This is a genomic window from Lederbergia graminis, from assembly GCF_042655485.1.
Classification (GTDB): Bacteria; Bacillota; Bacilli; order Bacillales; family Bacillaceae_C; genus Lederbergia; species Lederbergia graminis.
Genome location: NZ_JBHSMC010000027.1, coordinates 1 through 57,671, shown reverse-complemented (window position 1 = coordinate 57,671; position 57,671 = coordinate 1). Strand labels below are relative to the sequence as shown.

Here is a 57,671-nt window from a genome sequence, read left to right as displayed (position 1 = left end):
CAGTGATTTTAGTAGGAGCTGCAGAAGCGTATGAAGCAAGATGTAGACATCATCATGAAGTGCCTGAAGGGGTAAACGCAGAATTGCTCGAAAAGGTTAATACGAATAAGTAAAATATACATAACAGCCCTCCGTCGAAATGGAGGGCTGTTTTAATCCATGAGTTTTGCCAATGGCCCAAATATTAATCTAAGTATGGTAGTAGGTCCAGGTAAGTTTTCTACGTTCATAAAGGAAAGAAATGCGGATATTATTAAAATACTAAAGAATATTATCCTATCAACTAAGGGAGCTTTTTTTAAATGCTTCCGTTCAAGTAGGATGATAAACCAAATGAATACTTGAACAGCTAATATCGTAAACCAATTTGATTGAATTATTCCTTCACCTCTTCTCTCGGAAGTCCTGCTGGTGGGCCAATATAGCCTGGTCTTTTTATCTTTGTATTTACCTTTATATTAACTTCCAATTCCTTGAATTTCTCATCCCAATTATTTTTTTCTTTTTTCCATTCATCCGGAAATTTCTGATGAAATCGTCTAGCAAAATGAACGACATCGGCATTATATGTTAATTGTAACTCTTTAATTGTCTTACTTATTTTTTCTTCTAAAGATTTATCAAATTTCTTCTGGATCTTTTGGAGAACAACCTCATTCAGTAAATCTAAATTTGTTTCATTTTGAATGATATCTCCTTCCATATCAATCTTTATATCCATGATCCAGCGATTATCTTTTATTTGCGGGATAAATGTATGTTTTTCCGATGTTGTAGATAATATTATTTCCTTATCATCTCCATCGGGTTTTATCGAGATGGTGCTTTGTTTTACCCCTTTTTTTAACCATAACAAAGAATTAGTATCATGTAAGTTTAATGTACCAACCATCTTATCCTTTTTAAAGATAGCTGTCCCATTAATAACTGGAATTGTTTCATGTGGTTTTCTAGCTTCATCTTTAGGAATAAGTTTTTTAATATATGGAAGAGAAATACTTTCACTATCTCCCATCAAGCCCATATCAACGTCTCTTAGGGAAGTAATCATACTAGGCTCATGTTCCGTTAACTTTCTAAGAGCTTCCGCTGAATAGCGTTCTAATGGTGGGATTAATGATACTAATTCTCTCGCTTCCCCTTCACTAACAAATAAAAAGGCAGAACCCCTGAGACCAGGGTGACGAGCAATATAGTCTGCTTCATCCCGTATCCCTTCTTTTGCTAACTCTTCTCCAAAAATATAAATTTTACAATGGCTCCAAAAAAGTGTTCTTGGCACATTAAATTGCAATTTAGAAATCGCTTCAGCAAGGCTATTACCAACACCTTCCCGAACAAAGGTGGAACCAGAGCTGAGGTCTTCACCCGTTTCGCCACTAGTAATCGAGCGGGGAATAAATATTTGAATAGAGATTCTTGTTTTTCCGTCTTCTAAACGATCTATCGCAGCCGCTGTAACAATAGAAAGATCTTGCATTTCTACCTTATCCCAGCAGCCTGTTAGCAGGATTGTGCACAACCCAATATAAATAAGAATTTTATTGTTCAAACCTTCTTCCTCCTTTTTCCTCTTACTACAGCAAGCGCTAATAGGAAGAGGGGGAGGATGGTTTGGGTGATGACAAAATAAAAGGGTTGGACCGTCGCCATATAGTCGATTAGATTCACGATATTTGGTATCCCTAGGTAACTAAAAAACACAATCAACAAACTCAATGGGAACACAATGAAACGATAATCTGAGAGCTTGAATAGTTGTGCAAGCCCCAAACTTGCTACATAAAGGAAAACAGAAATTTTTATAAAATTACCAAGAACCCATGATGCAGTAATAATTACCTCGAAGTTCTCGAAAAATCCTAATACTTTTATTCCACGGACAATGGAGTAAACTGGATAAAATTGATTTACCATCGATTCCCCAAGCATAGTTAAAACAAAAAAACTAAAGGTTAGTAGTAGTAACATGACGTAAAGAGATGCTTTCATTCCAGAGCGTAATCCCTTTTCAGGATGATTTAAAAAAGGAAAAAGAAATGCTAATAAAAAAAATTCACTAAACCATGAATTATAGATAAAACTGCCCTTTAGAACTGGAATGAAGCCGTTCTCTAGTATTGGGAGCATATAGGTAATATCGATATCTTTTAATAAAAAAACAAGCGTAACAGATGTTATAAGGAATAAAGTTGTTGCTATAACGGAACTTCTAGCAATCACTTCAATTCCACCCCGTACTGCGAGGGCGCTAACAAACATGATGGTGATAGAAAAAATGATGGTAGGGGTTTGAAGCATGACATTTCCACTTATGAAATCGGAATATTGTCTTATGACTAACCCAGTATTGTGAATGTAAAAAAAGACAATAATGAAACTAAATATCCACCCAAGTACTTTCCCGAGTATTTTTTCAGCGTATTGAACGGGAGTCATTTTTGGAAACAACTGATGAAGTTTCCATGTAGTATATACGGTTATAAAACCAGTGAGTGACCCGAGTATTGGCGTCATCCATATATCATGTAACGCAAATTTACCTGCAAGTGATGGGATGGTTAATACTCCGGTAGCAATTATAGATGGAATAATCATTAATTCCATTTGTGAAGGCGATATTTGCCCCTTTTCTAACAAGCTACTACACCACCATTTCTTCCTTATTCTTCTTCATCTTGAGGCCCAGGCCTTAAATTGCTTCCTTGTCTTACTGGATTGAACTCCCCTGTTAAATGAGGGCGTTTGCTAAGTTTCCATAATGGAGAGCGAATCAGTGTGTCTTGCAGCGCATTTGTTTGCAATGTACTAATCGGACTTAAATATGGGATTCCGAATGATCTTAAAGTGGATAAATGGATAATAAGTATGATGAAAGCAAGCATGACACCAATTAATCCTAAAAAGCCTGCAAGCAGAATGATAGGGAATCGTAACAAACGTATGGCAAGACCGATGGAATAGCGTGGAACCATGAACGAAGCAATCCCTGTAATACTTACAACGATTATCATCGGTGCGGATACGATTCCAGCTTGAACGGCAGCTTGGCCAATTACAAGTGCCCCGACAATACTAACGGCTGATCCAACTTGTTTCGGCAGTCGTATTCCTGCCTCACGTAAAGCTTCAAAGGCAACTTCCATTAATATTGCTTCTACAAGGGCAGGAAAAGGAACACTTTCACGAGATGAAGCAATACTTAATAATAAATCAGTTGGAACCATTTCTTGATGATAGGTTGTAATCGCAACATAAATAGAAGGAAGAAATAAAGAGATAGCTAAAAAGAGAAAACGCATAGATCGAAAGAAAGTCCCAATCCAAAATCGCTCATAAAAGTCTTCCTGGGATTGAAATAAACTAAAAAAACTAATTGGTGCAATTAAGGCGAATGGTGTTCCATCAATGAATATAACTGCTCTACCTTCCAACAAATTGGCGCTAACGACATCAGGGCGTTCCGTATATAATACTTGCGGAAACGGAGAATAAGGGTTGTCTTCTATAAATTGTTCAATATAGCCGCTTTCTAATATTCCATCCACTTCAATTCGATGAAGGCGATTTTCTATTTCCTTTAGTAAAGTTGTATCTACTAAACCTTCAATATAAGAAATAACAATCTTCGTTTTTGAATATGTACCAAGTTGCATGGATTTCATTTTTAAAGCAGGATCTTTAATGATGCGACGGATTAATGAAAGATTAACAGGTAATGATTCTGTAAATCCTTCTCTTGAGCCGCGAATAGAAGTCTCTGCCTGTGGTTCTTCAATCGCTCTTTTTTCATACTTCACTAAACCTAATGCGAATGCTTCATTTGACCCATCAAAAAGTAATATCGGATTCCCAGTTCCAATAGCATCAATGCAGTCAGACAACATCGTCATGCTTTTTATATTGGAAACAGGTAATTTGTTTTGAACAGAATGGGGAAAGTCCTTCTCATTAAAGATAGTAGTATTTAATAATGTGTCGAGTACTTGCTTATCCAATTTATCTGTATCGCTCAAACCGTCCATATAGATAATGAGCGCTTCTTTTTTCCCAACCGTAAAAGAGCGAAAAATAACATCCGTATTTTCATCATACATACTAGTGAAGTAATCTTTGTTCACATCAAGCTGTTTCGATAATGGCATGTCCTGTGAAGAAGAGTTCTGCTGTTCTATATTTGAGTTCCTTTTCTTTTTAATCGGACTCCTTCTAAAACGAATCACTGCAAAATTTCCCCTCCTTCATCCTATACAGTTAGATTTCCTTATAATAAATGAAATATACAAGCTTCATATCGACCTCCATATTAAATGAGTAATTGTTCTGAAAAAAGATAAAACCTTTTCACGACAATATGGTCTAATATATAGGAAGAAGGAGCTAGGAGGGTAAGAATGGTAGATGAAAAGACTGTTTTGAAGGCGATAAAGGGAAATGATGAGGCCTTTCTAACATTAATGCATCAATATAAGGTGGATTTATATAAAACCTCACTTGCTTTTTTGAAAAATGAGGAAGAAGCATTGGAAGCAGTCCAAGAAGTGACTTTTCGTGCCTATAAAAGCATTCGTAAACTACGGAATCCTCTCTTTTTTAAAACATGGCTAGTAAGAATCATGATTAATTATTGTAATGATCAGCTGAAACAGAAAAAGCGAGTAGTGTTGGACGAGGAAATGATTGCTTCCACTGCTATCATCGAATCTTATGAAGTGTTGGAGTTAAAAGAGATAATGCTGGATTTACCTTCACAATCACGCGAAATTTTAACCTTAAAATATTTTCATGACTTAAAAATTAAGGAAATTGCAGAATCAATGGGATGTCCGGAAGGTACGGTAAAAACATGGCTTCATAAAGCATTGAAGCAGCTCCGTGAAAAATTTGTGGAGAAAGGAGAAGTTGTCGATGTACGAGCAAGAAGAAAAAAAGTTAACTGACTTTAAAAATCGATTAGACGAAGTTTCCATTCCTAGCGATGCTTTAGATGATGCGGTAATGGCCGGATTTTACAAGGCGAAAAAGAAGAAACGTCCCCCTTATAAAATATGGCTACTCCAATGTGCTGCTGCGGCTATTTTAATCATCGGATTTTTGGCAAGTGTACGTCATTCTCCTACCTTCGCAAACTATATATCTAGTATTCCTGGCATGGAAAAGATTGTGGAAATGATTCGAGATGATAAAGGCTTGCTAGCTGCCGTTGAAAATGAGTACTACCAAAAGATTGGCGTTTCGCAGGAAAAGAATGGCTTGAAAGTTACGATTGATGGAGTTATAGCGGATGAAAAGGGCATGATGATATTTTACACAGTTGAATCTGATAATAAAGAAGTGAAAGTAACGATGCTTGACGCAAGAGTGAAAGGTGAAAATGGGGAAGACCTACCTGCTGTCATATCCCACGGAATTCCTGAAGAGTCAGAAAGTAATTCCTATGAAGGAATGGTAGAAAACTTCTTTCAAAATGAAGTAGAAGGAAAAAAGTTTATATGGGATGTAACCTTGAAGGAAAAGAATGGTTTTTTGGAGGAGCATTTTCAAATACCATTTACCATTCCTGGTGATTTAAAAATATCGAAAAAGATAGACGTTAATCAGGTTGTTGAAGTAGAAGGACAAAGGATATTATTCAAGACAGTGACCATCTATCCGACTAGAGTGGAGATCCATACAAAATTCGATTCAGGAAATACGAAGAAAATTCTAGGATTGCGTGATTTGCGCTTAGTCGATGAACATGGAGAGACTTGGAATAGATCGACCGACATTATCAGCACTAAAATTTCAGATGATGAAATAACCTACTATTTACAAAGTAATTATTTTCATGAACCAAAGAAACTTTATATAGCGATGAATGAGATAGAAGCAATTGATAAAGATGAAGCAAGCGTTGTTGTAGATATAAAGAACAAAAAGATTTTAAAACAGCCTAAAGGGAATGTGATTACGGAAGTGGATGTGAATGGGGAATATATCGTCTTCAGGATAAAAGCTAACGATTTTAGTTCTTCGGTGTCATTTAGTGAGATTAAAGATGCTGATGGTAATGTAATACAATCTCAAGGCATCTACAACAGACTAGATACTGGAAAAGGTTATATACAAATTGGTGAACAAATAAGCGGACTTTCTGAAATGAAAGGACCACTAATATTTGAAATAGGAAGCTTCCCGTCGTATATAGAAACAAACCAAAAAACTAGAATTAAATAAGGAGAATCCGGGTGTAATGCCCGGATTTTTTTGTTTTTTAGTGGATATTTCTTTTATTAGTTGAGGGCATTGTACCGCGTGCCCAGGTGAGGTGGAAAATGGGGGATGTGGTTACGTTGGAAGGTTCATCGTGCCTGGTTAGGTGATAAAGACTGTAGGTGGTCACGTGAGATCGTCTATCGTGCCCGGTAAAGGTAAAAAAGGGATGAGGTGGTCACGCAAGAGCGTTCATCGTGCCCGGTGGAGGAAGAAAAGTTGTGAGGCGGTCACGCAGGAGCGTTCATCGTGCCCAGTGGAGGAGGAAAAGTTGTGAGGCGGTCACGCAAGAGCGTTCATCGTGCCCAGTGAAGATGAAAAAGGGAAGAGGTGGTCACGTTGGAGCGTCCATCGTGCCCAGTAAAGATAAAAAAGACTGGAGGCAGTCGCGCAAGGCAGTTCATCTTCCCCAGTTGAGTAAAAAAATGATACGCAAGGCCATCCATCGTTCCCATCCAAGGTGAAAATGCCCCTAGTAGGTCAATCAGCAATTTTCAACAAGCCCAATAAACAGGCAAAAGAGCCTATAAAAGTTCGAACACCATCAACCTCTCTCCTTAAAACAAAAACGAACAACCACCATAAATACCTTTCGATTTTTTATGAAATATTTGCTTTGGACGAAGGGAAGGTTATATTATAATAGGATAGTTAGGGAATCGAGATTGAGGTGAATTGAGTGTTTGATAAATTACAGTTCGTTGAGGAACGCTACGAGAAATTGAATGAGTTGTTGAGCGATCCGGAAATTGTGAATGATGCAACGAAATTAAGAGAGTATTCGAAGGAACAGTCTTCCATCGCAGAGACGGTAGAAGTATATCGCGAATATAAAGAAGCGCAAAGTGAATATAAAGATGCAAAAGCAATGTTGGATGATAAACTAGATGCAGAAATGCGCGAGATGGTGAAAGAGGAAATCGGAGAGTTAGAGGACCGTTTAGAGGAGTTAGAATCAAGATTGAAAATTCTACTCGTCCCAAAAGATCCGAATGATGATAAGAACGTTATTATGGAGATTCGTGGTGCTGCAGGTGGGGATGAGGCAGCATTGTTTGCTGGGGATCTCTATCGTATGTACAGCCGTTTTGCGGAGAACCAAGGTTGGAAAACGGATGTTATTGAAGCACATTCGACTGGAGTCGGCGGCTACAAGGAAATTATTTTTATGATTAACGGGAATGGCGCATTTTCGAAATTGAAATATGAAAATGGAGCTCATCGTGTTCAACGTGTACCGGAAACGGAGTCAGGTGGTCGTATTCATACTTCAACTGCTACAGTAGCTGTACTTCCAGAAGCAGAAGAAGTTGAAATTGATATTCATGATAAAGATATTCGCGTAGATACATTTGCTTCTAGTGGTCCAGGTGGACAAAGTGTTAATACAACGATGTCCGCGGTGCGTTTAACGCATATTCCTACAGGTGTCGTTGTATCATGTCAGGATGAAAAATCCCAAATTAAAAACAAAGAAAAAGCGATGAAAGTTTTGCGTGCTCGTATTTATGATAAGTTCCAACAAGAAGCACAAGCAGAATATGATGCGAACCGTAAATCTGCTGTCGGTACTGGTGACCGTTCTGAGCGTATTAGAACGTATAACTTCCCACAAAACCGGGTAACAGATCATCGTATTGGCCTTACTATTCAAAAGTTGGATCAAATTTTAGAAGGTAAGCTTGATGAAGTAATCGATGCTTTAGTGATTGAAGACCAATCGAAAAAACTTGAAAGCATGGAAGAGTAACATGAGTAATGTCAAAGTGTATGAGGCCCTCCATTGGGCTTCTTCTTTTTTAAAAGAACATCACCGAGATGAAAATGCTGGCGAGTTATTAATGCAATGGGTTTTGCAAATGGGACGTGCTCAATTATTTGCGGAACAACGAATGGAACTGCGAGCAGATGATTGGCAGCGTTTTGAAGCGGCAGTTAAGGATCATGGGGAAGGTCGTCCAATCCAACATATTATCGGATATGAGGAATTTTATGGCCGGAAATTTATTGTAAACAAAGATGTATTAATTCCAAGGCCAGAAACAGAAGAATTAATTGTAGCTGTTTTAAAAAACATTCGTGCTCATTTTGGAGATCAACCGTTAAAACTAGCAGACATTGGTACGGGTAGTGGTGCTATTGCGATTACAATGAAGCTAGAAAATCCGGTATTAGACGTGTCCGCATCAGATATATCGGATGCAGCATTGGAAGTAGCTCGGAAAAATGCCCAACAGTTGAATGCAGATATCCACTTTTATAAAGGTGATTTATTAGAACCGTTCATTCAAACTGGGGATAAGTGGGACATTATCGTTTCCAATCCACCTTATATCCCGAATGAAGAAACGTTATCAGACGTGGTTCAAGAGCATGAGCCACATAACGCTTTATTTGGTGGAGTGGATGGACTAGACTTTTACAGAAGATTTGCACAGGATATCCACAGAGTTATCCACAAAAAAGCAATTATCGCTTTTGAAATTGGAGCTGGGCAAGGAGAAGCAGTTGCTAACTTAATGCAACAAGCATTCCCTTCAGCCGATACAGAAGTTATATATGATATAAATGGTAAAGACCGGATTGTGATGACGAGAGTTTAAATGTTTACAAGCGCAGTGATTGATGCGAAAGGCGCGAGAATTCTTCGGAAATGGTGGGCTCCAAATTCGGACGCTGCCTGCTTTTCTAATCGCGGAAATCAAAAAATCATATCTATTAAATTTCCTCCTGATTTTTTGTATAGAATACTATTTTCATGTCCATAATGCTTTCTAGAGGGAGAGGATGGACATGATGAAAGATTATATGAAAATTAGATTCTATCGAAAAAATATAGCATGGATGTATATTATTGTTTTAGTAGTTGGTACGGTTATATCGTTAGCAATTCCGAAACAGGAACTTGCTTCTGCAAATGATCCGGTAGTCATTCCAGAAGAAGCAATTCGCCTTCGAATCCTTGCCAATAGTGATAGTGATGAAGATCAGGCAGTTAAAAGAGCTGTTCGTGATGCAGTGAATGCTGAAATTACGAAATGGGTAGAGGAACTTACATCACTAGAAGATGCAAGAGATATTATTACTTCGAATCTTGATGAAGTAGAAAAAATCGCCCAACAAGAACTCGATAAAAGAGGCATTACATACTCTGTGAATGTGGAATTTGGCGATGTACAGTTTCCGACGAAATTATATGGACAATTTTTATATCCTGCTGGAATATATGAAGCAATATTAATAACGCTAGGTGATGGATCAGGTGCTAACTGGTGGTGTGTATTATTCCCGCCTTTATGTTTTGTTGATTTTTCTACTGGACTAGCTGTTAGCCCTGGGTTTGAATCGCAAGCACATGCCGCTGAGTTGGAGGAAGAATCCACAAAAGAGGATAACATTGTGGAGAAGAAGGATGAAAAAGACTCACAGGATGTGGAGAAAAAAGAAGAGCAAGCGTCTCAAACTGTGGATGAAAAGCCTTCTACTGAAGATAAAGTAGAAAAATCTTCCACAAAACCAACAAAAAGAGTGGATAAAAAGCCTAAAAAGGTGGAATCTGTGGAAAAAGAAAGTAAACCTTCCATAAAAGATAAAGAAAAAGAACAAGAACAACAAGAAAATGTGGATAAACCTGAAGAGAAACAGCCGACATTTGTAGAGGAAAAAGAAGAAGAAGTAGAAGTAAAGTTCTTTCTTGTAGAGTTATTTAAAAAGTTTTTCTAATATGGATCTTCCATTGTGTCTATAAAAGTTAGATATGATGGGAGATTTCTGCTTTTTTTGTGTATAATAAGCAAATAATAGTGATTTATTCACAAAACCCACAGAAGTTATACACATTTAATGAGAAGATATCCACAAAATGTGCATAAGTTGGGCATTAATCCACAAACTTTTCTGAAATCAAAATTTAAATACTTAAAAATAAAGGGATTCACATTTTAATATAAACATAGGAATGAGGATAACGATATGAATACAATACGCTGGCTTGTGGATAAGCATCTGGATAACCAAAAAAGTTATCCACAATTAGCAGAAGCGGCACAATTTTTACAACAAAATGAAGTGGTTGCATTTCCTACTGAAACGGTATATGGCCTAGGTGGGAACGCATGTTCAAGTGATGCAGTTGCAAAAATTTTTGCTGCTAAAGGTAGGCCAGCTGATAATCCTTTAATTGTACATATCGCAAGTTATCCACAATTGGATGGTATAGTTGCGGATATTTCAGATAAATCGAAGCAGTTAATGAATGCATTTTGGCCAGGGCCATTGACTATTATTTTTCAAAAAAAGGAAGGCGCAGTGTCCGATTTAGTCACTGCAGGGCTGGATAGTGTGGCAGTTAGAATGCCAGATCACCCTGTAGCTCTTGAACTTATCAAGGAATCCGGATTACCTATCGCAGCGCCAAGTGCAAATCGTTCAGGAAAACCAAGTCCAACCACAGCAAACCATGTGATGGAAGATCTGGATGGGAGGATTGCAGGAGTTGTGGACGGTGGACAAACAGGTGTTGGTGTAGAATCAACCGTGATAGATTGTCGCGGAGAGCATCCGATTATTCTTCGCCCGGGTGGAATTACGAAAGAAGCAATTGAAGCAATTATTGATAAAGTAGAGATGTCAACATCTGTTGTGGATAAAGAAGAAAAACCGCAAGCACCAGGGATGAAGTATACACACTATGCTCCGTCAGCTCCGTTATATTTAGTAGAAGGTACGCCAGAATGGATTCAGAGTATAGTGAATGAAAAAACGAAAAGTGGCATGCGTGTTGGTGTGATGGCAGCGTCGGAAACGGTTGGTGAATACGATGCACATACCGTCCTTGATTGTGGAAGTCGTTCTGACTTAGCATCGGTTGCTCATCATCTTTACGATGTATTGCGAAAGTTTGATGAAACAGATGTGGATGTTATTTTCTCAGAAGTTTTCCCAGAAGAAGGGGTTGGGGTTGCAATCATGAATCGCCTCGATAAAGCAGCAGGACATAAGTGGCTTCGGCAGATAAATCATTCATAATTTATGTGAAAATAAAGCTAGTCTACTTTCTATAATTATTGCATATGTTCCCTATAGGCACGTCCAATGGGGAAGGAGAAGGTAACTAGTGCTTCCAGAAATAATTACATTATTCATTATGGCTTTTGCAGTTGGAATGGATGCATTTTCAATTTCCTTAGGCTTAGGGATATATAGAATACGATTACGTCGTATATTCTATATTGGTCTTGTCGTGGGTTTATTTCATGTGGTAATGCCGACTTTAGGTATTCTTACAGGCCATTTCTTATCGGGATTATTTGGCCAAATCACGACTTATATTGGGGGCATCCTTTTAATTCTCCTAGGAATTCAAATGATTTACTTCTGTTTTCGTGAGGAGGAAAATACCGCCATACTCCCTGTAGGTTGGGGAATTATCTTTTTTTCTCTGCTTGTGAGTTTAGATAGTTTCTCAGCGGGGCTTAGTTTAGGTATGTTTGGTGTGAGAACTGCAGCTGCTGTTATATGTTTTGGTATAGTAGCAACTTTTCTAACTTGGAGTGGTTTCTTAATCGGAAGGAAAGTGCATAATCTACTAGGTACATACGCGGAAGTGTTTGGTGGGGTTGTGCTAGCGGCCTTTGGCTTCCAATTATTGTTTCCTATATCATTTTGACGTTAAAAATGGCAGCTTTTTTACAAAATTGCTGTCTTTTTTTTTATTTTCTTAAAACAACTTTTGACATAGGGAGAATTACTCTATAATAAAGGGAAGTCGTCTAATGAGAACAGCTTTTTGGAAAAGGGGATGTTGTATTGTGAATGTGTTATTTGTTTGTACAGGCAATACGTGCAGAAGTCCGATGGCTGCCGCAATTTTTAATAACAAATGGAAGGGTAAAGGGCAAGCGAAATCTGTCGGCATTTTTGCTGCAGAAGGGGAGTCTGCTGCCTATCATTCTATACAAATTTTAAAAGAGCAAGGAATAGATTTACAACACCAATCTGCACAAATTACAGAGGAGCATGTAGATTGGGCTGAGCTTATCCTTACGATGACTGCTTCTCATAAAGCAATGGTATTATCTCAATACCCGAAAGCAGCGGATAAAACTTTTACAATAAAAGAATATGTAGATAAACAAGCAACTAATATAGATGTCCTTGATCCATATGGTGGAGATTTGCAAGTGTACCGTTCCACATATACAGAATTAAGTGACTTAATAAATCGTTTATTTGATTAAAAGTAAATAACAGGAGAATGAATGATGGAGAAAAAACGAAAATATAAATTTGGTCTGCAAAAGCAACTTGTTCTATTTACAACAAGCTTGGCGGTTATTACATTTTCAACAAGTGCTTTTTTTCTGTATTTTATTTACCCATATTTTGAAAAACATATGAGCGAGACTGTATTCATGGTCTTAACGCTTTTATTAGGAATCATTTGGTCTGGTATTCTAGCATTTATTGGAGCAAGATTTCTCATTCGTCCATTGCAAAGATTGGAACAGGCAGTTGTGAGAGCGGGCGAGGGGTATATTGCTGATGACGTGGAAATCAGAAATGTGGATGATGAAATGAGTTCGCTTGCGAAGGCATTTAACCAAATGTTATTTAATTTCCGCGATATGGTTCATAAAATAGATGAAAACTTTGTACAAACAAATAAAAATGTGATTGTTATTTCTGAAAAGACGAAGTTCGCATCGGAAGAAGCAGAGAATGTTGCCCAAACGATTTCTGAGATTTCATTAGGAGCGGAAAGTTCTGCAGTAGCGGTACAAGGAACTGCAGATTCTGTGGACGATATTACAAAAATTGCCGACGAGGTACAGAAAAAAGCGAAGCAATCAGAACAAATTTCTGGAATGATGTTAGAGGAATTATCGAAAAGTAAAGATGTAATTCAATCCCTTGTTAGTGGGGTACAGCAAGTTTCTTCCGCGAATCAAGAATCATTGCATGCAGTCAAGCGCCTAGAGAAAAATGCAACAGAAGTAGAGCAAATTATTCATTTTGTAGGGGATATTGCGAAGCAGACGAATTTGCTAGCATTAAATGCTTCCATCGAAGCGTCACGAGCTGGTGAGCATGGAAAAGGATTTGCGGTTGTAGCCGAGGAAGTTCGAAAGTTAGCAGATGCGAGTGCCAAAGCCGTTCATGGTATTTCGGAATTGATTCAAAACATTCAACAAGAAGTAAATCAAGTAGTGAAGCAAATTACTGCACAAGTCGATTCGGTGAATGAGCAAGTAGAAAAAGGGACTAAAACAAATGCGGCTATTGCTGGCATGACGACTACTATTAACGATTCGGTAGCAGCGGTAAAAATAATAAGTGAGCTTGTGGATAAGCAAATGAAGAGTGTGGAACAAACTTCGATGCAGGCACAAGATGTTGCGGCCATTGCAGAAGAAACTTCAGCAGGTGCAGAAGAGGTAGCAAGGTCATCACGTCAACAAGCAGTCGATATGAGTGAAATTGGCAAGCTTGCAGGAGAGCTAATGGATCATGCTAGCAAATTGAAAGACACGATATCCCGTTTCCATTTATAATAAGGATATATTCCATTGATAGTTTCTGTTAGAATATAAACAATACATAGACAAAGGGAGGCAGTTTTTGACATGAAAGTAGCATTAGCATCAGATCACGGAGGCGTAAACCTTCGAGCAGAAATTAAAAATTTATTAGAAGAAATGAATATAGAGTATGAAGATTTTGGCTGTGATTGTGAAGGTTCTGTTGATTATCCTGACTATGCATTACCAGTGGCGAAAAAGGTGGCAAGTGGAGAATTTGATCGCGGAATTCTAATTTGTGGTACAGGCATTGGGATGAGCATTGCAGCGAATAAAGTGAAGGGCATTCGTTGTGCACTTGTTCATGATTTATTTACAGCAAAAGTAACACGTGAACATAATGATACAAACGTATTGGCAATGGGAGAGCGTGTTATCGGCCCTGGTCTTGCTCGCGAAATCGCGAAAGCATGGTTAACTGCTGAATTTGAGGGTGGACGTCATGCCACTCGAATTGGTAAAATTGCAACTTATGAGGAAGAATAAAAAGTAACGATAATATAAGAATGGAACCGGGGCAACTAGGGTAATCACCTACGCCCCGGCTTTTTTCTAAGCTTAGTTGTTGTTTGTCACGCTATTTGAGGAAGACAATATAAGCACATATAGTGGAGGTAATGAACTTGCTAGAGCATTATCGCAAAGAAGTGAAGGAAATTGTAAACGGATGTAAGGATGTTGAGCTAGTACCTGGAAAAGATAAGATACTAGTGATAGGTTGTTCCACATCAGAAATAGCTGGTGAACGAATTGGGACAGCAGGTACGGTGGAAGTAGCCGAGGTAATTTTTAGCGAATTGCAAAAATACGCTGCTGAACAAGAGTTCCATCTTGCTTTCCAATGTTGTGAACATTTAAACAGGGCAATCGTCGTAGAACGCCAAACAATGATTGAAAAGGGATTGGAAGAAGTGTCTGTTATTCCAGTTCAAAATGCAGGTGGTTCCATGGCGACATACGCGTATGGTCATTTCTCTGATCCAGTAGTAGTGGAGCATATTAAAGCGGATGCTGGAATCGATATTGGTGATACATTTATCGGGATGCATTTGAAGCCTGTAGTTGTTCCAATTCGAATCACGCAGAAAACGTTAGGGAATGCCCATGTCACATTGGCGACAACACGTCCGAAATTAATCGGTGGTGCTCGTGCAGTGTATAAATCGTAAAAACTGAACATTATTAGAGGTTATTGTAATTAATGTTCAGTTTTTCAGGATATATTGGCAGAATTTAGTTGGCAATTGATAGTTGTCGTGGTAAAATGGAAAAGAATTTTAAAAATATATAGTCGGTTTTTAGATAAGGAGGAGCGAAATGAGCACAATTGCACAACAAGATCCGCAAGTGTTTGAAGCTATTCAAAAAGAGTTAAAACGTCAGCGGACAAAAATTGAATTGATTGCATCAGAGAACTTTGTTAGCGAAGCAGTAATGGAAGCGCAAGGCTCTGTCCTAACAAATAAATATGCAGAAGGTTATCCTGGTCGTCGTTATTATGGTGGTTGTGAATATGTGGATATCGTGGAAGATCTTGCACGCGACCGCGCGAAAGAAATTTTTGGTGCGGAACATGCGAATGTTCAACCACATTCAGGTGCACAAGCAAATATGGCAGTATATTTCACTGTTCTTGAGCATGGAGACACGGTGCTTGGTATGAACCTTTCACATGGTGGTCACTTAACACACGGTAGCCCAGTTAACTTCAGTGGTGTTCAGTACAACTTCGTAGAGTATGGAGTAGACGAAAACGACCATCGCATCAATTATGAAGATGTTCGTCAAAAAGCACTCGAACATAAACCGAAATTAATCGTTGTTGGTGCAAGTGCATACCCACGTGAAATTGACTTTGCTAAATTCCGTGAAATTGCGGATGAAGTTGGAGCTTACATGATGGTGGATATGGCTCATATCGCTGGACTTGTCGCTGCTGGTCTACACCCGAATCCAGTACCACACGCACATTTCGTTACAACTACTACGCATAAAACATTGCGCGGACCTCGTGGCGGAATGGTACTTTGTAAGGAAGAGTTCGCTAAAAAAATCGATAAATCCGTATTCCCTGGTCTTCAAGGTGGACCACTTATGCACGTAATCGCTGCAAAAGCTGTTTCATTCGGTGAAGTATTGAAGCCAGAATTTAAAACATATGCACAAAATATTATTGATAATGCAAAACGTCTTGGCGAAGGCTTGAAAAAAGAAGGCCTAGACCTTGTTTCAGACGGTACAGACAATCACTTACTTTTACTTGACCTTCGTTCCGTCGGTCTGACAGGAAAAGTAGCTGAAAAAGTACTAGATGAAGTCGGCATTACAGTTAATAAAAATACAATTCCTTATGATCCAGAAGGTCCATTTACAACAAGCGGTATCCGTATCGGAACGCCTGCTGTTACTTCAAGAGGCTTCGGCTTTGAAGAAATGGATGAAATTGCATCTCTTATCGGTTTAGTACTGAAAAACCATGAAGATGAAACAAAACTAGAAGAAGCACGCAATCGTGTAGAAGCATTAACAGCTAAGTTTGCTTTATATGAATAATAAGAAGAAACCGTCTCTCATTGGAGGGGCGGTTTTTTGGTTTTTAACGGACGGTTAAATTTAATTAACGTTAAATTCTATTCCTTCTTGACGCTTTTTCAAACTGGGTGGGCCAGCGTGACTTTCTTGCTTCGTTTTCTTTTCGTCAGGTCGCGCAGGAAGGTGCTGCGTTCCCGGGTAGCCTTCATTTTCTATTGATAGGTCACGATGAACGATTTATCGTGCCTGTCTAGCCTGATTTTCTCCTCGACTGGTCACGCAAGGAGGTTTAACGTGCCCATCTTGCTTGAATTTCCATTTAACCGGTCACGATGAAGTCTCTATCGTTCCCGCCAAGCTTCAATTTTACTCTCAGGAGGTCACGCGAGAAGTTTCAATGTGCCCATCCTGTCAAAATTTCCATTTAACTGGTCACGATGAACGCTCCATCGTTCCCACCTAGCATCAATTTTCTCTCAAGTGGTCACGCAAGAAGTTTCAATGTGCCCATCATGCTTAAATTTTCATTTAACCGGTCACGATGAAGTCTCTATCGTTCCCTCCTAGCATCCATTTCTTTTCAAGTGGTCACGCAAGAAGGTTTAACGTGCCCATCATGCTTAAATTTTCATTTAACCGGTCACGATGAAGTCTCTATCGTTCCCGCCAAGCTTCAATTTTACTCTCAGGAGGTCACGCAAGAAGGTTCATCGTGCCTTTCTTGTTTCAATTTTCATTTAACCGGTCACGATGAACGCTCCATCGTTCCCACCTAGCCTCCATTTCTTCTCAAGTGGTCACGCAAGAAGGTTCATCGTGCCTTTCTTGTTTCAATTTTCATTTAACCGGTCACGATGAAGTCTCTATCGTTCCCGCCTAGCCTCCATTTCTTTTCAAGTGGTCACGCAAGAAGGTTCAATGTGCCCATCATGCTTAAATTTTCATTTAACCAGTCACGATGAAGTCTCTATCGTTCCCACCTAGCCTCCATTTCTTTTCAAGTGGTCACGCAAGAAGGTTCAATGTGCCCATCATGCTTAAATTTTCATTTAACCAGTCACGATGAAGTCTCTATCGTTCCCACCTAGCCTCCATTTCTTTTCAAGTGGTCACGCAAGAAGGTTCAATGTGCCCATCATGCTTAAATTTTCATTTAACCAGTCACGATGAAGTCTCTATCGTTCCCACCTAGCCTCCATTTCTTTTCAAGTGGTCACGCAAGAAGGTTCAATGTGCCCATCATGCTTAAATTTTCATTTAACCAGTCACGATGAAGTCTCTATCGTTCCCACCTAGCCTCCATTTCTTTTCAAGTGGTCACGCAAGAAGGTTTAACGTGCCCATCCAGTCTCAATTTCCATTTAACCGGTCACGATGAAGTCTCCAACGTTCCCACCTAGCCTCCATTTCCTCTCAAGTGGTCACGCAAGAAGGTTCATCGTGCCCTTCTTGTTTCAATTTTCATTTAACCGGTCACGATGAACGCTCCAACGTTCCCGCCTAGCATCAATTTCCTCTCAGGAGGTCACGATGAAGGCTCCATCGTTCCCACCCATCCTCCAATTTCCTCTCAACCGGTCACGATGAACCTACCCACCCTGCCCCAAATCGAGTACATACTCCCATCTACCAATTCTATTCTTTAAAACTCACAAAAGATTACTGTTTAATCAATCACATAATCGATCTCTTTTCGACAATTTTCGCCATTTTTATATATCCCTTGCTCAACATCTACATTTTCTGTAAAATAATCACGACAAGCTGATTAGTGATTTTATTATGCGAATCTAATTAGACTAACTAAATACATAGAACTGAAAAAAAGTAGGAGTGATATTATGGCCAAAGTATTCGTGTTCGACCATCCCCTTATTCAACACAAATTAACTTTCATCCGCGATAAAAATACTGGGACAAAAGAATTCCGTGAATTAGTAGATGAAGTTGCAACATTGATGATGTTTGAAATTACGAGAGACCTTTCATTAGAAGAAGTAGAAGTAGAGACCCCTGTAAGTACAGCGAAAGCTAAAGTGATTGCTGGGAAAAAGTTAGGGATTGTGCCTATTCTTCGTGCTGGTATTGGAATGGTGGACGGAGCATTAAATTTAATTCCAACAGCAAAAGTGGGACATGTTGGTCTATATCGTGACCCAGAAACATTGCAACCTGTTGAATATTATGTGAAGCTTCCAAGTGATGTAAAAGAGCGTGAATTCATTGTTGTTGATCCGATGCTTGCAACGGGTGGATCTGCAGTAGCAGCTATCGACTCATTGAAAACTCGCGGTGCAAAAAACATTAAGTTTATGTGCCTGATTGCAGCTCCAGAAGGTGTGGAAGCAGTGCAAAAAGCACATCCAGATGTGGATATATACATTGCAGGTTTAGATGAGAAATTAAACGAACATGGCTATATCGTTCCTGGTCTTGGGGATGCTGGAGACCGTTTATTCGGTACTAAATAAATTTTTTTAATGAAAAAGGAGATGTCCAAAAAGGGTCTAACTCCAATCGAGTATATCGATGGAATCGACAATTTTGCTTCAGGACATCTCCTTTATTTTAAAATGAATTATGTTAAGAGGTGCTACATTGGCAAATCGTATAAAAGTAATGACAATTTTTGGAACTAGGCCGGAAGCAGTCAAAATGGCGCCGCTTGTGCTGGAACTACAAAAAAGAGATGAGGATTTTGAAACGATCGTCACTGTTACTGCACAACATCGGCAAATGCTCGATCAAGTGTTAACCACTTTTAATATCAAGCCAGATTATGACCTTAACATTATGAAGGATCGACAAACACTTAGTGATATTACAACAAGAGGATTAAATGGACTTGATCAGATTATGAAAGAAGTGCAGCCAGACATCGTCCTTGTGCACGGAGATACTACAACTACTTTCATCGCGAGTTTAGCTGCCTATTATAATCAAATCACAGTTGGTCATGTGGAGGCAGGCTTGCGAACATGGGATAAATATTCGCCATTCCCAGAAGAAATGAATCGCCAATTAACAAGTGTATTAGCTGATTTGCATTTTTCGCCGACAGAAAAAGCAGCTCAAAATTTACTAGAAGAAAATAAGAATGAGGAAACGATTTTTATTACAGGAAATACAGCGATTGATGCGTTAAAAACGACGATACAAACAGATTATCAGCATGAAGTGTTACAGATGGTTGGTGATCATCGTCTTATCCTATTAACAGCGCATCGTCGAGAAAACCTAGGAGAACCAATGCGCAATATGTTTAGAGCAATTAAACGGATTGTGGACGAGCATTCGGATATTCGTGTTGTATATCCAGTTCATTTAAATCCTGCAGTTCTAGAGGTTGCTTCTGAAGTGCTTGGTGATGAGGAAAGAGTCCATTTAATAGAGCCATTAGATGTGATAGATTTTCACAACTTTGCTAATAAGGCAGAGATTATATTAACGGATTCTGGTGGTGTTCAAGAGGAAGCACCTTCACTAGCAGTTCCTGTATTAGTGTTGCGAAATACGACAGAACGTCCAGAGGGAATTGAAGCGGGAACATTGAAATTAGCAGGGACAGACGAAGAAACAATCTATCAACTAACGAAAGAATTACTGACGAATAAAGAGGAATATGAAAAAATGGCGAATAAGGCGAATCCGTATGGTGATGGAAATGCTTCAGCTAGAATTTGTGAAGCAATTTTATATCATTTTGGAAAGCGAACGGAGCGACCAATTCCATTTACAGTATAAGAAAAAATTGGATTCTATTATTTCTGTAAATAATACTATCTAAAAATTTAGTTATTTGATAAAATAAGAGGGGAATTTGTTGAAATTAGGTCGAAAAAAGGGATGATAGATGGCAAGTGATAATTTTGTGAACGATATGTGCTTTTCGGTGAATCCTTTCTATTAAAATGACCGAAAACACATTGACTTTGACATATTGCTATTGTATGCTATCAAGGGTATGAGTATTAGGGAAATCCCGGTGTTTTTCTACAGAGAAAGCGCTTTTGTACTCAGACCTTTCATCGAACTTCTTCTTGCCTATCACGTACTACAAATGGCCCGCAAAGTTCGACATTTCTTTTAGGAGATTAAAAAGATATGCCGGAACTCCAACAACTATTTTTCAGACACTGCAAATACATGTTGTATTTAATGTCACTATATATTCTCGGCTGGGGATTCACGGATTATAAAACTATCTTTCTGGGCCTGTTTTTCGGCACCACTGTCAGTCTTTATAATCATTGGAATTTGTACAGGAAGGTAACTCGGCTCGGTAATGCTGTGGCAGAGGGAAAAAAAGCATATTCCATTGGTACTTTAATGAGAATGGCTGCCGTGATTGTTGCTGTTTATATAGCAACGAAATTCCCTGAATTATTTAATCTCACCAGTGTTATTATTGGAGTAGCGACGGCTTATGCTGTCATCTACATAGATTTTATTATTCAACAAATTTTCAAATCCCGAGAAAAGCGGGAAGAGAGGTGAACTTGATTGGAACATGGAGCACCATATGTCGACATTTTGGGGATAACGTTTAACTTATCAAACGTACTGATGATTACGATTGCAGCAATCATTGTAATTCTTATCGCAGTAATTTCTACTAGAAAGCTAGCGATGAAACCAACCGGAATGCAGAATTTCATGGAATGGGTCATGGATTTTGTTAAAGGAATTATTAAAAATAATATGGATTGGAAAACAGGTGGGAATTTTCATCTGCTAGGACTCACCCTGCTATTGTTTATTTTTGTATCCAATATGCTTGGGTTACCATTTGCGATAGTAGTAGACCACGACCTTTGGTGGAAATCACCTACGGCAGACCCAGTCGTGACCCTAACCCTGTCAGTAATGGTTATTGTTCTATCCCATTACTATGGTATTAGAGCTAGAGGTATACAAGAATATGGTCGTGATTTCTTCCGTCCAGTAGGATTTATGTTCCCTTTTAAAATTATTGAGGAACTAGCAAACTCACTCAGTCTTGGACTCCGTCTTTACGGAAACCTATATGCTGGGGAAGTACTTATTGCCCTATTAGTAAAATTAGCAGCAGTTGGAGCAGTAGGTGCTATCGGTGGATTTATTCCACTAATGGTATGGCAAGGATTTAGTATCTTTGTAGGTGCCCTACAGGCATTTATCTTTACAATGTTAACGATGGTTTATATCTCGCACAAAGTGAGTTCTGACCATTAATATATACCCGTTCATTAAGAACGGAAAACTTATTTTTTATATAATAGAGGAGGAAATAAATAATGTATGGTATAGCAGCAGCAGTAGCAATCGGATTATCAGCTTTAGCAGCGGGTCTTGGTAACGGTATGATCGTTTCAAAAACAGTTGAAGGTATGGCACGTCAACCAGAAGCACGTGGTATGCTTCAAACTACAATGTTCATCGGTGTAGGTATCGTTGAGGCGATTCCTATCATGGGTGCGGTTATCGCGTTCATGTTGCAAGGTAGATAATGATAAAAGTAGTTCTGGTTTGAGGGTGAATAACCAGCTCATACTAGAGCTTATTGCTTGATCACAAGCTTGAAATGGCGAAGCTCACTTGCTGTGAATCTTCGCCATTTCAATATTATGTAAATAGAACTATAGAGTTAGTCATAGATTACCTTGATTTTCGAAGGGAGTGAAGCAAGCATGTTTGCAAATTTTATCCTTGGAGCTGCTGAAGCCAGATTTGCACCTGGTGATGTTTTATATACACTCGCAGCATTCCTCGTGTTAATGTTCATTTTGAAAAAAGTTGCATGGGGCCCATTAATGGGAATCATGATTAAGCGTGAAGAACATATTGCGAATGAAATTGAAGAGGCAGAAAAAAGCCGTGCAGAATCTGCGAAATTAGTAGAGGAGCAAAAGGCACTCTTAAAAGAAGCTCGTCTTGAAGCACAACAAATGATCGAAGATTCCAAGAAGCATGGTGAATCAGAGCGTCAAGAAATTGTGAAATTAGCGCGTGAAGAAGCAGAAAGGTTAAAAGAATCTGCTCGTTTAGAAATCGAACAACAAAAAGAACAAGCAGTTACTGCTTTACGTGAACAAGTAGCAACATTATCTGTCATGATTGCTTCTAAAGTTATTGAAAAGGAACTAAATGAAGAAGATCAGCAGAAATTGATCAATGACTACGTTCAAAAGGCAGGAGAGTAACCATGAGCCAAAACGTTGTCGCAGAACGTTATGCTTTAGCATTGTATGAACTTGCTAAAGAACAAAATAATGTTCAAAAATTAGTAGATGAATTACGTGCAGTAAGAAAAGTCATTAATGAAAATCAAGACTTTATTACCTTACTATCGTCTCCGAATCTTGCTGTTAACAACAAAAAGGATATTGTAGCATCAGTATTCTCTGGAGTATCGGAACCCGTTCTACATACGATTATGCTCCTAGTTGATCGCAAACGTCAAAGCGAGATTGCCGATGTTGCGAAATCATTTATTGACTATGCGAATTTGGATAATGGTGTTGCAGATGCAACTGTATATTCTGCACGTCCGCTAACTCCATCTGAAGCAGAATCTATTTCTGCATCATTTGCAGCAAAAGTTGGTAGACGATCCTTAAATATTAAAAATATTGTAGATTCAAATCTACTTGGTGGAATAAAGGTTCGTATTGGTAATCGTATTTTTGATGGTAGTCTGCGAGGAAAGCTTGACCGCCTAGAACGCACATTAACCAATTAAAATAGCGCAATTACGTAGAGACGTAATTGATTAATTGACTTGATTAACGAGGGGTGAAATTCATGAGCATCAAAGCTGAAGAAATCAGCGCCCTGATAAAAAAGCAAATTGAGAATTATCAGGCTGATATGGAAGTAACGGATGTTGGTACAGTTATCCAAGTCGGGGACGGTATCGCCCGCGCTTATGGACTGGACAATGTCATGGCAGGAGAACTAGTTGAGTTCTCAAATGGTGTTATGGGTATGGCGCAAAACCTAGAGGAAAGTAATGTTGGTATCGTCATCCTAGGACCATATAAAGATATTCGTGAAGGTGACCAAGTACGCCGTACAGGCCGTATTATGGAAGTGCCAGTTGGGGAAGAACTAATTGGCCGCGTCGTGAATTCACTAGGACAACCAGTAGATGGTTTAGGTCCAATTAATACAACAAAAACACGTCCAATTGAAGCAGAAGCACCAGGAGTTATGGACCGTAAATCAGTACACGAACCACTACAAACAGGTATCAAAGCGATTGACGCGCTTGTTCCGATTGGTCGTGGTCAACGTGAGCTTATTATCGGAGACCGTCAAACTGGTAAAACAACTGTAGCTATCGATACAATCTTGAACCAACGTGATCAAAACATGATTTGTGTGTACGTTGCGATTGGTCAAAAAGAATCTACTGTTCGTGGTGCAGTTGAAACATTACGTAAACATGGTGCACTTGATTACACAATTGTTGTGACTGCATCTGCATCACAACCAGCACCACTTTTATACTTAGCACCATATGCAGGTGTTACGATGGGTGAAGAATTCATGTACAACGGTAAACACGTACTAGTTGTATATGATGATTTATCTAAGCAAGCTGCTGCATATCGTGAGCTTTCCTTACTACTTCGCCGTCCTCCAGGTCGTGAAGCATATCCAGGGGATGTTTTCTACTTACACTCCCGTCTATTGGAACGTGCTGCGAAGCTTAGTGATGCAAAAGGTGGCGGTTCTTTAACTGCTCTACCATTTGTTGAGACACAAGCTGGCGATATCTCTGCTTATATCCCAACAAACGTAATTTCCATCACAGATGGACAAATTTTCTTGCAATCTGACCTATTCTTCTCTGGGGTTCGCCCAGCGATTAACGCAGGTTTATCCGTATCCCGTGTTGGAGGATCAGCACAAATTAAAGCAATGAAATCAGTTGCCGGTACGCTTCGTCTTGACTTAGCATCATTCCGTGAATTGGAATCATTTGCTCAGTTTGGTTCTGACCTTGATAAAGCAACACAAGCGAAATTAAACCGTGGTCAACGTACTGTAGAGGTATTGAAGCAAGATCTAAACAAGCCAATCAAAGTTGAGAAGCAAGTTATGATTTTATATGCATTAACTAGAGGCTTCCTAGACGATATCCCTGTATCAGACATCCTTCGCTTCGAAGATGGACTATACAGCTGGCTTGACCACAACCGTGCAGAACTACTAGAAGAAATTCGCACAACAGGCAAACTACCTGCTGACGAAAAAATGGCAGACGCACTCAACACATTCAAAAACACATTCGTTAAAAGCGAATAATAATTGATATAACTTAAAGAATTTGCTCGAGATCATTTATTCATCTATTTGATTGGAGCGAAGGACACGAGACTCCTGCGGGAGGAACGGGTCAGGGTGAGCCCCGGAGTAAGAAAAGCGGAGGCGACTGTTTAGCGGCGTACGAACGGGAGACTCTCCTGAACTGAGATAAAGGAAACACGGAGAGGAACGAGCCGATGTTGACTTATCGTAGGGGAAGGAGAGGATCGTTCGCTAGCCGCTAGGAGCCGAAGCTAGACAGGCGCTTGGCGCCGAGGAGGCTCACCGACCCACCCGCGGAAAGCGAGTGTCCGCAGCGGAAATCAAGTTATGCTAATCTTGTGGTCTGAGGCAAAGCTATACCAAACTTTTGATAAAAGGGTGGTGAGAATTAGTGGCATCCTTAAGGGATATACAATCTCGCATCAACTCGACGAAAAAAACAAGCCAAATTACAAAAGCGATGCAAATGGTTTCTGCTGCAAAACTGAACAGAGCAGAAATGAACGCAAAAGCATTCGTACCATATATGGATAAAATCCAAGAAGTAGTCGCAAGTATTGCAGCTGGTAGTCAAGACGCCGAACATCCTATGCTTGTATCCAGACCAGTAAAAAGAACTGGCTATATCGTAATTACAGCTGACCGTGGTCTAGTTGGTCCATACAACAGCAGTATCCTTCGTGCTGTGTATAATAAGATTCAAGAACGTCACCAATCTAAGGACGATTATGCGATTATCGCAATCGGAAAAGTAGGGAGAGATTTCTTCCTAAAAAGAGAAATGAACGTTGTACTTGAAATCAATGGACTACCAGACCAACCAAGCTTTACAGATATTATGGAAATTACAAGTAAAGCGACTGGCATGTTTACAGATGGTACATATGATGAACTTTATATGTATTACAACCATTACGTAAGTGCCATATCTCAAGAGGTAACGGAGAAAAAGATTTTACCACTTACAGATCTTGACTCTTCAGCAGCATCGAATTTGACTTATGAATATGAGCCATCTGCAGATGCAATTTTAGAAGTATTACTTCCACAGTATGCAGAGAGCTTAATATACGGGGCACTTCTTGATGCAAAAGCAAGTGAGCACGCATCAAGTATGACTGCGATGAAAACTGCTACAGATAATGCTTTCGAGCTTATCGATTCATTAACATTATCATTTAACAGAGCGCGACAAGCGAAAATCACGCAAGAAATCACCGAAATCGTCGGTGGAGTTGCAGCTCTAGAATAGAAATGCAGTCGAATGAGCTAACTTTTGAACGGATATTCGTTCTTTCTAGCTCAAGAAGCCATCTGCACGAGTTCAAATCACCTGACTCACTGAAAGGCAAAAAACGCCTTTCTTTAGATCAGAACATTTGCTTGTCGCGGGCCCGCACGATGCGGGTCAGGAAGGCGTTACAACAGGATGTTGTGACCTTAGCCTTCCTTCCGTCGCAAGCGCCTTTCGCTTTTATAAAAAGTAAGACATAACCCAGCTAGGAGGGGAAATGATGAACAAAGGACAAGTTCTACAAGTAACAGGACCGGTCGTAGACGTAAAGTTTCCTAATGGCCAACTCCCTGAAATTTATAACGCATTAAAAGTTACTTATGCTGCGAAAACAGCATCAGAAGTAAATATAGACTTGACATTGGAAGTTGCCCTTCATCTTGGCGATGATACTGTTCGTACAATTGCGATGGCATCAACTGATGGTGTTCAACGCGGAATGGATGTTATCGATACAGGTGGACCAATTTCCGTTCCAGTAGGTGATGTAACACTAGGACGTGTATTCAACGTACTTGGTGATAACATTGACCTCGATGAAAAAATTGAAGCAGGTGTACGCCGTGATCCAATTCACCGTGAAGCACCTAAATTCGAGCAACTTTCTACAGACGTAGAAATTCTCGAAACTGGAATTAAAGTTGTTGACTTATTAGCACCTTACATTAAGGGTGGTAAGATTGGTTTGTTCGGTGGTGCCGGTGTTGGTAAAACCGTATTAATCCAAGAACTTATTAACAACATCGCACAAGAGCATGGTGGTATTTCCGTGTTCGCTGGTGTTGGAGAACGTACACGTGAAGGTAATGACCTTTACTATGAAATGAAAGACTCTGGAGTTATTAACAAAACAGCGATGGTATTCGGTCAGATGAACGAACCACCTGGTGCACGTATGCGTGTTGCTCTTACAGGTCTTACAATGGCGGAATATTTCCGTGATGAACAAGGACAAGACGTTCTATTCTTCATCGATAACATTTTCCGTTTTACACAAGCAGGTTCTGAGGTTTCTGCCCTATTAGGTCGTATGCCATCAGCGGTTGGATACCAACCAACACTTGCTACAGAAATGGGTCAATTGCAAGAGCGTATTACATCTACAAACGTTGGATCCGTAACATCTATTCAAGCGATTTATGTACCAGCGGATGACTATACTGACCCAGCTCCAGCAACAACTTTCGCTCACTTGGATGCAACAACAAACCTAGAGCGTAAACTTTCTGAGATGGGTATCTATCCTGCGGTGGATCCATTAGCGTCTACATCTAGAGCACTTTCACCTGAAATCGTTGGGGAAGAGCACTATGAAGTAGCTCGTAATGTACAGCAAACATTGCAACGTTATAAAGAATTACAAGATATCATTGCAATTCTAGGTATGGATGAATTATCTGATGAGGATAAGCTAATTGTTGGCCGTGCTCGTCGTATCCAATTCTTCCTATCACAAAACTTCCACGTTGCAGAACAGTTTACTGGTCAACCAGGATCTTATGTACCTGTTCAAGAAACTGTTAAAGGCTTCAAAGAATTATTAGAAGGTAAATACGATCATTTACCAGAGGATGCTTTCCGTCTTGTAGGTACAATTGATGATGCCATCAAGAAAGCACAAGAAATGGGCGTAGAAGTATAATTTGGACCAGGAGGGTTTGTAATTTATGAAAACATTTCATGTAAGTATTGTTACTCCCAACGGTCCGGTTTTTGACTCAGAAGTGGAAATGATTAGCACAAAAACTGAGTTAGGCGAAATCGGAATTTTAGCAGGACACGTTCCGATGGTTGCTCCACTTCAAATTGCTGCCGCACGCATTAATGTCGGTAGTAAAACAGAATATGTTGCGATTAATGGTGGATTTTTAGAAGTTCAACCAGATAAAGTAACGATTCTTGCACAAACAGCTGAAAGAGCAGAAAGCATCGATATTGCGAGAGCGGAAGAAGCAAGAAAACGAGCTGAAAGCCGACTGCAAGGAGCACAAGACGACATCGATGCCAAACGTGCGCAACTGGCACTAAAACGGGCCATGAATCGAATCGACGTATATAAACACAGTTAAAAAAGCAGAAGTACCTATTCATCGACCCTTGGGTAGAAATGGACGAGTCGATGGATATTCTGCTAAACATATACATTTAAAACACCTTCTGAACGACAAGGTCAGAAGGTGTTACTTGTTTTATGCTACTGATTAAGCTAAATTCTTACAGGAGGCTAATTATGCTAGAAAATTTAGGACAACAAGCAATACTCAATATCCTCTCTCATCTAGTCTTCATAGGAATTACTTTCTATGCACTTCAAGCCTTACACTTTGATAAATTATTAAGAGGGAATCGCGTATTCCAAGCTAGGCTATTATACATCCTTCTTACCATTGTTATTGGATCATCTGTCAGCAATTTCTTTCTAGATTATTTATATTGGTCCAGGCAAATTGAATTACTTTTTTAAATAGGAAATAAAGGTCAATTTCGGGACTTTTTCCCTGTTTCTTTTTTCATCATAATTGTATAAAATTGAAAAGATGTGACGAATCCTGTCGACTCAGGTGCGCAGAAATAGTCTAACATAACATGTAATCTTTAAGTATGTCTTTCCCCGTAGTGGCAATAATGTAACTAAGGGGGAGAGGACATGAGATGGAAAGAAATTACTGTTATTAGTTCAATTATTTTAGCAACGTTTTGTTTTATTTATGTTTTTTATGGGAATAACACCAATGCTGAACAAAATCATACAGATATAAGCAAGTTAATCGATGCAATGAACAAGTATGATGAAACAATGATTGAATGGTCTCTATATGCAAGAGAATCTGTCTATCTGACAACCGAGAAGGAATGGGCTGATAAACAACAACAGCTGGAAAAGCAATATCCACATATGGATTGGCAGTCTTCGATGGATGAAGATTCGAGATCTATTATTGGTACGGCCAATCATGGCGCTTTTACCGAAATTATTAAAGTTTTATCAACCAATCTTACTGACATAAATAGACAAACTTCGTATATTATTTACGAGGTAAAAGGTACAAGCTGGAATTCAAATGTTGAAAAGCAGATTTCACAATTAATGGATGACAACTATGTATCCCTTTTTGACGGAAAACCAGTCATGTTCTCTTGTATAAAAGGCGAATTCAATGAGGAAATAGATGAAATATTAAATGGCTCATTAGATGAAATCTTACATTCTTTTCAAGCGAAAGAAATTGAATCACTGAGAGAAGAGGATTTCGCGTCCATTTCTGCGCATTCCACTCTATTTTCCCAAACATTATCTTTAACAAATAACGAAATGAATATGCAACTAGCGCTTAGGAAAAAGGAAATGGGTAAAGGAACAATTTATGTGATCGGCACACCCATCTTAACGATTGAATATTAATATAAAGAATACGGACGCGGAGGGGAATACACTTGGAAAAAATCATCGTCCGCGGCGGAAAAAGGCTTAACGGCACTGTAAAAGTTGAGGGAGCAAAGAATGCTGTATTGCCTGTGATCGCTGCATCATTGTTAGCTAGTGAAGGAAAAAGTATTATTCGAGATGTACCAACACTCTCTGATGTATATACGATTAATGAAGTACTTCGCCATTTAAATGCTAAGGTGGATTTTGAGAATAAGACAGTAGTTGTGGATGCATCAGAGGAACTAAACATTGAGGCGCCATTTGAATACGTCCGCAAGATGAGGGCATCTGTTCTTGTAATGGGTTCGCTTCTTGCAAGACAAGGGAAAGCACGTGTTGCGTTACCTGGTGGTTGCGCAATTGGTTCACGTCCAATTGACCTTCATTTAAAAGGCTTTGAGGCAATGGGAGCTACAGTTAGAGTAGAAAATGGCTTCATTGAAGCTACGGCAGATAAATTAAAAGGTGCCAAAATCTATTTAGACTTCCCAAGTGTTGGTGCAACCCAGAACATCATGATGGCTGCTGTTCTGGCTGAAGGATACACTGTCATTGAGAACTGTGCGAAAGAACCAGAAATCGTTGACTTAGCTAATTATTTAAATAGTATGGGTGCACAAGTAAGAGGCGCTGGTACTGGAACAATCCGAATTGCTGGTGTTGAGAAATTATATGGCGCTGACCATACAATTATTCCTGACAGAATTGAAGCTGGAACATTCATGGTTGCAGCTGCAATAACTGGTGGAAATGTACTAGTACAAGGAGCAGTCCCGGAACATTTGTCATCCGTCATATCTAAGCTAGAAGAGATGAATGTAACAGTTCTTGAAGAAAGCAATGGTATTCGTGTTATTGGGCCAGATCGGCTCAAAGCGGTAGATATTAAAACAATGCCGCATCCAGGATTTCCTACAGACATGCAATCACAAATGATGGCCTTACTTGTCTGTGCAGAAGGAACGAGTGTAATTACAGAAACAGTTTTTGAAAACAGGTATATGCATGCCGAAGAATTCAGAAGAATGAATTCCGACATCAAAATCGAAGGACGCTCTGTCATTATTAGCGGTCCAGCTAAATTGCAAGGTGCAGAAGTAACTGCAACCGACTTGCGTGCAGCTGCAGCATTAATCATTGCAGGTTTAAAAGCAGATGGATACACACGTGTTACAGAACTAAAACATCTTGACCGTGGCTACCTAAACTTCCATCTAAAACTAAAAGCACTTGGTGCAGACATCGAACGTTATAATGATGAAGTAGAAGAAGTAACACAACAAGAACTTAATCTTAAACTTAATAATTGAAAACAATAGGTTATCCACAGTATACGTACTGGAGGATAACCTTTTTTGGTTTGGAAATCGATATCCGCTCAAGAATGCGATTCATATGACGGTACCATTCGTTCACCTGTTCAAAAAATACGTAGAGGATAAAAGAAGAGACTGAGCGTTCAATAAAACGGAGAAAGCGTCGAAAAGCAAGGGGCGAGCGTTGAAAAGAAGGCGCGCATCGGCGAAAAGAAAATGCAGCTCACAAAAGAGATGCTTGAGCAGCCAAAAGGCGATGCTGAGCGTTCAATAAAAAGTCGCGAGCGGCTAAAAGCAAGGGTTGAGCGTTGAAAAGGAGGCGTTCATCGACGAAAAGAAAATGCAGCTCACAAAAGAGATGTCTGAGCATACAAAAGGAAATGCTGAGCGTTCAATAAAACGGAACGAGCGTCGAAAAGCAAGGGTTGAGCGTTGAAAAGAAGGCATCCATCAGCGAAAAGAAAATGCAGCTCACAAAAGAGATGCCTAAGCATACAAAAGGAAGTACTGAGCGTTTAATAAAACGGATCGAGTGTCGAAAAGCAAGGGTTGAGCGTTGAAAAGAAGGCATCCATCGGCGAAAAGAAAATGCAGCTTACAAAAGAAGTATCTGAGCATACAAAAGGAAGTGCTGAGCGTTCAATAAAAAGGAGCCAGTGACTAAAAGAAAGGCCTGAGCGTTGAAAAGGAGGTGCCCACCGGCGAAAAGAAAACACAGCTTACAAAAGAAGTATCTGAGCATACAAAAGGAAGTGCTGAGCGTTCAATAGAAAGGCTCGAGCGGCTAAAAGAAAAGGTCTAGCATCGAAAAGAAGCAGCTCAACGACCAAAAGCGAAACAAAGAATAAAATAACTTTCCCCTACGTGAAAAAAGACACCAATAAATCGCCTCCATCTTCAAAAAGAATCGTAAAACTCCACAAAAGCACAGTCCCAATTTTCAATTAAAAGCAGTTTTCTAAAGAAATGTATCCAAAGTGTAACTTTTTTTTACGACAATCGTCTTTATCTAAAATAGCATGAGGTGATTGAATGACAAAAAAGCTTTCCATCATATTATTAGTTGTTATTTTAGCTGCGTGTAGTGCTCGACAACATGATGCAAAAATGGAGTCGTCTAGGGGCGACTATGCAGGTACTAATGATAACGCAGAGTCAAGTATTGCTGCCGACTATGATGCAGCAGAAGAGCAAGCTCGTGAGTCGAAAAAAGTAGAGATGCAACAAGAGGATAGGATGATTATCCACAGAGCTCGGCTGGAAGTGAATGTTGTAGATTTGGAAAAAACGCAGCAAAAAATAGAGAAGAAAGTAAAGGATCTTGGAGGATATATTGTTGAATCTAATGTGTACCGCGAAGATGATACTGCGAAAAGTGCGAATCTCATCGTACGTATACCCGAGGAGTATTTCCAACAATTTTTAACAGCGGCAGAAGGGGAAGTTGCAGATGTCCTTAATCGTAGTGTAACTGGGCAGGATGTGACAGAGCAGTATATTGACTTAGACTCGAGATTGAAATCAAAACTAGTTGTAGAAGAGAGATTACTCGAATTTATGGAAAAGGCAACGAAAACGGAAGATTTATTGAAGATCTCTAGTGACTTATCGAAAGTACAAGAAGAGATTGAAGTTTTAAAAGGACAGATGAAGTATATAGACAATCAAGTTTCTTTTTCTACTGTGAATATTAACATGTATGAGAGCGCTGTAATTATTCCAGACATTGATAAAAGTAAATTAAATACATGGGATAAGACGAAAAAACAATTTGCCGATAGTATGAATTTCCTCTTAACTGCTTCATCGGCAATGGTGGTATTTTTAATAGGAAATATTCCGGTTTTTCTTGCGCTCATACTAATCGGAGGTCTTATTTATTTCATCGTAAGAAGAGGAAGACGAAGAGAGTGATTCTTGTCATAAATGCTTGTCCACACCCATATACATGAACTAAGCTTTATTGCTTAATTCTGTATTGGAGGAATAGGTATGAAACAATTGAAACCAATCTTCGTTATTGCCGCCATTTTAATCGTACTAACATTTACACTACCATCCTTACTTGTTCTACCTACAAACAAAGGAAAATCGAACGGGAAATTAGCGGAAAACCATGGAGGTCAGGAAATTACATTCGCAGATAGTGGTACAGAAGTTGCTGTTTTTCGTACGGAAACAAAAGAAATTGAAAAATATCCACTGGAAGAATATGTGGTCGGTGTTGTTGCCGCTGAAATGCCTGCCGAATTTGAACTAGAGGCATTAAAAGCACAAGCACTCGCCGCACGCACTTATATCGTGAACCACCTGCTAAATGGAAATGTAGAAGGTCTTCCAGAGGGTGCTAATATAATGGATACAGTTGATCATCAAGTTTTTCTAAATCAAGAGGATATGAAGAAAAACTGGGGAGACGATTATGAAAAGAATCTAAGAAAAATAAGAACAGCTGTAAAAGCGACAGAAGGTGAAATTTTAACCTACAATAATATGCCGATAACTGCTTCATTCTTTTCTACAAGTAATGGATATACGGAAAATGCCGATGAATATTGGAAAAATCAGATTCCATATTTAGTGAGTGTAGAAAGTCCATGGGATAGTGATTCACCAAAATTCACAAGTAAAACGGAAATTCCTATAAAAGTTTTTGAAGAGAAGCTTGGAGTGAAGCTAGAGGACAAAAAAGACATTGGCACGATAACAAGCCGAACTACTGGAAAAAAAGTCGCCACTGTTAAGATAGGTGGTAAAGAATTTACAGGTAGAGAAATACGGGAAAAACTTGATTTACGGTCCACTGATTTTAAATGGGTAAGAAAAGATGATAAGATCGTCATTACCACAACTGGTTACGGACATGGAGTCGGGATGAGTCAATACGGTGCAAATGGGATGGCAAAGGACGGAAAAACGTATAAGGATATCGTGAATCATTATTATAGTAACATCTCCATTTCTGAGGTAAATCAGTATTCAGAACAAATACTCGCATCTAAATAAAGTACGGTAAAAGTGCTGATCTACGAAAGATCAGCATTTTTATTTGTTTTTTTATAAAAAAATGTATAATTTATTGGATTTGTCGAAAAATAAACAGTTATTTTCTTGTATACGAGTATATAATTCTCTGTTTCTGTTCAAAATGGTGACAGAGGTGATGAAAATGAGAGAGGAAGAAAAGAACCAATCTTCTCAATGGAAAAACTTTTTCAAAAAGCGGTGGGTGTTTCCAGCAATTTATTTAGCTTGTGCAGCATTACTTATTTCTGGTATTGTTTGGTACCAATCTTCAGTTGGGGATAATTTAGCTGACCAAACAAAAGATCAGAATAAAACAAACGAAGAAGCTACTGGCAAAGATGAACAGCCGGTAATCGAAGTTAACACGAATTTCGAAAATGTTGCAATGCCAGTCTTGAATGAAGATGAAGTTAAATATGTAACAGAATTCTTTGACCCAAATGCATCTAGAGAAGCTCAGGAAGCAGCACTTATTGTAGATGGAGACACATATCGACCAAACTTAGGTGTAGATATTGCCATGAATGACGGATCAGCATTTGAAGTACTTGCTGCTCTAAGTGGTGATGTTACAGCTGTACGTCAAGATGCTTTACTTGGAAATGTAATTGAAATTGACCATGGTGAAGGCGTTAAGACGGTATACCAATCTATTCGTGACATCGAAGTAAGTGTTGGTGACAAGGTCAAGCAAGGTGATACTCTAGCAATCTCAAGTACAAGCCAATTAAACAAGGAAGCAAAAAACCACGTGCATTTTGAAATCCGCAAAAACAATATTGCACTAAATCCAATCAGTTTCTTTGGACAACCTTTAACTGCAATTCAAGATTATGATAGTGAAGCACAAGCAGAAGGTAATGAAGAAGCTGCGGATCAAGAAGATGCAACAAACGAAGAAACAAATCAACAAGAAGATGAAAGTAGCGAAGAAACTACTGACCAAGACGATAAAGACAACGAAACATCTGGAACTAACACAGATGAAGATTCATCTGAAACAAATGCAGATGCAGACAATAATCTAGAACAATAATAATGTAGCGAGTCCATCCTTGGGCTCGTTTTTTTTTGTTTCTGCTGGGGAAGGAATGATATTCGTGGTCCTTTTGGGTGGAAAAGTTAGGGAGGGTCAGGCAGGGATGTCCATCGTGCCCAGGTTGAGGTGGGAAGGGTGCAGGCGGTCACGATGGAAGGTTTAACGTGCCCAGTTGAGGTTGCAAAAGGTTAAGGCGGTCACGCAGGAAGGTTCATCGTGACCAGTTGAGGTGGAAAAAGATGTAGGCGGTCACGCAGGGATGATTATCGTTCCCAGTTGAAGTGAAAAATCGAGTAGTGGTCACGTTGGAGAGTTTAACGTGCCCGGTTGAGGTGGAAAAAGATGTAGACGGTCACGCAGGAAGGTTCATCGTTCCCAGTTGAAGTGGCAAAAGGTTAAGGTGGTCACGTTGGAAGGTTCATCGTGCCCGGTTGAGGTAGAAAAAGATGAAGGCGGTCACGCTGGAAGGTTTAACCTGCCCAGTTGAGGTGGCAAAAGGTTAAGGCGGTCACGCAGGAAGGTTCATCGTGCCCAGTTGAGATGGAAAAGGTAGTAGGTGGTCACGTTGAAAGGTTCATTGTGCCCGGTTGAAGTGGAAAAGGTTGTAGACGGTCACGATGGAAGGTTCATCGTGCCTAGTTGAGGTGGAAAAAGATGAAGGTGGTCACGTTGCGAGGTTTATCGTTCCCTCCTGAGGTGGTAAATGATGAAGGTGGTAACGCAAGAACGTTCACCGTTCCCACTTGAGATGGAAAACAATGTAAGAGGTAACGCTAGAGAGTTCATTGTTCCCTCATGAGATGACAAGTGTTATAGGCGGACACGCTGGGAGTCTCATCGCGCGTTCAAAATGGAAAATGTTGGAGCGAACCACGCTGGAACGCCCATCTTTCCCCTCCTGATAATTAAAATGCTGTAGGAGGTCACGAATAAATCCCCAACCCCATTAAAGTAACATATGTCCGCACAGCTACACGCATCAACTCCCATACAACATCCCTAATAAAGCAAGCAACCATCTTCCCAGTTCCCACCCAAATGGCCCATAATCAAAATTTTATTTTCCCCATTTCCCAAAAACAGCAGCAATCCAAAACCATTAATCAAATACCGCAATTAACCCCCATCTTCCAAAAACCTCAATTCCCAACCCACATTCTAATTTTCATCATCAGCAACATACAATAATAGTGAGTCTCCAATATTACCACCTCGACATTTCTCGGGAAATAATCAGTTTTTTCGCAGTAAGGATATAGTCATTTTCCATTGTGTTTTAACTTTTTTTAATCTTTTCACGATGATATTGATTTTTTGTACATATATCCTGAGGTTGGGCAATAAGTATATACAAACCATACAAAATAGTGAGTGTATGAGGTGAGCAATCGTTGTAATGAGTCCACATACAGTTATAGATATAAATTATATGTGAAAACGGTGATGGCATAGACATAAGGAATTATACTACAATATCGTAAGCTTGGAAGGGGTATGATGCAGTAACCCTTGTTTGCAGATGAAATATAGACATAGAAAACAGACGAGTCTCATTTCACACTCCTCACATCCAAATCGAGGAGGGCGAGCGGTGTGCACGATTACATCAAAGAGAGGACAATCAAGATAGGAAGGTATATCGTGGAGACAAGAAAAACAGTCCGAGTGATAGCCAAAGAATTCGGCGTGTCGAAGAGTACTGTCCATAAAGACCTAACAGAACGTTTACCTGAAATTAATCCAGAATTAGCTAATGAAGTAAAAATGATATTGGATTATCATAAATCCATACGCCATTTACGTGGTGGCGAGGCTACGAAGATGAAGTATAAGAAGGAAGAAGCAAGCACTACTAAATAAGTTAATTAAGGCATCACGCACATCCTTGTAGATGTGTGTGGTGTTTTTTATTTGTAACGCATAACACAAACGCCACCCGGGACATATCACCTCCAAAGCTTGATTTTACAGCAACCACTTCTATTCTTAAACAACATTTCCTTGATCCAAATCCCCGCGTCCACTACACCAACCACTATACTGTAAGGAATTTGTCGAATTTCCAATTATTTTTTTGGGAAGGAAGCGAAATTTATAATCTTATATGGTAAAATAATCAATTAGGGAATTCTTTAACAAATGATAATTAAATAGCTGAAACTGAAATAGATGAATATGATGAAAGAAGGGAATTGCAATGTTTGCAAAGGATATCGGCATTGACTTAGGAACTGCAAATGTATTAATTCACGTGAAAGGACAAGGGATTGTTTTAAATGAACCATCCGTTGTTGCAATAGATCGAAATACGAATCGAGTGCTTGCTGTTGGGGAAGAAGCAAGAAAAATGGTTGGTCGTACACCGGGAAATATTGTAGCGATTCGTCCATTGAAAGATGGAGTTATTGCTGATTTCGATATTACGGAATCTATGTTGAAATACTTCATTAATAAATTGAATGTAAAAGGCTTCCTATCTAAGCCACGTATTCTTATTTGCTGCCCGACGAATATTACGAGTGTGGAGCAAAAAGCAATTAGAGAAGCTGCTGAAAAGAGCGGTGGGAAGAAAATTTATTTAGAAGAAGAACCAAAAGTTGCTGCGATTGGAGCGGGAATGGATATTTTCGAACCAAGCGGTAATATGGTTGTAGATATCGGTGGAGGTACAACAGATGTAGCAGTGCTTTCCATGGGTGATATCGTAACTTCTGCTTCTATTAAAATGGCAGGAGACAATTTTGATAATGAAATTTTAAACTATGTGAAGAAACAATATAAGCTCCTTATTGGGGAGAGAACTGCTGAAAGCATTAAAATTAATATTGGAACGGTATATCCGGATGGACGTTATGAAGAAATGAGCATCCGCGGACGTGATATGGTAACAGGACTTCCACGCACGATTGAAGTAAATTCAAAGGAAATTGAAGCTGCATTGAAAGAATCAGTTGATGTGATTGTACAAGCTGCTAAAAATGTTTTAGAAAAAACACCACCAGAACTATCTGCAGATATTATTGATCGTGGGGTTATTTTAACAGGTGGTGGTGCGCTTTTACACGGTATCGATCAATTACTAGCTTCTGAATTAAAGGTACCAGTGCTTATTGCTGAAAATCCAATGGATGCTGTTGCGACTGGAACAGGGATCATGCTAGAAAACATGGACCGTATTGCACGCCGTAACTTTATTTAAAAGCTTACCAAATATTGACTTATTTCATTTTTAAACGACACGTATGACAGAATTATTGTATAATAGTAAAAAATAGAATGTGGGGGTGAGTACATGTTACGTGGATTATACACAGCTGCTTCCGGAATGTACGCTCAAGCGCGTAAAACAGATATGCTAACAAATAATATGGCAAACATTAATACACCTGGATATAAAGAAGACCAAGGTGCCATTCGTGCTTTCCCAGAAATGCTGTTACACCATGTCAACTCATCTAACCCGACTACAAACGCACGGGAAGTTGGTTCCATTAATACTGGTGTCTATATGCAAGAAACATTACCGCGATTTATTCAAGGTGATTTACGCGAAACAAATAAGAATACAGATCTTGCATTAACAGACATTGCAGGTGGAACGGCTTTTTTCTCTATAGAAAATAACGGTGAAATGAAATATACGCGAAATGGTAGCTTCACCATTGACCAAGAGGGGACATTGACTACAGCAGAAGGTTTTCCTGTTTTGGATGAAAATGGTGAGCGCATTTTGCTAACGAGTGATCAATTTACGGTTACAGCGAATGGAGTAGTTGAGCAAGATGGTATGGAAATTGCTCGTCTAGGCATTGCGGTAACAGATAACCCTTCTGCATTGATCAAAGAAGGAAACGGCTTATTCCGAACAGAAAATAATGACGCATTACCAATTGCCGATGATGCACTCTTTTCTGTTTCTCAAGGCTTTATAGAGGCTTCCAACGTTGATCCATCAAAGGCGATGACAGATATGCTTACTGCTTATCGTGCGTTTGAAGCGAACCAAAAGGTCATCCAAGCTTATGATAAAAGTATGGATAAAGCTGTCAATGAAATTGGCCGTGTGAATGGTTAATAAAGGTAGGTGCGATAAGTGAATCGTTCAATGATTACCGCAACAAATACAATCTCACAATTGCAAAAGCAATTTGATATTTTAAGTAATAATATAGCCAATGCGCAAACAACTGGTTTTAAAAAGCGAGATGTTACTTTCGCTGATTTAATCGTCCAAGAAGTGAATAATCAACCGTCACGTGAAAGTGAAATCGGTCGTCTTTCCCCACATGGGATACGCCAAGGAACTGGTGCAAGAATCGCCAAATCTATGCTTGTATTAAATCAAGGTTCGATTCAAAATACTGGACGAGCACTGGATATTGCTTTTACAACGGAAAATCAATTTCTGAAAGTACAAGTGGATAATGAACTTCGCTTTACGCGTAATGGAGCACTGTATGTGACACCAACAGAAGGTGAGCAGCTCATGCTTGTTACACAAGATGGGAATCCAGTTCTCGATATAAATGAAAATCCAATTGTTTTTTCTAATCAATATAATGATTTTACGATTTTACAAGATGGAACATTTATTGCACATCAAGAAAACGGAGAACCATTTGAAACAACGTTTGGCGTCATTGCAGTGAATAAACCACAGTTTTTAGAGCAAAAAGGGGATTCTTTATTAGGACTGCCAGACAATATTGCAGTGAATCCGGCTCAAATTTATACAAACTTAGAAGCTGAAAATATTCAAATCCAACAACGTGCATTAGAAAATTCAAATGTTGACTTAAGTAAAGAAATGACGGACATGATAACAGTACAACGCTCTTTACAATTCCAATCACGTGCCATTACAATATCAGACCAAATGATGGGACTAGTAAACGGAATACGTTAAAAAAATCATGGGTCGCTTACTTACATAAGAACATGAAGTAAGCTTCATCATCCTGTTAAGATGTACAGGTAACAGGATAAAAGGAGTTAATCACATGATGGCAAAAGATATCAGCCAAGTAGAAGTTCGAACAAGAGAACAAATGAAAAAGCAACGATCAGCAGAAAAGGTGCAACATAAATCCACTGCGAAAAAGAACAAACGGGTTCGTGTACGCTTAATCCCTATCTGGTTACGAATCGTGCTACTTCTCATCTTTCTTGCTGCTAGCCTTGCCGCTGGTTTGATGGTAGGATACGGAGTAATTGGCGATGGAAATCCAACAGACGCCTTGAAAAAAGAAACATGGACACATATTATTGATTTAGTCATAAAAGAAAAATGAGACGTTCTACTTTAGTTAGAACGTCCTTTTTATAAAATGGAAAAGTTCTAATCTCAAATACATATAGGGGGACATACTATGTTAGATATTCAGCAAATTAAAGAAATTATTCCACATCGTTATCCTTTCTTGTTAGTAGATCGAATTGTGGAAATCGAAGATGAAAAGCGAGCAGTAGGTATTAAAAATGTCTCTGCTAATGAGGAATTCTTCAATGGCCACTTTCCTGATTATCCAGTAATGCCAGGAGTGTTAATCGTAGAAGCACTAGCTCAAGTAGGGGCTGTTGCGATGTTGAAGAAGGAAGAAAATCGCGGCAAGCTAGCATTTTTCGCTGGCATCGATAATTGCCGTTTTAAACGTCAAGTAAAACCAGGTGACCAACTGCGGCTTGAAGTAGAAATTATCCGTATTAAAGGTCCTATTGGAAAAGGAAAAGGCATTGCAACCGTTGATGGAGAAGTTGCATGTGAAACGGAAATTACATTTGCTATAAAATAAAAAAATCGCCTAGATGAAACGATCTAGGCGATTTTATATTTCCTTGTTTAGTTAAAATGCAACCTCATCCAATTAACTCGTCATAAAAATTCCCTCTGCCCACTTCTTCCAGGTAGTCAATTTTTCTTTTTTCATAAAAATCAGTTGCTTCTCCTCTTTCAAAGAACCATATACTGTCTATATAGATACTTAATTTATATACATCAAATAAATGTTCCTTTTCAACTTGACTTAAATGGCGGTGCTTCATGTATTCTTGTATAACATTCTTTGCTTCTTTAAAGTTAATACTTCCGCTTTTATCTCGCTGCCAAGCAAAAGACTCCATTAAACCGACTAAATCAAATAAGAGGTACGTATAATTGGCATCGTCAAAATCTAACAAGGAACTAAATTGATTATTGTTAAAAAGTATATTTGAAAAATGAAAATCGGCATGACAAATTCCTTTTGGTAAAGTTTCAGGTAATCTTAATTCCTGTATGCCATTTTTAAGCCAATGTAATTTCTTCTTTGAATTTAAAGTGTTGAGCCGAGCTGACGCCTTTTGGGCCTCTTCTATGCAGAAAGCAACATCATAATTTAAACGACTATTAATATATTTTGATTGATAATCTTTAGTAATACGATGTAACTCCGCAACCTTTTGTATTAGTTGTTTCTTTTGAATCTCATTCGGATTTTGAACATGAGATCCCTCCATGTACTCAAATATCACAAATGGTTTTGTGTTATACATATCTACATATTCACCATTTATATTATGGATTGGATTAGGACATGGATAATGGTTTTTCTTTAAGTATCTTAATAACTCAGTTTCAAACAAGACGCTCTTCAACAGACGGTTTTCATAATATCGAAAGACATACTGTCCACTCGTTGTTTGAAGCTTATAATTTGTTTGAACGGTTCCTTCTGCGATAGGTGTCGAGTCTAAATATTGGCCAATATGATATTTAGTCAATATTTGTTTTAGGTTTTCTTTTGTAAATTCCGTTTTTACTGCCAAGATAACCGCCTCTTTTAGCAATTTTCACCCATTATAACATTCCTCATATGTTTCGAATATAAAATCCTGCATTGGGGTGCGCGGGAGTGGTTTAATATTGTCGACAGCAATTTTTGCTAAGTGAACAGCCTTCTCGATATTTCCAAGCCGTTTATGACAGAGTGCTTTATACGAATCCATGACATACAAAAAGGACAGATCATATGGATGATGGATATGAAGTGGAACAATCACCTTATCTAGGGAATGTAGTGCCTCTTCCAATTTACCTAGCCCATATAGTGCTTTTCCTTTTTCAACATAATAAAAAGGAAGGTGGATGTTTTCTTTATTCATGATTGCTAAATTTTGATCTATAATATTTAATGCTTTTATGTATTCTTGATCGTAATTGAAGAAATAAGCAGTTGTAAATCCATGAAATAACGTTGCTTCTATATCCTCTGCAAACTCTCCAAATTGGAGTAGCTTTTTCGCATAATATTCTGCTTGTTGTTTATCAAAACTCATCATTCCATGTCCTACAGCAAGTCGATACAACGCATCTGTACGATAAAACATTCGTTGCTCTTTAGAGAAATCAATCGCTCTTTGCATCACTTCAATCGCATTATCGGTATTTCCAATTGCAAAATAAAAAACAGCTTCATTATAATCAAAATCGAGTCTTGTAATGGCAGGAAGAAATGCATACTTCGTCTCTATTTTCTTACGCTCCATTAAAAGGATTTCTAGAGCTCGTTCATAATCATGCTCCACAAATTTTACAGTCGCACGGAAAATCCCGATGTTCGCTTGTTTCTCGACTAAATTCATTTCATCGTACATTTTTTCCGCACGTACTGAATATGATTGCCAGTCAGGTTTCTTTTCGTAGTAAAGGCTTCTACTATACAGATCTAGTAGCCGCGCTGCTTCATAACCATAACTTAGCTTGTCTACATATGGTTTCACGAGAGCGATGAGGTCTGCATCCAAATCCTCGCTTTCCGCGTAGTAGAGCTTTTCTGCTTGCTCCAGAACTTGGCGCAATTCTTGTACATTTACTTCTTCTAAAAGCTCCGAAACTTCCACATCGAGTTGCTTTGCAATATAATTTAAGCTTTCCATTGAAGGATTTGCTTTATTGTTTTCAATTAAACTGAGCATCCCTTTTGTTAACTCTTTACCAGCAAGTGCTTCCAGTGTTAACTTTTTTTGCTTCCTTAATGTGCGAATTCTTTCACCTAAAGTAGCCATGAAAAACCTCCTATCAATCAGTTTAATTATATTAAACAAAGCAAAGAAAAGGAAGGGGGGATAAAAAAAGTTTAATTTAATTAAACTTTCTCTTGTAATATCATTATCTCCATGATACAATTTGTTTAATCAAATTAAACTTTACATGGAACGGAGTGTTCTTATGAATACAACATTAAAGTTAAAAAAAGCCACCTATCATTTGTGGACGTTCACGATAAGCAAGATTATTTCTTCTTTTGGAGCACAGGTGTATGCATTTGCGATTAGCTTTTATATATTACAAACAACTGGTTCTGCCACTAGTTTTGCGATGAACTTAATTTGTAGTATTTTGCCACGGACAATTGTCGCTCCATTTGCAGGATATGTTGCAGATAATTTTTCTCGAAAAAAAATCGTCATACTAGCACAGATTGCTACAACTTTGGCGATTAGTGGTTTATTAATTGTGAGTATCACGTCAGGCCTTTCATTAGTTGCTATTTACATTACGACATGTATTTTAGCAGTGACTTCGACTTTCTCTGGTGTAACATTTAGCTCATCCATTACAGGACTTGTCGATGAAGCGAGGATTCAAAAAGCGATGTCGTTGAATCAAATCTCGATTTCATTTGCTGCGATCGCAAGTCCTGCAGTTGGTGGACTATTGTATGGCTATGTTTCCATGCCGGTATTCTTAATGTGCTACATTGTTGCTTCCTCAATCGCGATTATTTTAGAGTCAACGATGGACTTTAAACTGTATGCGAACAGAAAAGAAGTAAGTGAAGAAACAGAAAAGGAATCGGTATTTCAAAGCATTAAAATGGGGATACAATATTTAAAAACACAAGATGTACTGATGGCGATTATTTGGATTTCTCTCTTTATTAACTTTTTATTTGGAGCTTTCCAAGTTGGTTATTCCTACATCCTTATTGATCAAATGAAAATGGCGTCACAACATTTCGGTTTTACAGAAGGTGCATTTGCAGTCGGAATGTTATTAATGTCTATCTATTTCTCGATTAGAAAAGAAGTGCGGTTTCCATTATTAGTATCAAAACGAGGAATACTAGCAATGGCAGTAGTAATGGCGGCCATTTCGATTCCATTAATGGTATCCATGAATTACTGGGTGATTTTTTCTTATTATGTTGCACTTATGTTTACGTTTGGAAGCTTGATTATTATTGTGAATACGCCAATTCAAGTAATGATGCAAAAGAAAATTGATGATGATTATAAAGGCAGGGTGTTTTCGATTATAGAAACGATGTCAATGGCACTTATGCCTTTAGGAATGGTGATTTATGGATTCCTTTATGATCTGTTACCAGCACAATGGATCTTAATATCATCAGCAATCCTTTTAATTATGGTTGTGCTTCTGTTAGCAAGACCGGCAGTGATGAGAAAAGCGCATCCTGAATTAACAAAAAATCCGTCATTATCGAAGCCAGAAACGATGACTTCATAAAAAAAATGTTTGGTTGTCCTATATACGGATATAGTAAGGGTACAGAGAATGAAAAAATTCTCAGTACCCTTTTTAAAATTTCCTGAAGGATTTTTGATTTAATGGGAAAGATATAATCAGGCCAAAACAGATAGTCAGAATCCACATGGAGGCATGGCAATTTTACAGGCCACAAATTTGAAAGGAGCAAAACTACATGGACTCTAAATTTTTCAAGATAATTGGTTCTGCAGCTTTGGCATCTGCTTTATTAGTCGGGTGTGCAAATAACGATGATGATGACCTAAACCCACCACCACCTGCTGATGATAACATTATCGATGAGGACAATGATGGCCTAGATAATGGATTTGATAACGATAATGATGGAATTGACAATGATTTAGACAGAGGTATGGATGGATTGGATAATGATAATAACGATGGAGAAACAGGTAATGATAGCACAGGTAATGGAAACAACGGCAATGGTGATGGTGTAGATTTAGACATTACCGACGATAACAATGATGATGATGAAAACAAATAAAGCAGGGGATTTTCTCCCTGCTTTTTCTTATTGTCTTGAAAGTACTTGTCTTGACTGCATGCGTTGTTTAAATTCTGCGAGCAACTGCTCACCACTATAGCCTTCTTTAATTAAATCATCTAACAGCATTTCGGAATAATCATTTCTTTTTTTGCTTAGGCGACCTTGAAATAATACGCTAATATGGTCTTTCAATTGTTGGATGGAGCTGATGGTAACGGTAAAAGGAGCGGGATCGTTATCCGCATGTGTAATAATGACTCGAATATCAAATGTCTCTTTGCTAGCAAGTCTTGTTTGGAAGATGTCATTATATTTCTTCGGAATATATGCTTCAATAATCCACGTACCGTCTTCACTTTCCTTGTTAATAATTAGTCCGTCTTCCAGTTCAATATCTTGAGCCTTCTTGTTTTCTAACAATTGCAACGCAACAATTTTAAACGTCTTCAAGCAGTTCGCCTCCATACATGATAACTTGTTTTCATTATAACAGTTTTTTTAGAAAAGCACTGTTAAACTCTGTTGTTGATTTTCGCTCCTGTCACGGCCTCAGCTAACTTGGCAAAGAAAACCGCTTTGCCAAGTGGATCTTCGGCTCGTGCTGTTGAGGTCACTGAAAAACCCTGATATTAAAGGAAAGTGTCCTAAAGAGGGATTAAAAAGGACGACTTAACATAGTACCCGCCCTAATAAAATGGATACAGTGAGATGGGATAAATCCTTACAAATATGAAGTTGCAACTATCTATAAACATCCTTCATTAAGAATTCTGTTGATTGAAGTGGAAGGCGGCGCAGACTCCTGCGAGACTAGCGGGACAGGTGAGACCCCGCAGGAGCATTTGCGACGAGGAGGCTCACCGCACGCCCCGCGGAAAGCGAAGCCGCCTGGAACGGAAATCAACAGCTCTGTTTTACCATATCGCTAAATTCAAGGGACTTTTTCAGTGGCCTCGTGCTGTTCCCGCAGGAGTCTCGTGTACATCCGCTACAATCAACTAAGTTATTAGCAACAATGAACTTTAACAGAGCCTTTAGAAAAAATAGAGTGAAGGTAAGTCAGTCGGTGTTAAAAAGGAAATTTGTCTAATATTGAATTTTCATGAGAGAAAATTAGTCAAATTTATAATTTTCATTAGGGGAAAATTTAAATTTTCGACATGTTTATGTAGTGAAACTTTAAATTTGTTGATTTTACAGTTTATAAAACCTGTTATAAGATAATGTTACTTTGAAGGAAAGGAGAGGAAAAGAAGTGATTAACCAAGTGACATTAGTTGGCAGGCTGACAAAAGATCCAACTGTTCGTTACACCGTAGAAGGTAGACCAGTGTTAAACATCACGCTTGCGCTAAATCGTCATTATAAAAATGCGAATGGGGATTTCGAAGCTGATTTCGTGCTTTGTACCCTTTGGAATAAGACAGCTGAAAACACAGGGAAGTATTGTAAGAAAGGCTCCCTGATTGGACTAATGGGTCGAATTCAAACACGATATTATGATGACGCGAATGGAAAAAGAGTGTATGTCACAGAAGTTGTCGCCGACTCGGTAAAATTTATGGATCCAAGACCAGCATCAAATACGAACACTACTCGACCTACACAAACGAGTAACGAACCCCCTTCAAAAGAAGAGCCTACAAAGAATTTAGAAGAGTTATTACCGTTTTAACAATTCAATAATTAAATGGGAGGTGTACCTTTGCATAATGATTCGCTTGAAGCACTAATTAGTGACTTAATTTTTAAAATAGGGAAGACGAATCAGAAAGTCCATCAACTGGCAGATCGAATTCATCAATTAGAAACACAACTTCAACAACAAAAGTTCCTCTATATAGATACACATAAGCCACCACTTAAAAAATCAATCTAATTTCACTTCATTGTTTCCTCGTTTTATTTCCCCAATAGAAAGGGCTGTCCAAAGGATGGTTCATTCTCACACATCGTTTAGACAGCCCTAATTTTTTCAGACTATGTTAAAGCGAGTAAATGGCGTAATTCATCATTAGATAATTCTGTCACCCACTGATCACTGCGAATAATTTCCTCATTTAGCGCTTGTTTTTTCTCCAGCATTAAATCAATCTTTTCTTCTAATGTACCTGTCGTAATAAATTTATGAACATGTACGAAGCGGTTCTGGCCAATTCGGTAAGCACGATCTGTTGCTTGATTCTCCACTGCTGGATTCCACCAACGATCATAATGAATTACATGGTTGGCAGCTGTTAAATTTAGCCCGGTTCCCCCAGCTTTTAGTGAAAGAAGGAAAAATGGAAACTCCCCATTTTGGAATCTTGCAACAAAGTCATCACGCTGAGCTTTCGGCATACTTCCATTTAAGAATGGGACCGTTATGTTGTAACGCTCTTCTAAAATCTGCACGATCATTCTTCCCATACCTAAGTATTGCGTGAAAATAATACAAGCTTCCTCATTTTCGATAATGGAGTCAGCAAGCTCCACTAATGTTGCTAGTTTATTGGAGCGGGCAACCAGGTTATCTGGTGCTTCTTCTTTTAAGAATAAAGCTGGATGATTACATAACTGTTTTAATCGATTGAGCATTTGTAAAATCAAGCCTTTTCTAGCAAACATCGAGAGTGTTTCAATTTTGCTAAAAGTATCTTGAACTAAATCCTCGTATAGTGCAGCCTGTTCAGCTGTTAAGGCACAGTATTCTTTTTGTTCCAGCTTATCTGGAAGATTTAATTCAACTTCAGGATCTTTCTTCGTCCTTCTTAATAAGAAAGGTTTAATTAATTGCTGTAATTCACGAATCTTTGCTTCGGAATTATCCTTTTCAATCGGAGCAATATAATTCCTTTGAAATTGCCCAAATGTCCCTAAGTAACCATGGTTAATGAAGTCAAATATCGCCCATAGTTCTGCTAATCTGTTTTCCATCGGTGTTCCAGTTAGGGCAATATGATGTTCTCCTTTTAACTTGCGGATGGCCCGCGATTGCTTTGTTTCGGCATTTTTAATATTTTGTGCCTCATCCAGTGCAATGGTGCTCCACTCAATGGTTGAAAACTCATCGAAATCTAGATGAGAGAGTCCGTAGCTTGTTAATACAACATCTGCGTCTTTAATACTTGCTTCGAAGCTTTCTTCCTTTGCTCTATTTGTCCCGTAATGAAGTACTACATTAAGGCTTGGCGCAAATCGTTCCAATTCCCGTTGCCAGTTACCAAGTACGGAAGTAGGACAAATGATGAGTGCTGGTTTATCACTTAATTTCTCATTTTTCACATGCAATAAATAGGCGATTAGTTGAATCGTTTTTCCAAGTCCCATATCATCCGCTAGACAAGCTCCAAAGCCAAATTGTCTTAAAAAGACGAGCCAGTTTAAGCCTAATTGCTGATAATGGCGAAGCTGACCGTCTAAATTATGTGGAATATCTATCACTGGTATTTCAGAAACAGTATTTAGTTGGCGCAGCATCTTCTTTAATGATTGGTTTAGTTCTATTTTTATTTGTGCAAACGCACGTGGATCAAATTCATCCACTGAAAGTGCTTGATCTTCATCCTCCGCACCTAATGTGAAAATGTCTCGCATCCGCAAGCCCTCTTCTTTTGCGTGCTGCATTAAGCTTTGAATGTGAGCAATCATCTTTGGATCGAGCTTTACCCACTGCCCCCGCACTTTGACGAGCCTGCGTTGCTGGTTCAGTAAGTCCTGGAACTCCTCTTCTGTAAGCTCGGCACCATTCATGGAGAGGCGCCAATCAAAGTTGAGCATCGCATCAAGGCCGACGAAAGAAGGGCGGTAGTTCGTACCTGTTTGTTTTACGCGTGCCTTCACCGTCATATTGGCTGCACGCATTGCTTCCCACCAGGAAGGTAAGAGAATTTCGATTCCGAGGGTGAGGAGTTTTTCACTCGCATCTGTGAGAAATTCCCACGCAGAAACTTCATCGAGTTCTTGTACTAAGCCATCAGGACCTGTGAGCCATGGGAATAGCATTTGCCAACGAGCTTCTTCCTTTTCCACCACTTCCACATATGGTTCATACCGTTTCAGTAGTTTCTTTCGATTGGAAAAAGGATAGATTTTATCCGGGTTTTTCTTATCTCGCAATATCGTTTCAATGATCCACGGTTGATCATCTTCCTCTGGTTCGGAAAGGCGAATACCCATCGAAAATGGCAGATTTTCTTCTTTCATCCCAATCCATTCTTGCCAACGTTCTTCATCGAAATATGCTTCCAGCTCATCCGCAGTTAATGTACTCTCCTTTAATTCCTCTAACCTTTCCGACAGTTGTTTTTTATCCAAATGCCGCTGTAAGTAAGTATTTAACGCATGATGATAAAAGCTAGTAGCAAACTTTCTTAATGTCGTGTCATGGAAAGGTTGCTCCCAGAATTCAGGGGGGAACTCTTCCCATATGACATCGGGTACTTTCCACATAACTACATGTTCCTCTTCATCTTGGAAACTCGGAAGGAAATGACCTTCCTGAATCGTTTCTAACATAATAGAAGAGACGGCAAGCAATGTATCGGTTAGTTCACTCCACTGCCAATCAATAAGGGAGCTAAAATGCTCATGACCAAGCAGAGTAAGAGTACCGTAACTGTCTAGTTCGATCCCCATATGGCCTTGGAAAGATGAGATTTCAATGAAGGAACCGTAAAAGCTCTCTTCATGCCATAGGAAAAGCTGTTGCATATATGCAGTTGGATGAATAGATTCTTGCTCCTCATTCAAGCCATAAATGAAAAAGGAATTTTCTTTATGGGGAATGACATGCAGTTCAATCTTATGAAGATTCATCATGGATTAACTTTCCTTTCTGGCATTCTTCTTGAAATGCACGCAATCGCTTCGTTCTCTTTATTAACGTGGAGATATAAAGCTCCCATTGCGGCATTTTCTTCGTTTTTTTATACAACTTTTGCAGTCTTTTTAAATAGCGGACCGCTTTTTTATAAGAATCACGAGTTCGCTGGTTAATTAGCTTCATAATTGTATCGTGATAGAGCGGTTCTAGTGCTGCTGGGTCTTCTTTTGTAATTAAATCGATGGTGTAGCGATCCATGTATTCTAAGGAATTATCGACATACACTTGTAACTCTACCCACTTACGATAATCTTGTTTCTGCAGTAAATAATTATGATAATGATAACGACTATGAGGGAGGAGTTGCCTATATATTTTTTCTAATAAATTCTCATCCATACTCAATAACGTACTTTGATCAAGTGCTTGGAATAAAGCACGGGTAAACTGTGATTGTTCATATAAATGGTGTAATGATGCCACATAATTCGTTATTTGACTCATGAACACCGGCATATATAAGGATAATCGCGATTTTACGCGTTCACTTTGCAATAGTTTTAACCAGCCAATAATATAAATAGCAACTTCTGCCCCAAGTTCTTGTATTTTTGCAATTGCTTCTTCATCTTTTTCTAACAGAATGGCGATATGAATCTCGGCAACTTGCATGCGATGATTTTTATCTGCTAATGCCGCGAGTCTTTTCCATTCATGTTCTCGATCACGTTTATTTTTGAACAGAGATGTCCATAAAATCATATAAAAATCCATATATTCTTGTGTAAAATACGTTTCTTCTTTTAAAAAGTTCGCACTGTATTCTCGTAAATAATGAAGATACTCATCAAATGCGAATGGTGCAGCAGTAGTAGCCAAATGAGTTAGTGCCTCATCTGCTTCCTCTAACATATACTCTCCGAATATATCCAAATGATCGCGAACTTTAGCATCATCGGCAAATGAGTTAATCGTTCGTAGTGATTCACATGCAGCGAAAAGTTGAAAGAGCGGCTTCCATTCACGCTCTACTGGCGCATAATTAAAAAGCCGTCGGTAACTACTTCGAGCCCAATCATTCAGTGCGTAATGAAAATTTCCAGAAGGAGCGGAATATGAATCACGTATTAGTTGAATCCAACGAGCAGGACCAGCCTTTTCGTCTGCAGCTTCCTTTTTCTTCAGCAAATCAGAGCCACGTTGTAACGTAGACAAAACATCGGCTACTTGCCAACGTTTCTTCCAATCTTGGACCCAAGAATAAACGCTTTGTATTCTACTGATGACAGTGAAGAATAAGGCCATTTGATGGCGGCAAATTCCTTGCTCTGGACAAGAACAATGACTATCAGTAGGGTGTTCGAAAAACAGCTCGACATGGACAGGAGTTACGTCCTGTACTCTTGCTGATACTTTTCCATTGGCAAATTTAATGGAAGAAACAAGCTGTTGGCGATACAAAATAAGCCCCTTTTGAACGAGCTTTTGTTGCGCCTCATTATTTGGGTCTAATATATTCTGAAGTTCGTCACTATACGATTTTATAAATTGAAGCAATTGTTGATTATACATACTCAACCTCCAAAACCTTATTATACCGTGATTTGCGATTGATTGAAACAAGGAGCAATGTAATGAAGATATTTTCTGGAGATTTCAATGCTAGTTATAAAATTTCAAATTGCTTTGCACTCCAAGAATATAAATTTATCCAAAGCTCCTCATAATTTCAAACAATTTCCACATACTAAGGGTTACTAGTTTAAAGTCTGTTAGTACCTTACGTTTTTCTGTATGAAGGAGGTTCTTATGCGTAAACGAGGACTTTTCAAAAAACAAAGTGATCAGGAGAAGAAAGAATCCATTTTTCCGATATCGATAAAAGTATTAGAGGAAAAGATTCGCAAGGAATTACCTGGAAAGCAGGATTTATTTATACAAGAACATGAACAAAACGGTAAAAAACTACTTTTATTCGGTGTTCCCTATTTAATTGAAAAAGTAGATTTAAATGATTATTTATTAGAACCATTATTGGAAAAAAAGATAAATTGGACAAATGAGGAAATCTTAAATGAAATTCCACTTAGTACTGGTGTAAAGGTCACCAGCTTTGAAGAGATAATCGATAAGCTTTTAGTGGGCGGCGTTTTTATTTATGTAGAACATGAGGAAGAGATTATTTGTTATATCTTATTAAATAAGGAAAAACGCGGACTTGATAAGGCGGAAACAGAATCACTCGTACTTGGTCCGAAAATTGCTTTTACCGAATCGATTTCTACTAACATGAATATTATCCGCTTTAGGGTTCGCTCTAAAGATTTGGTGATGGAAGAATTAAAGGTAGGTGAATCCATTCCTACGGATCTTCGTCTTGTATATATGAAATCGATTGCGAATGAAGATGACGTTAATACAATGCGACAAAGAATTGAAGACTTAGATGTCGATAAGATAGAAGATGCGATTGTCTTAAAACAGTACTTAGAGGATTCGGAATTAAATGTATTTCCACAGTTTGAAATTACCGAATTACCCGATCGATTAACGTATGCGATAACCCATGGAAAAGTAGGAGTATTAATTGAAAATAGCCCATCAGCGATTATAGCACCGGCAACTTTCTTTAGTTTTTTAGAATCAACGGAAGATCGCTACATGAGATGGCAATCCGGAACGTTTTTTCGTTTCCTCCGCTTCATTTCTATCTTTTTTGCGATTACCGTTACACCTGCGTATGTAGCAGTTGTTACGTACCAATATGGACTTATCCCTATGCAACTACTAATATCTATAGGTCAGTCGCGAGCTCAAGTGCCTTTTCCACCATTGCTGGAGGCATTTTTATTGGAATTTATGATTGAGCTACTGAGAGAAGCTGGTGCACGACTGCCTACAAAGGTTGGACAGACAATGGGTATCGTTGGTGGTATCGTTATTGGCCAAGCGGCAGTTGAAGCAGGTCTAACAAGTAACATTCTCATTATTGTAGTCGCAATGAGCGCACTTGCTTCGTTTACATCACCAAGTTATTTATTGGGGAGTTCTGTACGGATTATCCGTTTTCCGTTGATGCTTTTAGCAGGTGCTCTAGGAGTCTTTGGGATTATGTTTGGAATCTGCTTTATTATCATTCATGCGATCCGATTAACATCACTCGGACGTCCGTATTTATCACCACTGTATCCATTACAATTAAAAGACTTTAATAATGTATTTTTCCGTTCGCCACCAAGATATGACAGTAATCGTATGAAATCCTTTTTGTTAAAGGATCAGAGACGGTTTTCGAAGGAAGAAGCAGCTAAGAAGCAAGATATTGATGAATAGGTGATTCAATGCAAATTAACATGGAAGTAAAACCGAATCTACGCTTTCGTGCATTTTATTTAATTTTTATTATATATAGTGCACAGACTGGAGTCGGTGTCATGGGGCTCCCTCGTTATATTTTCAAGGAAGCACATCGCGATTCCTGGATTTCAATCTTAATTGCTTATGTTTTTATGATTATCCTTCTTTATGTAATGTTCCTCATACTAAAGCAATATGAGAGTGCAGATATATTCGGAATTCAGGTCGACGTATTCGGTCGATTTTTTGGAACTATTTTAGGATCTTTTTATATTGTTTATTCCATCGCAGGTGTAGCATCTGTTCTATTAACGTATATTGAAGTACTAAAAGTGTTTCTCCATCCTGTGTTACCTGCTTTTGTCGCTGCCTTCTTTTTCCTTATCCTAATCGGATATACGGTTTTAGGAGGAATCCGGATTGTAGTAGGTGTTACGTTCATCTTCATATTATTAATGCAATGGGTTTACATTTTCATGTATGACCCCATATCAAAAATGGACTTGTACCACTTTCTACCGATGTTTCAGACTTCCATTCCTGATTTACTAAGAGGTGCTAAGGCAACGAGCTTCTCTTTATCGGGATTAGAGTTGTTACTCATTATTTATCCTTTTATTGAAAATAAAGAAAAAGCGAAACTTCCAGCGTTTATCGGGCTTACGTACACAATATTTGTTATTCTTACTACTACAGTCATGGCGATTGGCTATTTTAGTCCACAAGATATTGAAGAGGTCGATTGGAGTGTGTTATCCCTGTTTAAAAGTCTTTCCTATAGTTTTTTGGAACGACTAGATTATATTGTTGTTGGGATGTGGATTTTCATTGTTATTCCCAACATGTGCCTGCATTTATGGGCCGCAACTTATGGGATTAAACGATTATTTAAAGTAAGGCAGAAAACTGCGCTATATGGGGTTATGTGTTTAATATATGTGCTTGTCTTTTTCGTTAATACGAATATAAAAATTAACTTTTTAACAGATACAGTTGCAAAAGTTAGCATATGGTTAGTATTTGTATATCCATTTATTCTATTGCCACTTGTGTTATTAAAGAAAAAATGGCGAAAAGCTAAAGGGAGTGCTCCAGAATGAGGTATATAAAATGGCTAAACATTGCGCTTGTTTGCCTTCTGCTAGCAAGTTGTATCCCATCTCATGATATTGAAAGATTAGGAGTAATTAATTCTCGTGGGGTCGATTTAGGGGAAGAGAATATTTATGAAACAACATTAGCGATTTATCAATTCGAAGGAGAGTCAAAAGATACAGCGAAAATAGTGGCAGGTAAAGGTAAGTCTATTAAAGGTGCATTAAAAGACGCGAACAATGAAACGAATTTCATGTTAGCGCCGGGAAAAATTCAACTAGAATTATATGGAAGAAAAGCAGCGGAATATGGAATTTTACCGTTCATCGAAACATTATACCGTGATGCCAACCTACCAAATACAAGTTATTTAGCAGTTAGTGATGGTGATGCGAAGGATATTATTCGAATACAAGAAAAAGATATTTCCATGAATATTGGGAAATTCCTGCATGGACTAATTGAAGAAAACTCCACTCCAAATCGGTTTCCGCGTGTCATGTTGCCTAATTTCATTCGTGATTTTTACGATATAGGGGTAGATCCCATACTTCCTTTGTTTAAGCTTAATAAGGATGTTCCGAAACTTTCAGCGATTGCCGTTATGCAGGATGATAAGATGGTAGGAGAAATATCGATTGACAATGCGATATTACTAAATATGATTAGAAAATCAGTGAGAGCGAAATGGCTAGAAGTATCCTTGCCGATGGAGCCATTTGAAAAGTTTTTAGAGAAAGATACGATTGTACAGCAAAGAAGAGATACACTTCATACGGCATATAATATCCTTCGTGGTAAAAGCAACACGAAGTACGTGGGAGCTATGAAATTTGAAACGGAAGTCCAGTTAGACTTGGAACTTGTCGAGATATCCGAAAAAGTAATTATCAGTCCAGAAGTAGAGAAAATAATCGAAAAAGAAGTAGCAAAAGAACTGAAAAAGAAATATGAAAAACTTTTAAGCGATCTAAAGGAATTGAATGCCGATCCCTTTGGTTACGGTGTTATTTATCGCATTAATCAAAAAGATGGTCACTTAAAAAACAAAGAATGGCGCGAAAAGTTTCCTAATATTGAAGTTGATTACAAACTAAATGTTCGATTAGTTCGTCATGGAACAATTGATTAGGTGCTGTGGAACTGTATTAATTTTGTTTGTTTTGTGTTTTATGTAGAATTATAATAAAAAGTGATGCACTAAATTGGGGTGGTATATGATGAAGGAGCAAGTAATCATTAATGCAACGATTTATCCAGGAGGAACAAATGAACCTATTGAAAATGGTTTTCTTCGCTTCGGAGAAACGATAACGGAAATAGGAGAAATGAGTGCGTTCACCGGGCAGATGAATGAATTAGTAACGGACGCATCTGGAGCAATTATAATCCCAGGGATGATTGATATCCATATTCATGGCGGATATGGTGTCGACACGATGGACGCTGACCCAGAAAAGTTGCGTTTCCTCAGTGAAAATCTGCTCAAAGAAGGGGTTACTTCTTTTTTTGCAACGACCATCACCCAAAATCATGACAACATTACGAAGGCATTAGAAGCTGTTCGCATTGCCAAGCAACAAGGTATTTCGATTGAAGGCGTACATTTAGAAGGTCCTTTTATTAATGTAAAACGAGCTGGAGCACAACCACCTGAGTACATAACCGATCCAGATTTGGAGCTTTTTTTACAGTGGCATGAAGCTTCTGGTGAGTTAATAAAATTGGTAACATATGCTCCTGAATTAAAGGGAGCTGCAGAGTTTGAAAAATTGATGTTGGAGCGGGGAATTGTCCCATCTGTAGGACATTCGGATGCGGTGAGAGAAGAACTCATCCCAAGCAAAGCATCACATGCAACCCATTTATATAACGGCATGCGTGGTCTTCATCATCGCGAAGCTGGAGTTGCTGGGCATGCACTATTAACACCTAGTGTACAAGTGGAGATAATCGCGGATGGTATTCATATTACACCAGATATGATCATGCTTGCATATCGTTTAAAAGGGGCAGAGGGTATTTGCGTTATTTCGGATGCAATGCGCGCAAAAGGAATGCCCGATGGCGAAACAGAGCTTGGTGGCCAGAAAGTATGGGTAGAGAATGGAGAGGCCCGTCTTGAAAATGGCTCCCTTGCAGGTAGTGTATTAAAAATGGATGACGCCTTCCGCAATATTATCAAATTCACAGGTTGTACCATTCAAGAAGCAGTGCAAATGACATCAAGCAACCAAGCACGCGAATTCGGACTTACCCAGAAAGGTTCTTTATTAGCAGGCAAAGATGCCGATTTTGTTTGGATGAATGAACAACTTCAAGTGCAAAAAACCTATCGACGAGGCGTCGAGTATTAACGGGAGGATTTTTATGAATACAATCATAGTGAAAAACAAGGAAGAAGCAGCAGAGAAAGCATTTGAAATCGTGAACGCCCGCCTAGAAGCAGGAGAAATTTCCACATTCGGATTTGCAACCGGAAGCACTCCAGAAGGTTTATATGCCAAAATGCGTGAAGCAAAACCGGATGTATCCAATATCGTAACAGTCAATCTCGATGAATATGTTGGTCTTGCAGCAGACGATCCGCAAAGCTATAACTACTTCATGGAGCAAAAACTATTTAACGTGTTGAATTTTAAAGAAACAAACTTACCGAATGGAATAGCGAGTGATCTAGATGCAGAATGCGAACGCTATGAAAAGGTGCTAGAGGCAAACCCAGTTGACCTTCAAATCCTAGGAATTGGAACAAACGGTCACATTGGCTTCAACGAACCTGGAACGTCTTTCGACTCTAAAACACACGTCGTTGAACTAACACCAGCTACCATCGAAGCAAACAAACGCTTCTTCGAAAAAGCAGAAGACGTACCAACACACGCCATTTCCATGGGGATCTCCTCCATCATGGCAGCAAAAGAAATCCTACTACTCGCATTCGGCGAAGCAAAAGCAGACGCAGTCCGGGACATGATCCAAGGCCCAATCACCGAAGCCTGCCCAGCCTCCGTCCTCCAAAACCATCCAAACGTCACCATCATCGTGGACGAGGAAGCAGCAAGCAAATTGAAATAATATATGTGGGAAAACACCGTTGGGGAAGGAGCCTGGCGGTGTTTTTTGGTGTCCTATTAAGTGCATATGTAGGAGAATTCAATAGAAAGGGGTGACGGCTTGTAATGAAGGGATGATGGCTTGTAAATGTGAGTTGCGGCTAGTAACTGTGGGGTGATGGCTAGTAAATATGAGTTGCGGCTAGTAACTGTGGGGTGATGGCTAGTAAATATGAGTTGCGGCTAGTAACTGGAGAATGATGGCCAGTAACCGGAGCACGATGGCCAGTAAAGGGGATGACGGCCAGTAATGGAGGCATGGTGGCTAGTAAATAAGAGGTGATGGCTAGTAAATGAAGCAGGACCGCCAGTAAAACAGTGAGGATGGCCAGTAAAGCAGAAGACGGCCAGTAATGGAGGCATGATGGCTAGTAAATATGAGGTGACTATAAATGCTAACTTAATAATGTACATAAATGATTGGATAAGAATGTACAGTTTTGATCAGTACATGCATACTTGATTTGAGGTGGGAAGAATGCATGTACAAC

Annotated in this window: 53 protein-coding genes (1 of these 53 running past the window's edge); 45 read left to right on the top strand and 8 right to left on the bottom strand. The window is 38.9% G+C overall.

What is annotated here, in order from left to right; genetic code table 11:
- Nucleotides 1–113: the 3' portion of a thymidine kinase gene (locus tag ACFPM4_RS17285; RefSeq protein ID WP_382354544.1), read on the top strand. Its footprint begins 505 nt before the window's first position; the window shows 113 of its 618 coding nt (coding positions 506–618); the start codon falls outside the window, past its left edge; the stop codon is at nucleotides 111–113.
- Nucleotides 114–376: 263 nt separating this feature from the next.
- Here ACFPM4_RS17285 and ACFPM4_RS17280 read toward each other — a convergent pair whose 3' ends face one another.
- From ACFPM4_RS17280 to ACFPM4_RS17270, 3 genes are read right to left on the bottom strand one after another with little or no spacing between them, the layout of a single operon-like run.
- Nucleotides 377–1,552 carry a Ger(x)C family spore germination protein gene (locus tag ACFPM4_RS17280; protein ID WP_382354541.1) on the bottom strand — a complete coding sequence of 392 codons (1,176 nt, stop codon included), beginning with the start codon at nucleotides 1,550–1,552 and terminating at the stop codon, nucleotides 377–379.
- Nucleotides 1,549–2,640: a GerAB/ArcD/ProY family transporter gene (locus ACFPM4_RS17275; RefSeq protein WP_382354538.1), complete on the bottom strand. Its 1,092-nt coding sequence runs from the start codon at nucleotides 2,638–2,640 to the stop codon at nucleotides 1,549–1,551. Before ACFPM4_RS17275 ends, ACFPM4_RS17280 begins: the two co-directional genes overlap by 4 nt.
- Before the next feature lie 23 nt (nucleotides 2,641–2,663).
- Complete coding sequence (locus ACFPM4_RS17270; RefSeq protein ID WP_382354535.1) at nucleotides 2,664–4,223, bottom strand: spore germination protein; 1,560 nt, start codon at nucleotides 4,221–4,223, stop codon at nucleotides 2,664–2,666.
- Between the two features lie 171 nt (nucleotides 4,224–4,394).
- Here ACFPM4_RS17270 and ACFPM4_RS17265 point away from each other — a divergent pair, with 171 nt between their 5' ends.
- The 35 genes from ACFPM4_RS17265 to fabZ all read left to right on the top strand — a co-directional run bounded on the left by ACFPM4_RS17265 (nucleotide 4,395) and on the right by fabZ (nucleotide 40,560).
- The gene (locus ACFPM4_RS17265; RefSeq protein WP_382354532.1) at nucleotides 4,395–4,940 is read left to right on the top strand and encodes a sigma-70 family RNA polymerase sigma factor; all 546 of its coding nucleotides are present in this window, start codon (nucleotides 4,395–4,397) and stop codon (nucleotides 4,938–4,940) included.
- Nucleotides 4,909–6,219: a DUF4179 domain-containing protein gene (locus ACFPM4_RS17260; RefSeq protein WP_382354529.1), complete on the top strand. Its 1,311-nt coding sequence runs from the start codon at nucleotides 4,909–4,911 to the stop codon at nucleotides 6,217–6,219. The genes ACFPM4_RS17265 and ACFPM4_RS17260 overlap by 32 nt, the downstream gene beginning before the upstream one ends.
- A gap of 715 nt (nucleotides 6,220–6,934) precedes the next feature.
- Complete coding sequence (prfA, locus tag ACFPM4_RS17255; RefSeq protein WP_144920766.1) at nucleotides 6,935–8,005, top strand: peptide chain release factor 1; 1,071 nt, start codon at nucleotides 6,935–6,937, stop codon at nucleotides 8,003–8,005.
- 1 nt (nucleotide 8,006) lies between these two features.
- Complete coding sequence (gene prmC, locus ACFPM4_RS17250; protein WP_382354525.1) at nucleotides 8,007–8,858, top strand: peptide chain release factor N(5)-glutamine methyltransferase; 852 nt, start codon at nucleotides 8,007–8,009, stop codon at nucleotides 8,856–8,858.
- Between the two features lie 190 nt (nucleotides 8,859–9,048).
- On the top strand, nucleotides 9,049–9,978 hold the full coding sequence (gene spoIIR / locus ACFPM4_RS17245) for a stage II sporulation protein R (protein ID WP_382354522.1): 930 nt from the start codon (nucleotides 9,049–9,051) through the stop codon (nucleotides 9,976–9,978).
- Nucleotides 9,979–10,227: 249 nt separating this feature from the next.
- Nucleotides 10,228–11,283, top strand: a complete 1,056-nt coding sequence (locus tag ACFPM4_RS17240; protein ID WP_382354519.1) for an L-threonylcarbamoyladenylate synthase — start codon at nucleotides 10,228–10,230, stop codon at nucleotides 11,281–11,283.
- 118 nt (nucleotides 11,284–11,401) lie between these two features.
- The gene (locus ACFPM4_RS17235; RefSeq protein WP_382354796.1) at nucleotides 11,402–11,923 is read left to right on the top strand and encodes a manganese efflux pump MntP; all 522 of its coding nucleotides are present in this window, start codon (nucleotides 11,402–11,404) and stop codon (nucleotides 11,921–11,923) included.
- A 142-nt stretch (nucleotides 11,924–12,065) separates the two neighbouring features.
- Nucleotides 12,066–12,494, top strand: a complete 429-nt coding sequence (locus ACFPM4_RS17230) for a low molecular weight protein arginine phosphatase (RefSeq protein ID WP_382354516.1) — start codon at nucleotides 12,066–12,068, stop codon at nucleotides 12,492–12,494.
- A 24-nt stretch (nucleotides 12,495–12,518) separates the two neighbouring features.
- The gene (locus ACFPM4_RS17225) at nucleotides 12,519–13,808 is read left to right on the top strand and encodes a methyl-accepting chemotaxis protein (RefSeq protein WP_382354513.1); all 1,290 of its coding nucleotides are present in this window, start codon (nucleotides 12,519–12,521) and stop codon (nucleotides 13,806–13,808) included.
- A 72-nt stretch (nucleotides 13,809–13,880) separates the two neighbouring features.
- Entirely contained in the window at nucleotides 13,881–14,321 is a 441-nt protein-coding gene (gene rpiB / locus ACFPM4_RS17220; protein ID WP_144920756.1) for a ribose 5-phosphate isomerase B, read from the top strand.
- Nucleotides 14,322–14,452: 131 nt separating this feature from the next.
- Complete coding sequence (locus tag ACFPM4_RS17215; RefSeq protein WP_382354509.1) at nucleotides 14,453–15,004, top strand: TIGR01440 family protein; 552 nt, start codon at nucleotides 14,453–14,455, stop codon at nucleotides 15,002–15,004.
- A 148-nt stretch (nucleotides 15,005–15,152) separates the two neighbouring features.
- Complete coding sequence (locus tag ACFPM4_RS17210; RefSeq protein ID WP_144920752.1) at nucleotides 15,153–16,388, top strand: serine hydroxymethyltransferase; 1,236 nt, start codon at nucleotides 15,153–15,155, stop codon at nucleotides 16,386–16,388.
- 1,820 nt (nucleotides 16,389–18,208) lie between these two features.
- Nucleotides 18,209–18,838, top strand: coding sequence for a uracil phosphoribosyltransferase (gene upp, locus ACFPM4_RS17205; protein WP_144920750.1), 630 nt, complete (start codon nucleotides 18,209–18,211; stop codon nucleotides 18,836–18,838).
- Nucleotides 18,839–18,965: 127 nt separating this feature from the next.
- A complete protein-coding gene (gene wecB / locus ACFPM4_RS17200; RefSeq protein ID WP_144920748.1) occupies nucleotides 18,966–20,111 on the top strand; it encodes a non-hydrolyzing UDP-N-acetylglucosamine 2-epimerase in 1,146 nt (381 codons plus the stop codon).
- A 360-nt stretch (nucleotides 20,112–20,471) separates the two neighbouring features.
- The gene (locus ACFPM4_RS17195) at nucleotides 20,472–20,864 is read left to right on the top strand and encodes an ATP synthase subunit I (protein WP_382354504.1); all 393 of its coding nucleotides are present in this window, start codon (nucleotides 20,472–20,474) and stop codon (nucleotides 20,862–20,864) included.
- A 6-nt stretch (nucleotides 20,865–20,870) separates the two neighbouring features.
- Nucleotides 20,871–21,581 carry a F0F1 ATP synthase subunit A gene (atpB, locus tag ACFPM4_RS17190; protein WP_382354501.1) on the top strand — a complete coding sequence of 237 codons (711 nt, stop codon included), beginning with the start codon at nucleotides 20,871–20,873 and terminating at the stop codon, nucleotides 21,579–21,581.
- Nucleotides 21,582–21,643: 62 nt separating this feature from the next.
- Nucleotides 21,644–21,856, top strand: coding sequence for a F0F1 ATP synthase subunit C (atpE, locus tag ACFPM4_RS17185; protein WP_144920741.1), 213 nt, complete (start codon nucleotides 21,644–21,646; stop codon nucleotides 21,854–21,856).
- Nucleotides 21,857–22,036: 180 nt separating this feature from the next.
- Nucleotides 22,037–22,549, top strand: coding sequence for a F0F1 ATP synthase subunit B (gene atpF / locus ACFPM4_RS17180; protein WP_144920739.1), 513 nt, complete (start codon nucleotides 22,037–22,039; stop codon nucleotides 22,547–22,549).
- Nucleotides 22,550–22,551: 2 nt separating this feature from the next.
- Nucleotides 22,552–23,088, top strand: coding sequence for a F0F1 ATP synthase subunit delta (locus tag ACFPM4_RS17175; RefSeq protein ID WP_382354496.1), 537 nt, complete (start codon nucleotides 22,552–22,554; stop codon nucleotides 23,086–23,088).
- 62 nt (nucleotides 23,089–23,150) lie between these two features.
- Nucleotides 23,151–24,659, top strand: a complete 1,509-nt coding sequence (gene atpA, locus ACFPM4_RS17170; RefSeq protein WP_382354493.1) for a F0F1 ATP synthase subunit alpha — start codon at nucleotides 23,151–23,153, stop codon at nucleotides 24,657–24,659.
- 394 nt (nucleotides 24,660–25,053) lie between these two features.
- The gene (locus tag ACFPM4_RS17165; RefSeq protein ID WP_144920733.1) at nucleotides 25,054–25,914 is read left to right on the top strand and encodes a F0F1 ATP synthase subunit gamma; all 861 of its coding nucleotides are present in this window, start codon (nucleotides 25,054–25,056) and stop codon (nucleotides 25,912–25,914) included.
- Nucleotides 25,915–26,176: 262 nt separating this feature from the next.
- Nucleotides 26,177–27,598: a F0F1 ATP synthase subunit beta gene (gene atpD / locus ACFPM4_RS17160; RefSeq protein ID WP_382354490.1), complete on the top strand. Its 1,422-nt coding sequence runs from the start codon at nucleotides 26,177–26,179 to the stop codon at nucleotides 27,596–27,598.
- 25 nt (nucleotides 27,599–27,623) lie between these two features.
- Entirely contained in the window at nucleotides 27,624–28,025 is a 402-nt protein-coding gene (locus tag ACFPM4_RS17155; protein ID WP_144920729.1) for a F0F1 ATP synthase subunit epsilon, read from the top strand.
- A 161-nt stretch (nucleotides 28,026–28,186) separates the two neighbouring features.
- Nucleotides 28,187–28,420 (top strand): DUF1146 family protein, encoded by a 234-nt coding sequence (locus tag ACFPM4_RS17150; protein ID WP_144920727.1) that lies wholly within the window; start codon nucleotides 28,187–28,189, stop codon nucleotides 28,418–28,420.
- A gap of 183 nt (nucleotides 28,421–28,603) precedes the next feature.
- On the top strand, nucleotides 28,604–29,359 hold the full coding sequence (locus tag ACFPM4_RS17145; protein WP_382354485.1) for a YwmB family TATA-box binding protein: 756 nt from the start codon (nucleotides 28,604–28,606) through the stop codon (nucleotides 29,357–29,359).
- A gap of 32 nt (nucleotides 29,360–29,391) precedes the next feature.
- A complete protein-coding gene (gene murA / locus ACFPM4_RS17140) occupies nucleotides 29,392–30,696 on the top strand; it encodes a UDP-N-acetylglucosamine 1-carboxyvinyltransferase (protein ID WP_144920723.1) in 1,305 nt (434 codons plus the stop codon).
- 1,038 nt (nucleotides 30,697–31,734) lie between these two features.
- Nucleotides 31,735–32,616, top strand: coding sequence for a DUF4349 domain-containing protein (locus ACFPM4_RS17135; protein ID WP_382354481.1), 882 nt, complete (start codon nucleotides 31,735–31,737; stop codon nucleotides 32,614–32,616).
- 78 nt (nucleotides 32,617–32,694) lie between these two features.
- On the top strand, nucleotides 32,695–33,708 hold the full coding sequence (spoIID, locus tag ACFPM4_RS17130; protein WP_382354478.1) for a stage II sporulation protein D: 1,014 nt from the start codon (nucleotides 32,695–32,697) through the stop codon (nucleotides 33,706–33,708).
- Between the two features lie 163 nt (nucleotides 33,709–33,871).
- On the top strand, nucleotides 33,872–34,765 hold the full coding sequence (locus tag ACFPM4_RS17125) for a peptidoglycan DD-metalloendopeptidase family protein (protein WP_382354475.1): 894 nt from the start codon (nucleotides 33,872–33,874) through the stop codon (nucleotides 34,763–34,765).
- A 1,596-nt stretch (nucleotides 34,766–36,361) separates the two neighbouring features.
- Nucleotides 36,362–36,628 carry a sporulation transcriptional regulator SpoIIID gene (gene spoIIID, locus ACFPM4_RS17120; RefSeq protein WP_144920715.1) on the top strand — a complete coding sequence of 89 codons (267 nt, stop codon included), beginning with the start codon at nucleotides 36,362–36,364 and terminating at the stop codon, nucleotides 36,626–36,628.
- Between the two features lie 337 nt (nucleotides 36,629–36,965).
- Nucleotides 36,966–37,967 carry a rod shape-determining protein gene (mreB, locus tag ACFPM4_RS17115; protein ID WP_144920713.1) on the top strand — a complete coding sequence of 334 codons (1,002 nt, stop codon included), beginning with the start codon at nucleotides 36,966–36,968 and terminating at the stop codon, nucleotides 37,965–37,967.
- A gap of 93 nt (nucleotides 37,968–38,060) precedes the next feature.
- On the top strand, nucleotides 38,061–38,843 hold the full coding sequence (gene flgF / locus ACFPM4_RS17110) for a flagellar basal-body rod protein FlgF (protein ID WP_382354471.1): 783 nt from the start codon (nucleotides 38,061–38,063) through the stop codon (nucleotides 38,841–38,843).
- A gap of 18 nt (nucleotides 38,844–38,861) precedes the next feature.
- Nucleotides 38,862–39,674 (top strand): flagellar hook-basal body protein, encoded by an 813-nt coding sequence (locus ACFPM4_RS17105; protein ID WP_382354468.1) that lies wholly within the window; start codon nucleotides 38,862–38,864, stop codon nucleotides 39,672–39,674.
- Between the two features lie 94 nt (nucleotides 39,675–39,768).
- The gene (locus tag ACFPM4_RS17100; protein WP_144920707.1) at nucleotides 39,769–40,059 is read left to right on the top strand and encodes a DNA-directed RNA polymerase subunit beta; all 291 of its coding nucleotides are present in this window, start codon (nucleotides 39,769–39,771) and stop codon (nucleotides 40,057–40,059) included.
- A 78-nt stretch (nucleotides 40,060–40,137) separates the two neighbouring features.
- On the top strand, nucleotides 40,138–40,560 hold the full coding sequence (fabZ, locus tag ACFPM4_RS17095) for a 3-hydroxyacyl-ACP dehydratase FabZ (protein WP_144920705.1): 423 nt from the start codon (nucleotides 40,138–40,140) through the stop codon (nucleotides 40,558–40,560).
- A gap of 64 nt (nucleotides 40,561–40,624) precedes the next feature.
- On the opposite strand, the gene ACFPM4_RS17090 is transcribed toward fabZ, so the two are convergent.
- Together ACFPM4_RS17090 and ACFPM4_RS17085 are read right to left on the bottom strand one after the other, a co-directional pair.
- Nucleotides 40,625–41,572 (bottom strand): homoserine kinase, encoded by a 948-nt coding sequence (locus tag ACFPM4_RS17090; RefSeq protein ID WP_382354463.1) that lies wholly within the window; start codon nucleotides 41,570–41,572, stop codon nucleotides 40,625–40,627.
- A 24-nt stretch (nucleotides 41,573–41,596) separates the two neighbouring features.
- Entirely contained in the window at nucleotides 41,597–42,811 is a 1,215-nt protein-coding gene (locus ACFPM4_RS17085; protein WP_382354460.1) for a helix-turn-helix domain-containing protein, read from the bottom strand.
- Between the two features lie 163 nt (nucleotides 42,812–42,974).
- On the opposite strand from ACFPM4_RS17085, the gene ACFPM4_RS17080 reads away from it, so the two are divergent.
- The gene (locus ACFPM4_RS17080) at nucleotides 42,975–44,276 is read left to right on the top strand and encodes an MFS transporter (RefSeq protein WP_382354457.1); all 1,302 of its coding nucleotides are present in this window, start codon (nucleotides 42,975–42,977) and stop codon (nucleotides 44,274–44,276) included.
- 196 nt (nucleotides 44,277–44,472) lie between these two features.
- Nucleotides 44,473–44,805, top strand: a complete 333-nt coding sequence (locus ACFPM4_RS17075) for a hypothetical protein (protein ID WP_144920699.1) — start codon at nucleotides 44,473–44,475, stop codon at nucleotides 44,803–44,805.
- 27 nt (nucleotides 44,806–44,832) lie between these two features.
- On the opposite strand, the gene ACFPM4_RS17070 is transcribed toward ACFPM4_RS17075, so the two are convergent.
- Entirely contained in the window at nucleotides 44,833–45,258 is a 426-nt protein-coding gene (locus ACFPM4_RS17070; protein WP_382354453.1) for a YwpF-like family protein, read from the bottom strand.
- Between the two features lie 805 nt (nucleotides 45,259–46,063).
- Between ACFPM4_RS17070 and ACFPM4_RS17065 the strand changes: the two genes are divergently transcribed.
- Nucleotides 46,064–46,483 (top strand): single-stranded DNA-binding protein, encoded by a 420-nt coding sequence (locus tag ACFPM4_RS17065; RefSeq protein WP_144920693.1) that lies wholly within the window; start codon nucleotides 46,064–46,066, stop codon nucleotides 46,481–46,483.
- Nucleotides 46,484–46,513: 30 nt separating this feature from the next.
- A complete protein-coding gene (locus tag ACFPM4_RS17060; RefSeq protein WP_382354450.1) occupies nucleotides 46,514–46,687 on the top strand; it encodes a hypothetical protein in 174 nt (57 codons plus the stop codon).
- 101 nt (nucleotides 46,688–46,788) lie between these two features.
- Here ACFPM4_RS17060 and ACFPM4_RS17055 read toward each other — a convergent pair whose 3' ends face one another.
- Nucleotides 46,789–49,608, bottom strand: coding sequence for a DEAD/DEAH box helicase (locus tag ACFPM4_RS17055; RefSeq protein ID WP_382354447.1), 2,820 nt, complete (start codon nucleotides 49,606–49,608; stop codon nucleotides 46,789–46,791).
- Nucleotides 49,592–51,184 (bottom strand): SWIM zinc finger family protein, encoded by a 1,593-nt coding sequence (locus ACFPM4_RS17050; protein WP_382354444.1) that lies wholly within the window; start codon nucleotides 51,182–51,184, stop codon nucleotides 49,592–49,594. Before ACFPM4_RS17050 ends, ACFPM4_RS17055 begins: the two co-directional genes overlap by 17 nt.
- A gap of 237 nt (nucleotides 51,185–51,421) precedes the next feature.
- Between ACFPM4_RS17050 and ACFPM4_RS17045 the strand changes: the two genes are divergently transcribed.
- The 5 genes from ACFPM4_RS17045 to nagB all read left to right on the top strand — a co-directional run bounded on the left by ACFPM4_RS17045 (nucleotide 51,422) and on the right by nagB (nucleotide 57,142).
- The gene (locus ACFPM4_RS17045) at nucleotides 51,422–52,945 is read left to right on the top strand and encodes a spore germination protein (RefSeq protein WP_382354441.1); all 1,524 of its coding nucleotides are present in this window, start codon (nucleotides 51,422–51,424) and stop codon (nucleotides 52,943–52,945) included.
- Nucleotides 52,946–52,953: 8 nt separating this feature from the next.
- Nucleotides 52,954–54,069 (top strand): GerAB/ArcD/ProY family transporter, encoded by a 1,116-nt coding sequence (locus tag ACFPM4_RS17040; protein WP_382354438.1) that lies wholly within the window; start codon nucleotides 52,954–52,956, stop codon nucleotides 54,067–54,069.
- Entirely contained in the window at nucleotides 54,066–55,196 is a 1,131-nt protein-coding gene (locus tag ACFPM4_RS17035; RefSeq protein WP_382354435.1) for a Ger(x)C family spore germination protein, read from the top strand. Before ACFPM4_RS17040 ends, ACFPM4_RS17035 begins: the two co-directional genes overlap by 4 nt.
- 88 nt (nucleotides 55,197–55,284) lie before the next feature.
- Nucleotides 55,285–56,421 (top strand): N-acetylglucosamine-6-phosphate deacetylase, encoded by a 1,137-nt coding sequence (nagA, locus tag ACFPM4_RS17030; RefSeq protein ID WP_382354432.1) that lies wholly within the window; start codon nucleotides 55,285–55,287, stop codon nucleotides 56,419–56,421.
- Between the two features lie 13 nt (nucleotides 56,422–56,434).
- Nucleotides 56,435–57,142 (top strand): glucosamine-6-phosphate deaminase, encoded by a 708-nt coding sequence (nagB, locus tag ACFPM4_RS17025; RefSeq protein ID WP_382354429.1) that lies wholly within the window; start codon nucleotides 56,435–56,437, stop codon nucleotides 57,140–57,142.
- Nucleotides 57,143–57,671: the final 529 nt, after the last annotated feature.

Coding starts and splice junctions, on each gene's coding strand:
- ACFPM4_RS17080 (WP_382354457.1), top strand. CDS start 42,975: ATGAATACAACATTAAAGTTAAAAAAAGCCACCTATCATTTGTGGACG.
- ACFPM4_RS17075 (WP_144920699.1), top strand. CDS start 44,473: ATGGACTCTAAATTTTTCAAGATAATTGGTTCTGCAGCTTTGGCATCT.
- prmC (WP_382354525.1), top strand. CDS start 8,007: ATGAGTAATGTCAAAGTGTATGAGGCCCTCCATTGGGCTTCTTCTTTT.
- ACFPM4_RS17215 (WP_382354509.1), top strand. CDS start 14,453: ATGAACTTGCTAGAGCATTATCGCAAAGAAGTGAAGGAAATTGTAAAC.
- spoIIR (WP_382354522.1), top strand. CDS start 9,049: ATGATGAAAGATTATATGAAAATTAGATTCTATCGAAAAAATATAGCA.
- ACFPM4_RS17150 (WP_144920727.1), top strand. CDS start 28,187: ATGCTAGAAAATTTAGGACAACAAGCAATACTCAATATCCTCTCTCAT.
- nagB (WP_382354429.1), top strand. CDS start 56,435: ATGAATACAATCATAGTGAAAAACAAGGAAGAAGCAGCAGAGAAAGCA.
- ACFPM4_RS17240 (WP_382354519.1), top strand. CDS start 10,228: ATGAATACAATACGCTGGCTTGTGGATAAGCATCTGGATAACCAAAAA.
- ACFPM4_RS17225 (WP_382354513.1), top strand. CDS start 12,519: ATGGAGAAAAAACGAAAATATAAATTTGGTCTGCAAAAGCAACTTGTT.
- ACFPM4_RS17135 (WP_382354481.1), top strand. CDS start 31,735: ATGACAAAAAAGCTTTCCATCATATTATTAGTTGTTATTTTAGCTGCG.
- mreB (WP_144920713.1), top strand. CDS start 36,966: ATGTTTGCAAAGGATATCGGCATTGACTTAGGAACTGCAAATGTATTA.
- nagA (WP_382354432.1), top strand. CDS start 55,285: ATGAAGGAGCAAGTAATCATTAATGCAACGATTTATCCAGGAGGAACA.
- flgF (WP_382354471.1), top strand. CDS start 38,061: ATGTTACGTGGATTATACACAGCTGCTTCCGGAATGTACGCTCAAGCG.
- ACFPM4_RS17050 (WP_382354444.1), bottom strand. CDS start 51,184: ATGTATAATCAACAATTGCTTCAATTTATAAAATCGTATAGTGACGAA.
- ACFPM4_RS17175 (WP_382354496.1), top strand. CDS start 22,552: ATGAGCCAAAACGTTGTCGCAGAACGTTATGCTTTAGCATTGTATGAA.
- ACFPM4_RS17195 (WP_382354504.1), top strand. CDS start 20,472: ATGCCGGAACTCCAACAACTATTTTTCAGACACTGCAAATACATGTTG.
- ACFPM4_RS17235 (WP_382354796.1), top strand. CDS start 11,402: ATGGCTTTTGCAGTTGGAATGGATGCATTTTCAATTTCCTTAGGCTTA.
- rpiB (WP_144920756.1), top strand. CDS start 13,881: ATGAAAGTAGCATTAGCATCAGATCACGGAGGCGTAAACCTTCGAGCA.
- atpD (WP_382354490.1), top strand. CDS start 26,177: ATGAACAAAGGACAAGTTCTACAAGTAACAGGACCGGTCGTAGACGTA.
- upp (WP_144920750.1), top strand. CDS start 18,209: ATGGCCAAAGTATTCGTGTTCGACCATCCCCTTATTCAACACAAATTA.
- ACFPM4_RS17055 (WP_382354447.1), bottom strand. CDS start 49,608: ATGATGAATCTTCATAAGATTGAACTGCATGTCATTCCCCATAAAGAA.
- atpF (WP_144920739.1), top strand. CDS start 22,037: ATGTTTGCAAATTTTATCCTTGGAGCTGCTGAAGCCAGATTTGCACCT.
- ACFPM4_RS17125 (WP_382354475.1), top strand. CDS start 33,872: ATGAGAGAGGAAGAAAAGAACCAATCTTCTCAATGGAAAAACTTTTTC.
- ACFPM4_RS17260 (WP_382354529.1), top strand. CDS start 4,909: ATGTACGAGCAAGAAGAAAAAAAGTTAACTGACTTTAAAAATCGATTA.
- ACFPM4_RS17100 (WP_144920707.1), top strand. CDS start 39,769: ATGATGGCAAAAGATATCAGCCAAGTAGAAGTTCGAACAAGAGAACAA.
- fabZ (WP_144920705.1), top strand. CDS start 40,138: ATGTTAGATATTCAGCAAATTAAAGAAATTATTCCACATCGTTATCCT.
- atpA (WP_382354493.1), top strand. CDS start 23,151: ATGAGCATCAAAGCTGAAGAAATCAGCGCCCTGATAAAAAAGCAAATT.
- ACFPM4_RS17265 (WP_382354532.1), top strand. CDS start 4,395: ATGGTAGATGAAAAGACTGTTTTGAAGGCGATAAAGGGAAATGATGAG.
- ACFPM4_RS17040 (WP_382354438.1), top strand. CDS start 52,954: ATGCAAATTAACATGGAAGTAAAACCGAATCTACGCTTTCGTGCATTT.
- ACFPM4_RS17045 (WP_382354441.1), top strand. CDS start 51,422: ATGCGTAAACGAGGACTTTTCAAAAAACAAAGTGATCAGGAGAAGAAA.
- ACFPM4_RS17145 (WP_382354485.1), top strand. CDS start 28,604: ATGAGATGGAAAGAAATTACTGTTATTAGTTCAATTATTTTAGCAACG.
- ACFPM4_RS17085 (WP_382354460.1), bottom strand. CDS start 42,811: ATGGCTACTTTAGGTGAAAGAATTCGCACATTAAGGAAGCAAAAAAAG.
- ACFPM4_RS17155 (WP_144920729.1), top strand. CDS start 27,624: ATGAAAACATTTCATGTAAGTATTGTTACTCCCAACGGTCCGGTTTTT.
- spoIID (WP_382354478.1), top strand. CDS start 32,695: ATGAAACAATTGAAACCAATCTTCGTTATTGCCGCCATTTTAATCGTA.
- atpE (WP_144920741.1), top strand. CDS start 21,644: ATGTATGGTATAGCAGCAGCAGTAGCAATCGGATTATCAGCTTTAGCA.
- ACFPM4_RS17035 (WP_382354435.1), top strand. CDS start 54,066: ATGAGGTATATAAAATGGCTAAACATTGCGCTTGTTTGCCTTCTGCTA.
- ACFPM4_RS17210 (WP_144920752.1), top strand. CDS start 15,153: ATGAGCACAATTGCACAACAAGATCCGCAAGTGTTTGAAGCTATTCAA.